At 61.1% G+C, this 56,192-nt stretch carries 53 protein-coding genes, 1 tRNA gene and 1 pseudogene (2 of these 55 cut by a window edge); 35 read left to right on the plus strand and 20 right to left on the minus strand.

The features are described 5' to 3' along the window. The 3 genes from C4N04_RS21690 to C4N04_RS21700 all read right to left on the minus strand — a co-directional run. Window positions 1–832, minus strand: partial view of a glycosyltransferase family 4 protein gene (locus C4N04_RS21690; protein ID WP_077992349.1) — the 5' portion only. It extends 347 nt beyond the left edge of the window; 832 of the gene's 1,179 nt are visible here — the first part of the coding sequence; its start codon is at window positions 830–832; the stop codon falls past the left edge of the window. Window positions 833–977: 145 nt separating this feature from the next. Next, a complete protein-coding gene (locus tag C4N04_RS21695; protein WP_003543721.1) occupies window positions 978–1,214 on the minus strand; it encodes an Lrp/AsnC ligand binding domain-containing protein in 237 nt (78 codons plus the stop codon). A gap of 68 nt (window positions 1,215–1,282) precedes the next feature. Continuing rightward, a complete protein-coding gene (locus C4N04_RS21700; protein ID WP_077992353.1) occupies window positions 1,283–2,191 on the minus strand; it encodes a LysR family transcriptional regulator in 909 nt (302 codons plus the stop codon). A gap of 103 nt (window positions 2,192–2,294) precedes the next feature. Between C4N04_RS21700 and C4N04_RS21705 the strand changes: the two genes are divergently transcribed. The 6 genes from C4N04_RS21705 to C4N04_RS21735 all read left to right on the plus strand — a co-directional run bounded on the left by C4N04_RS21705 (window position 2,295) and on the right by C4N04_RS21735 (window position 10,638). Beyond that, a complete protein-coding gene (locus tag C4N04_RS21705) occupies window positions 2,295–3,707 on the plus strand; it encodes a VOC family protein (protein WP_106796997.1) in 1,413 nt (470 codons plus the stop codon). A gap of 67 nt (window positions 3,708–3,774) precedes the next feature. Then, window positions 3,775–5,058: an FAD-binding oxidoreductase gene (locus C4N04_RS21710; protein ID WP_106796998.1), complete on the plus strand. Its 1,284-nt coding sequence runs from the start codon at window positions 3,775–3,777 to the stop codon at window positions 5,056–5,058. A gap of 64 nt (window positions 5,059–5,122) precedes the next feature. Continuing rightward, entirely contained in the window at window positions 5,123–6,661 is a 1,539-nt protein-coding gene (locus C4N04_RS21715; RefSeq protein ID WP_106796999.1) for an aldehyde dehydrogenase family protein, read from the plus strand. A gap of 189 nt (window positions 6,662–6,850) precedes the next feature. After that, entirely contained in the window at window positions 6,851–7,873 is a 1,023-nt protein-coding gene (locus tag C4N04_RS21725; protein ID WP_158775578.1) for an iron ABC transporter substrate-binding protein, read from the plus strand. A gap of 63 nt (window positions 7,874–7,936) precedes the next feature. Further along, window positions 7,937–9,604 carry an iron ABC transporter permease gene (locus tag C4N04_RS21730; RefSeq protein ID WP_106797002.1) on the plus strand — a complete coding sequence of 556 codons (1,668 nt, stop codon included), beginning with the start codon at window positions 7,937–7,939 and terminating at the stop codon, window positions 9,602–9,604. Next, the gene (locus C4N04_RS21735) at window positions 9,601–10,638 is read left to right on the plus strand and encodes an ABC transporter ATP-binding protein (RefSeq protein WP_106797003.1); all 1,038 of its coding nucleotides are present in this window, start codon (window positions 9,601–9,603) and stop codon (window positions 10,636–10,638) included. The genes C4N04_RS21730 and C4N04_RS21735 overlap by 4 nt, the downstream gene beginning before the upstream one ends. A gap of 2 nt (window positions 10,639–10,640) precedes the next feature. Here the strand turns inward: C4N04_RS21735 and C4N04_RS21740 are convergent, their stop codons facing one another. Both C4N04_RS21740 and C4N04_RS21745 read right to left on the minus strand, forming a co-directional pair. Then, window positions 10,641–11,972 (minus strand): glucoamylase family protein, encoded by a 1,332-nt coding sequence (locus tag C4N04_RS21740; protein ID WP_106797004.1) that lies wholly within the window; start codon window positions 11,970–11,972, stop codon window positions 10,641–10,643. A 352-nt stretch (window positions 11,973–12,324) separates the two neighbouring features. Next, entirely contained in the window at window positions 12,325–13,767 is a 1,443-nt protein-coding gene (locus C4N04_RS21745) for a M81 family metallopeptidase (RefSeq protein WP_106797005.1), read from the minus strand. 875 nt (window positions 13,768–14,642) lie between these two features. On the opposite strand from C4N04_RS21745, the gene C4N04_RS21755 reads away from it, so the two are divergent. The 3 genes from C4N04_RS21755 (at window position 14,643) to C4N04_RS21765 (ending at window position 17,167) form a co-directional block, all read left to right on the plus strand. Then, window positions 14,643–15,356 (plus strand): hypothetical protein, encoded by a 714-nt coding sequence (locus tag C4N04_RS21755; protein WP_106797007.1) that lies wholly within the window; start codon window positions 14,643–14,645, stop codon window positions 15,354–15,356. Window positions 15,357–15,434: 78 nt separating this feature from the next. Beyond that, window positions 15,435–16,274: a hypothetical protein gene (locus tag C4N04_RS21760; protein WP_158775580.1), complete on the plus strand. Its 840-nt coding sequence runs from the start codon at window positions 15,435–15,437 to the stop codon at window positions 16,272–16,274. Window positions 16,275–16,495: 221 nt separating this feature from the next. Further along, window positions 16,496–17,167: a helix-turn-helix transcriptional regulator gene (locus C4N04_RS21765; protein WP_106797009.1), complete on the plus strand. Its 672-nt coding sequence runs from the start codon at window positions 16,496–16,498 to the stop codon at window positions 17,165–17,167. A gap of 9 nt (window positions 17,168–17,176) precedes the next feature. On the opposite strand, the gene C4N04_RS21770 is transcribed toward C4N04_RS21765, so the two are convergent. Further along, entirely contained in the window at window positions 17,177–17,869 is a 693-nt protein-coding gene (locus tag C4N04_RS21770) for a hypothetical protein (RefSeq protein ID WP_158775582.1), read from the minus strand. 478 nt (window positions 17,870–18,347) lie between these two features. Further along, window positions 18,348–18,437, minus strand: a tRNA-Ser gene (locus C4N04_RS21775). A gap of 302 nt (window positions 18,438–18,739) precedes the next feature. On the opposite strand from C4N04_RS21775, the gene rplU reads away from it, so the two are divergent. The 4 genes from rplU (at window position 18,740) to C4N04_RS21795 (ending at window position 20,726) form a co-directional block, all read left to right on the plus strand. Then, window positions 18,740–19,057 carry a 50S ribosomal protein L21 gene (gene rplU, locus C4N04_RS21780; RefSeq protein ID WP_009995580.1) on the plus strand — a complete coding sequence of 106 codons (318 nt, stop codon included), beginning with the start codon at window positions 18,740–18,742 and terminating at the stop codon, window positions 19,055–19,057. Window positions 19,058–19,090: 33 nt separating this feature from the next. Further along, a complete protein-coding gene (gene rpmA / locus C4N04_RS21785) occupies window positions 19,091–19,360 on the plus strand; it encodes a 50S ribosomal protein L27 (protein ID WP_004127267.1) in 270 nt (89 codons plus the stop codon). Window positions 19,361–19,485: 125 nt separating this feature from the next. After that, window positions 19,486–20,142, plus strand: coding sequence for a GNAT family protein (locus C4N04_RS21790; RefSeq protein WP_038692019.1), 657 nt, complete (start codon window positions 19,486–19,488; stop codon window positions 20,140–20,142). Beyond that, window positions 20,139–20,726: a GNAT family N-acetyltransferase gene (locus C4N04_RS21795; protein ID WP_009995585.1), complete on the plus strand. Its 588-nt coding sequence runs from the start codon at window positions 20,139–20,141 to the stop codon at window positions 20,724–20,726. Before C4N04_RS21790 ends, C4N04_RS21795 begins: the two co-directional genes overlap by 4 nt. A 38-nt stretch (window positions 20,727–20,764) precedes the next feature. On the opposite strand, the gene C4N04_RS21800 is transcribed toward C4N04_RS21795, so the two are convergent. Further along, a complete protein-coding gene (locus tag C4N04_RS21800) occupies window positions 20,765–21,631 on the minus strand; it encodes an endonuclease/exonuclease/phosphatase family protein (protein ID WP_106797011.1) in 867 nt (288 codons plus the stop codon). Window positions 21,632–21,715: 84 nt separating this feature from the next. On the opposite strand from C4N04_RS21800, the gene obgE reads away from it, so the two are divergent. The 7 genes from obgE to modC all read left to right on the plus strand — a co-directional run bounded on the left by obgE (window position 21,716) and on the right by modC (window position 29,162). Further along, window positions 21,716–22,798 carry a GTPase ObgE gene (gene obgE, locus C4N04_RS21805; protein WP_077992372.1) on the plus strand — a complete coding sequence of 361 codons (1,083 nt, stop codon included), beginning with the start codon at window positions 21,716–21,718 and terminating at the stop codon, window positions 22,796–22,798. After that, window positions 22,785–23,954: a glutamate 5-kinase gene (gene proB, locus C4N04_RS21810; protein WP_009992487.1), complete on the plus strand. Its 1,170-nt coding sequence runs from the start codon at window positions 22,785–22,787 to the stop codon at window positions 23,952–23,954. Before obgE ends, proB begins: the two co-directional genes overlap by 14 nt. Beyond that, the gene (locus C4N04_RS21815; RefSeq protein WP_106797012.1) at window positions 23,947–25,230 is read left to right on the plus strand and encodes a glutamate-5-semialdehyde dehydrogenase; all 1,284 of its coding nucleotides are present in this window, start codon (window positions 23,947–23,949) and stop codon (window positions 25,228–25,230) included. Before proB ends, C4N04_RS21815 begins: the two co-directional genes overlap by 8 nt. A gap of 38 nt (window positions 25,231–25,268) precedes the next feature. Beyond that, entirely contained in the window at window positions 25,269–25,868 is a 600-nt protein-coding gene (locus C4N04_RS21820) for a nicotinate-nucleotide adenylyltransferase (protein ID WP_106797013.1), read from the plus strand. 483 nt (window positions 25,869–26,351) lie between these two features. Then, window positions 26,352–27,143 carry a molybdate ABC transporter substrate-binding protein gene (gene modA, locus C4N04_RS21825; RefSeq protein WP_077992378.1) on the plus strand — a complete coding sequence of 264 codons (792 nt, stop codon included), beginning with the start codon at window positions 26,352–26,354 and terminating at the stop codon, window positions 27,141–27,143. A 223-nt stretch (window positions 27,144–27,366) separates the two neighbouring features. After that, window positions 27,367–28,068, plus strand: a complete 702-nt coding sequence (gene modB / locus C4N04_RS21830; protein WP_077992380.1) for a molybdate ABC transporter permease subunit — start codon at window positions 27,367–27,369, stop codon at window positions 28,066–28,068. Beyond that, window positions 28,065–29,162 (plus strand): molybdenum ABC transporter ATP-binding protein, encoded by a 1,098-nt coding sequence (gene modC, locus C4N04_RS21835; protein WP_106797014.1) that lies wholly within the window; start codon window positions 28,065–28,067, stop codon window positions 29,160–29,162. The genes modB and modC overlap by 4 nt, the downstream gene beginning before the upstream one ends. 79 nt (window positions 29,163–29,241) lie before the next feature. On the opposite strand, the gene C4N04_RS21840 is transcribed toward modC, so the two are convergent. Beyond that, window positions 29,242–29,619 (minus strand): winged helix-turn-helix domain-containing protein, encoded by a 378-nt coding sequence (locus tag C4N04_RS21840; protein WP_010051473.1) that lies wholly within the window; start codon window positions 29,617–29,619, stop codon window positions 29,242–29,244. A 208-nt stretch (window positions 29,620–29,827) separates the two neighbouring features. Here C4N04_RS21840 and rsfS point away from each other — a divergent pair, with 208 nt between their 5' ends. From rsfS to C4N04_RS21870, 6 genes are all read left to right on the plus strand, one after another. Beyond that, on the plus strand, window positions 29,828–30,271 hold the full coding sequence (gene rsfS, locus C4N04_RS21845) for a ribosome silencing factor (protein WP_038692036.1): 444 nt from the start codon (window positions 29,828–29,830) through the stop codon (window positions 30,269–30,271). 121 nt (window positions 30,272–30,392) lie between these two features. Beyond that, a complete protein-coding gene (rlmH, locus tag C4N04_RS21850) occupies window positions 30,393–30,875 on the plus strand; it encodes a 23S rRNA (pseudouridine(1915)-N(3))-methyltransferase RlmH (protein ID WP_009990313.1) in 483 nt (160 codons plus the stop codon). A gap of 181 nt (window positions 30,876–31,056) precedes the next feature. Further along, window positions 31,057–32,460: a murein hydrolase activator EnvC gene (locus C4N04_RS21855; protein WP_077992384.1), complete on the plus strand. Its 1,404-nt coding sequence runs from the start codon at window positions 31,057–31,059 to the stop codon at window positions 32,458–32,460. Next, the gene (locus C4N04_RS21860; protein ID WP_106797015.1) at window positions 32,450–33,772 is read left to right on the plus strand and encodes a S41 family peptidase; all 1,323 of its coding nucleotides are present in this window, start codon (window positions 32,450–32,452) and stop codon (window positions 33,770–33,772) included. The genes C4N04_RS21855 and C4N04_RS21860 overlap by 11 nt, the downstream gene beginning before the upstream one ends. A 77-nt stretch (window positions 33,773–33,849) precedes the next feature. After that, window positions 33,850–35,040 carry a divergent polysaccharide deacetylase family protein gene (locus C4N04_RS21865; RefSeq protein WP_077992391.1) on the plus strand — a complete coding sequence of 397 codons (1,191 nt, stop codon included), beginning with the start codon at window positions 33,850–33,852 and terminating at the stop codon, window positions 35,038–35,040. A gap of 24 nt (window positions 35,041–35,064) precedes the next feature. After that, window positions 35,065–35,598 (plus strand): RNA pyrophosphohydrolase, encoded by a 534-nt coding sequence (locus C4N04_RS21870; protein WP_077992397.1) that lies wholly within the window; start codon window positions 35,065–35,067, stop codon window positions 35,596–35,598. Window positions 35,599–35,667: 69 nt separating this feature from the next. On the opposite strand, the gene bfr is transcribed toward C4N04_RS21870, so the two are convergent. The 5 genes and pseudogenes from bfr to C4N04_RS32230 all read right to left on the minus strand — a co-directional run bounded on the left by bfr (window position 35,668) and on the right by C4N04_RS32230 (window position 42,481). Then, window positions 35,668–36,153: a bacterioferritin gene (gene bfr, locus C4N04_RS21875; RefSeq protein ID WP_009994966.1), complete on the minus strand. Its 486-nt coding sequence runs from the start codon at window positions 36,151–36,153 to the stop codon at window positions 35,668–35,670. Then, window positions 36,119–36,518, minus strand: a pseudogene (locus C4N04_RS21880) ((2Fe-2S)-binding protein). Before C4N04_RS21880 ends, bfr begins: the two are co-directional and overlap by 35 nt. Window positions 36,519–36,616: 98 nt before the next feature. After that, the gene (locus C4N04_RS21885; protein WP_106797016.1) at window positions 36,617–40,081 is read right to left on the minus strand and encodes an error-prone DNA polymerase; all 3,465 of its coding nucleotides are present in this window, start codon (window positions 40,079–40,081) and stop codon (window positions 36,617–36,619) included. Further along, entirely contained in the window at window positions 40,078–41,625 is a 1,548-nt protein-coding gene (locus C4N04_RS21890) for a DNA polymerase Y family protein (RefSeq protein ID WP_280950800.1), read from the minus strand. The genes C4N04_RS21885 and C4N04_RS21890 overlap by 4 nt, the downstream gene beginning before the upstream one ends. Further along, a complete protein-coding gene (locus tag C4N04_RS32230; RefSeq protein ID WP_245425643.1) occupies window positions 41,537–42,481 on the minus strand; it encodes a hypothetical protein in 945 nt (314 codons plus the stop codon). Before C4N04_RS32230 ends, C4N04_RS21890 begins: the two co-directional genes overlap by 89 nt. A gap of 162 nt (window positions 42,482–42,643) precedes the next feature. Between C4N04_RS32230 and C4N04_RS21895 the strand changes: the two genes are divergently transcribed. After that, a complete protein-coding gene (locus tag C4N04_RS21895) occupies window positions 42,644–43,081 on the plus strand; it encodes a metallopeptidase family protein (RefSeq protein WP_008528622.1) in 438 nt (145 codons plus the stop codon). Window positions 43,082–43,103: 22 nt separating this feature from the next. Here C4N04_RS21895 and C4N04_RS21900 read toward each other — a convergent pair whose 3' ends face one another. Further along, on the minus strand, window positions 43,104–43,310 hold the full coding sequence (locus tag C4N04_RS21900) for a DUF1737 domain-containing protein (protein WP_009996762.1): 207 nt from the start codon (window positions 43,308–43,310) through the stop codon (window positions 43,104–43,106). Beyond that, window positions 43,310–44,215: a CoA ester lyase gene (locus tag C4N04_RS21905; RefSeq protein WP_106797018.1), complete on the minus strand. Its 906-nt coding sequence runs from the start codon at window positions 44,213–44,215 to the stop codon at window positions 43,310–43,312. The genes C4N04_RS21900 and C4N04_RS21905 overlap by 1 nt, the downstream gene beginning before the upstream one ends. A 113-nt stretch (window positions 44,216–44,328) precedes the next feature. On the opposite strand from C4N04_RS21905, the gene C4N04_RS21910 reads away from it, so the two are divergent. The 3 genes from C4N04_RS21910 to leuD all read left to right on the plus strand — a co-directional run bounded on the left by C4N04_RS21910 (window position 44,329) and on the right by leuD (window position 45,833). After that, window positions 44,329–44,562: a hypothetical protein gene (locus C4N04_RS21910; protein ID WP_106797019.1), complete on the plus strand. Its 234-nt coding sequence runs from the start codon at window positions 44,329–44,331 to the stop codon at window positions 44,560–44,562. Window positions 44,563–44,669: 107 nt separating this feature from the next. After that, on the plus strand, window positions 44,670–45,092 hold the full coding sequence (locus tag C4N04_RS21915) for a glyoxalase/bleomycin resistance/extradiol dioxygenase family protein (protein WP_009987234.1): 423 nt from the start codon (window positions 44,670–44,672) through the stop codon (window positions 45,090–45,092). A 132-nt stretch (window positions 45,093–45,224) separates the two neighbouring features. Next, complete coding sequence (gene leuD, locus C4N04_RS21920; RefSeq protein ID WP_038692803.1) at window positions 45,225–45,833, plus strand: 3-isopropylmalate dehydratase small subunit; 609 nt, start codon at window positions 45,225–45,227, stop codon at window positions 45,831–45,833. A 163-nt stretch (window positions 45,834–45,996) separates the two neighbouring features. On the opposite strand, the gene C4N04_RS21925 is transcribed toward leuD, so the two are convergent. After that, a complete protein-coding gene (locus tag C4N04_RS21925; protein ID WP_039622897.1) occupies window positions 45,997–46,929 on the minus strand; it encodes a pyridoxal-phosphate dependent enzyme in 933 nt (310 codons plus the stop codon). Window positions 46,930–47,097: 168 nt separating this feature from the next. Between C4N04_RS21925 and leuB the strand changes: the two genes are divergently transcribed. Both leuB and lpxE read left to right on the plus strand, forming a co-directional pair. Next, a complete protein-coding gene (gene leuB, locus C4N04_RS21930) occupies window positions 47,098–48,210 on the plus strand; it encodes a 3-isopropylmalate dehydrogenase (RefSeq protein WP_038692060.1) in 1,113 nt (370 codons plus the stop codon). A 252-nt stretch (window positions 48,211–48,462) separates the two neighbouring features. Next, window positions 48,463–49,215, plus strand: coding sequence for a lipid A 1-phosphatase LpxE (gene lpxE / locus C4N04_RS21935; RefSeq protein WP_179363785.1), 753 nt, complete (start codon window positions 48,463–48,465; stop codon window positions 49,213–49,215). Between the two features lie 43 nt (window positions 49,216–49,258). Here the strand turns inward: lpxE and C4N04_RS21940 are convergent, their stop codons facing one another. After that, window positions 49,259–51,145 (minus strand): MFS transporter, encoded by a 1,887-nt coding sequence (locus C4N04_RS21940; RefSeq protein ID WP_077992405.1) that lies wholly within the window; start codon window positions 51,143–51,145, stop codon window positions 49,259–49,261. Window positions 51,146–51,426: 281 nt separating this feature from the next. Here C4N04_RS21940 and C4N04_RS32235 point away from each other — a divergent pair, with 281 nt between their 5' ends. The 3 genes from C4N04_RS32235 (at window position 51,427) to C4N04_RS21955 (ending at window position 53,816) form a co-directional block, all read left to right on the plus strand. After that, on the plus strand, window positions 51,427–51,678 hold the full coding sequence (locus C4N04_RS32235; RefSeq protein WP_077992472.1) for a hypothetical protein: 252 nt from the start codon (window positions 51,427–51,429) through the stop codon (window positions 51,676–51,678). A gap of 111 nt (window positions 51,679–51,789) precedes the next feature. Next, complete coding sequence (locus C4N04_RS21950) at window positions 51,790–52,824, plus strand: aspartate-semialdehyde dehydrogenase (protein WP_038692066.1); 1,035 nt, start codon at window positions 51,790–51,792, stop codon at window positions 52,822–52,824. 167 nt (window positions 52,825–52,991) lie between these two features. Further along, window positions 52,992–53,816 carry a lytic murein transglycosylase gene (locus tag C4N04_RS21955; protein ID WP_038692068.1) on the plus strand — a complete coding sequence of 275 codons (825 nt, stop codon included), beginning with the start codon at window positions 52,992–52,994 and terminating at the stop codon, window positions 53,814–53,816. A 51-nt stretch (window positions 53,817–53,867) separates the two neighbouring features. Here C4N04_RS21955 and C4N04_RS21960 read toward each other — a convergent pair whose 3' ends face one another. Continuing rightward, a complete protein-coding gene (locus C4N04_RS21960) occupies window positions 53,868–55,487 on the minus strand; it encodes a GGDEF domain-containing protein (RefSeq protein WP_106797020.1) in 1,620 nt (539 codons plus the stop codon). A 93-nt stretch (window positions 55,488–55,580) separates the two neighbouring features. Next, window positions 55,581–56,192 carry the 3' portion of a carbonic anhydrase gene (locus C4N04_RS21965; protein WP_077992409.1) on the minus strand. The gene runs 30 nt beyond the window's last position, so only the last 612 of its 642 coding nucleotides appear in the window; its start codon lies beyond the right edge, outside the window — the gene reads right to left on this strand; its stop codon occupies window positions 55,581–55,583.

Raw genomic sequence — 56,192 nt, forward strand, 5'->3', positions numbered from 1 at the left:
GAATGGCGTCATTGTCGGGCGAAACGTGCAGGGTGACGCGGCCGGAAAGGTCCCGGCCTTCGATCGCGGCTTCGACATCGGCCCGGTTCAAGTCGGATTCGGCCCCGACGATGTCGAGATGCCAATCCGGGTCACGGGTTTTCAGCACGGCCATTGCATCGAGCAAATGCTCCAACCGCTTGTTCACCGAGAACCGGCCGATGGTGACGATGCGGCGCTTTGCCCGACGCGACGCGGTGTCGGCGAATTTGCCGATATCGGCGCCATTTTCGATAAGCAGGCTGTCGGGTGCGATTTCGGAGAATTGCTTGAGATCGGAGGCGCTGCAGCAGACGAGCCGGCGGTAGGCCATCGCCGAAACACGGGTCAGGGTACGAAACCAGATCTTCTTGATCGCCGCGTATTTTCGTGTGTGGAAGAAGCCGCCATGGGTGGTGACGAGCATCGGCTTGCGATGCAGCAGCCTGCCCCAGGCGAGCGCGTCGAAGAAGAAATCAATGGCATGGACATGGATGAGATCGGCATCGGCGAGATGGCCGAAAACCTTGGGCGCCAGCGGATAACGGCTGCTGCCGGACCAGGGAATGCGCACCACTTCGATGCCGTCGATATCTTCGCGGGCCGGCAGCTTTTCCTCAGGCGCGGTGAACAGCGAGTTCAGCGTGACGACGCGAACGCGATAACCGCGCCGCACCGTCTGGCGGGCGAGATTGGCGACCACGTCTTCCAGGCCGCCGCGATTGGGCAGGAATTGACGCACGACATGGACGATCAGCGGGGCCGATTCCAACGTCGGCTTCTCGCGCACCCTATCTGCCTCGACGATCGCCATTTTCCACCTATCGCTGCGAGCGCCGCATCAAACGGACGCGGGACTCTTATAGCAACGACGAGCTATCTCAGGCGTTAAGTAGCGATTTAAGCGGCATGCCGAACGGCGATTCTTCGGTAAAAAGGTTAACCGCGTCTGACGGAGCTCAGAAGGCTTTGAAGGTCAGCGTCGTCAGCGAGCGGACGATGCCGGGAATATTGGCGATGTTGTCGTTGATGAACTTGCCGATATCCTGGCCTTCCTCGATATAGACCTTCAACAGCAGGTCGTAGTCGCCGCTGGTGGAATAGAGCTCCGAGACCAGTTCGGTCTGGTAGATGGCGTCGGCGACATCATAGGTCTTGCCGGGGGCGCATTGGAGCTGGACGAAGATCGGCTTCATGGGATTTCCTGCAGAGATTGTTTGGCTGATATAATGGTCGAAAGCGCCATGCCGATGCAAGCCGTTCCTCACGCAGCCGGATTGGCGGCGGCTTCCGCGACGATCCAGTCGCGAAAGGCGGCGAGCGGCGCATAGTCGGCGCGCTCGCGCGGAAAGGCAAGATAATAGCGCTCACGGCTCTCCATCTCCCGGTCGACGGCGGCGACAAGATCGCCGCGCCTGAGCTCCTCCTGCATCAGGAATGTCGGCAAGAGGGCGACGCCGAGACCGGCGATCGCCGCCTGTGCGGCAGTGGCGAACTGGTCGAAGAGCATGCCATGCACGCTTTCGAAGGACACGCCGTTGCCGGCGAACCACTGCTCCCAGGCATCCGGGCGCGTCGTCAGATGCAGGAGCGGAACGGCGAGCAGATCCTGCGGTTCCGAAATCCGGTGCTGATTCAGAAAGTCTGGGCTGCAGGCCGGCACCGTGCGCTCCGACATCAAAAAGGCGAGCTCGGCGCCGGGCCAGTGCGGATGGCCGAAATGGATCGCGGCATCGATCGAATCGAGGCGGAAATCGAAGGGTGAAAGCCGGGTCACCAGATTGATGGTTACGCCGGGATTGGCGGCGAGGAAGCGCCCGAGCCGCGGAGCCAGCCAACGCGTGCCGAAGGTCGGCAGGATGGCGAGATTGAGCGTGCCGCCATGCGGATTGGCGCGCAGGTTCAAGGAGGCGCTGGAGATGCGCCGCAGCGCTTCGCGGATTTCGCGGGCATAACTGTCGCCGGCAAGCGTCAGCCGCATGGTCTGGCGTTCGCGCAGGAAGAGCTCGACGCCAAGCTGCTCCTCCAGCGCGCTCACCTGGCGGCTGACGGCGCTCTGCGTCAGGTCGAGCTCGCGCGCGGCGGCCGTCACACTGCCGGTGCGGGCAACCGCCTCGAAGGCGGCGAGATGTGAAATCGACGGCAGAAACCGTCTTGAGCCAAGCATGTTCATTCCGTTTCAGAATGAGCTATTTCCGAAATAGCGATATTTCCGGCTTCGCAGCGGTTGTAAAGAGTTTCATCCTGCAAAAACGGAATGAGCCGGAGTTTTCCAGATGCCGCAAGCCTTCGTTTCCACTGACCGCATCCGTTCGCTTTTCACCGAGGCGATGTCGCAGATGTACCGGGCGGAGGTGCCGCAATACGGCACGCTGATCGAACTGGTCGCCGATGTGAATGCCGGCCGCCTCGAACGCGATCCGGAACTGCGCGAGCGCCTATCCCGGGCCGGCGAGCTCGAACGCATCGATGTCGAGCGCCACGGCGCCATCCGCCTCGGCACGGCGGACGAGCTTTTCACCATCCGCCGGCTGTTTGCCGTCATGGGCATGCAGGCAGTCGGCTATTACGATCTTTCGGTTGCAGGCGTGCCGGTTCATTCCACCTGCTTCCGGCCGATCGACGAGGCCGCGCTCAACGTCAATCCGTTCCGCGTCTTCACCTCGCTGCTGCGCCTGGAACTGATTGAGGACGAAGGACTGCGCAGCGAAGCCGACGCCATTTTGGCAAAGCGGCGCATCTATACGCCGCGCGCCGTCGCACTGATCGAGCGTCACGAGCAGAATGGCGGTCTGACGGAAGCGGAAGCGGCGGAATTCGTCGCCGAGGCGCTTGAAACCTTCCGCTGGCACGGCGAGGCGACGGTCAGCGCCGAAACCTACAAGCGCCTGCACGACGCCCATCGGCTGATCGCCGACGTCGTCAGCTTCAAAGGGCCGCATATCAATCACCTGACGCCGCGCACGCTCGATATCGACGCGGTCCAGGCCCGCATGCCGGAACGCGGCATCACGCCGAAGGCCGTCATCGAAGGGCCGCCGCGCCGTCATTGCGATATCCTGCTGCGGCAGACGAGCTTCAAGGCGCTGGAGGAGGCGATCGTCTTTGCCGGTGACGCGGAAGCCGTTCAAGGGACGCATACCGCCCGTTTCGGCGAGATCGAACAGCGCGGCGTGGCGCTGACGGCCAAGGGCCGGGCGCTCTACGACCGGCTGCTCGCCTCGGTTCGCGGCGAGGTGCAGGTCGGCGCCGGCGGCGCCAAGGCCGGCGCTTACGATCAGGAACTCGCCGATCGTTTCAAGGCGCTGCCGGACAGCTGGGACGAGTTGCGCAGGCAAGACCTGGCCTTCTTCCGTTATTCCGCCACGCCAGCAGGCATTGCCGCCGCAGTTAAGGGCTCGCTGGCTGGCGATCCTGAAGCGCTGATCGCCAAGGGTTACCTTGCCTTCTCGCCGATCGTCTACGAAGACTTCCTGCCCGTAAGCGCGGCCGGCATCTTCCAGTCGAATCTCGGTACCGATCAGCAGCAGAATTACGCCACGCGCTCGAACCGCGACGCCTTCGAGGCCGCACTCGGCGCCACCGTTCAGGACGAGCTGGCGCTTTATGCCGAACGCCAGGCGGCATCGCTGGATGCAGCGATGGAAGCGCTCGGCCTTGCCGGCCTGCAGCCGAAGACCGTGGCGTGAAATGCGCGCTTCAACGCTTCATCATATGGGTTAAACTACCGCGATTTCGTTCCGATCGGACTGAACCATGCTGAATGATCCGCGCTCCCACGGCCTCTGGGAAAAGACCGCAGCCGAACCGCCTGTTACCTCGCCTCTCGCAGGCTCGGTATCGGCCGACGTCGTCATCGTCGGTGGCGGCTACACCGGCCTCTCCTCCGCCCTGCATCTTGCCGAAGCCGGCTCAAAGGTGGTGTTGCTGGAGGCAAAGGAAATCGGTTTCGGCGGCGCGGGTCGCAATGTCGGCCTGATCAATGCCGGCATGTGGGTGATGCCCGACGATCTGCCCGGCGTGCTCGGTCCGCTGCATGGCGAACGCCTGCTCGAGCTGCTCGGCAATGCGCCGAATCTGGTCATGGAGCTGATCGACAGGCACGGGATTGCCTGCGAACTCGAACGCAACGGCACGCTGCACTGCGCGGTCGGGGCGGAGGGGCTGAAGGAGATCGAGGAACGCGCGGCGCAATGGTCGGCGCGCGGCGCACCCGTGACGCTGCTCGACGCGGCGGAGACAGCCAGACGCATCGGCAGCGACGCCTATACCGGTTCACTGCTCGACATGCGCGCCGGAACGCTGCAGCCGCTGGCCTATGCGCGCGGCCTTGCCCATGCCGCCGTCAAGGCGGGCGTCGTCATCCATACGTCGAGCCCCGTCATCGCAACGGAGCGCAGCGGCAGCCGCTGGACCGTGAAGACGAAAGGCGGCGAGGTCAGCGCGGACTGGATCATCGTCGCGACCGATGCCTATAGCACCGGCCCCTTCGAGCAGGTGCGCAACGAACAGGTCTATCTGCCCTATTTCAACTTCGCCACCGTGCCGCTCGGCCACAATCTCCGCCAATCGATCCTGCCGGGACGGGAAGGCGCGTGGGACACCAAGGACATTCTGTCCTCCTTCCGCATGGACCAGGCCGGGCGTCTCGTCTTCGGCAGTGTCGGGGCGCTGCGCAATACCGGGCTTGCCGTGCACAAAGGCTGGGCCAAGCGCGCCCTGAAGCGGCTCTTCCCCATGATCGGCGATGTCGAATTCGAATGCGAATGGTACGGCCAGATCGGCATGACCGACAATGCGCTGCCGCGCTTTCATAAATTCGCCCCCGGCGTCATCGGCTTTTCCGGTTATAATGGCCGCGGCATTGCCCCCGGCACGGTTTTCGGCCGGACACTGGCCGAGCATATTCTCGGCCGGCTTTCGGAAGCCGATCTGCCGCTGCCACTGACCTCGCCCACCGAACCGAGCTTCCGGGTCCTCAAGGAACTATGGTACGAAGCCGGCGCTCAAGTCGCCCATTTCGCCGATGCCCGCTTCTGAGAACCGACAAGCGCTTCTCGGAAGCGAAACTCGCTTCTGGAATAACAAGATTGGAACCACGACAATGAACATCGCCGTCCTCGATCTCGCCACCGAAACCGCCAAGCTGCTCGCCGAACTCGGCGTCGACGCCGGCCGCTATCATGGCGGCACCCTTTCCGTCACCTCGCCGGTGACGGGCAAGGAAATCGGCAAACTCAGAGAGCACACCGTTTCCGAGACGAAGGCGGCGATCGAAGAGGCGCACAAGGCTTTCCTCGAATGGCGTTCCGTTCCGGCGCCGAAGCGCGGCGAGCTGGTCCGCCTCCTCGGTGAGGAGCTGCGTGCCGCCAAGACCGCGCTCGGCCGTCTGGTCTCGATCGAGGTCGGCAAGATCACCTCGGAAGGTCTGGGCGAAGTGCAGGAGATGATCGATATCTGCGATTTCGCCGTCGGCCTGTCCCGCCAGCTTTACGGCCTGACGATCGCCACCGAGCGCCCCGAGCACCGGATGATGGAAAGCTGGCATCCGCTCGGCGTGGTCGGCATCATCTCCGCCTTCAACTTCCCCGTCGCCGTCTGGTCGTGGAATGCGGCACTTGCGATGGTCTGTGGCAATTCCACCGTCTGGAAACCTTCGGAAAAGACGCCGTTGACCGCGCTGGCCGTGCAGGCGCTGTTCGAAAAGGCGCTGAAGCGCTTCGTCGCCGAAGGCGGCACGGCGCCGGCCAATCTGTCGACCTTGATCATCGGCGGCCGTGAGGTCGGCGAGGTGCTGGTCGACCACCCGAAAATCCCGCTCGTGTCCGCCACCGGCTCGACCGCCATGGGCCGCGCCGTCGGCCCGCGCCTGTCGCAGCGCTTTGCCCGCGCGATCCTCGAACTCGGCGGCAACAATGCGGCGATCGTCTGCCCGAGCGCCGATCTCGACCTGACGCTGCGCGGCGTCGCCTTCTCCGCCATGGGCACGGCCGGTCAGCGCTGCACGACGCTGCGCCGTCTCTTCGTGCATGAAAGCGTCTACGACCAGCTGGTGCCGCGCCTGCAGAAGGCTTACGGCTCCGTCACCATCGGCAATCCGCTCGAAACCGGCACGCTTGTGGGACCGCTGATCGACGGCCAGGCCTTTGAGAAGATGCAGGCAGCGCTTGGCGAAGCGGCTTCGGCCGGCGGCAAGGTGACCGGCGGCCAACGCATCGACAACGGTTCGGCCGATGCCTTCTACGTTCGCCCCGCGCTGGTCGAAATGCCCGATCAGACTGGACCCGTCGAGCACGAGACCTTCGCGCCCATTCTTTACGTGATGAAATACAGCGATTTCGACGCGGTCCTGGCCCTGCACAATGCCGTGCCGCAGGGGCTGTCGTCGTCGATCTTTACCAACGACATGCGCGAGGCCGAAACCTTCGTCTCGGCGCGCGGCTCGGATTGCGGTATCGCCAACGTCAATCTTGGCCCTTCGGGCGCCGAGATCGGCGGCGCCTTCGGCGGCGAGAAGGAGACCGGCGGCGGGCGCGAGTCCGGCTCCGATGCCTGGAAGGCCTATATGCGCCGCGCGACCAATACGATCAACTACGGCAGCACGCTGCCGCTCGCGCAGGGCGTCAAGTTCGACGTCGAATAAGTGCAGTTGCGAGAGAGGCGATGCTCACGCGGCGTCGCCTCTTTCGACTGCCGTGAAATTCATGCACGCTCGTAACAAGATATTGTGATGCTTGTTTCGAGGCGACCAAACTTGAAATGGCTAGTCAAGAAAAATATACGCCTCTTACCACCCTCGGGAAGCCAGGGTGACATTGCCATGGAGGCTATCTTGACTATTGCTCTTAACCGTTTTTCCCACGTGCTGGCGCTTGCCGCTTCGCTTCTCTCCGCCACGGCGCTCGCCGGCAGCGCCAATGCGCAGGATGAAGGCATCGTCGTCTACAATGCTCAGCACGAAAGCCTGGGCCGCGAATGGATCGATGCCTTTACCAAGGAGACCGGCATCAAGGTCACCATGCGCCAGGGCAGTGACATGCAGTTCGCCAACCAGATCATCCAGGAAGGCGACGCCTCTCCGGCCGATATCTTCCTGACGGAAAATTCGCCGGCGATGACGCTGGTCGACGGCGCAGGCCTGTTCGCGCCGGTCGATAAGGAAACACTGGATCAGGTTCCCGATCAGTATCGCCCGGCCGATGGCATGTGGACAGGCATTGCCGCCCGCACGACGGTTTTCGCCTATGACAAGACGAAGCTTACCGAGGACAAGCTGCCGAAGTCGATGCTCGACCTCGCCGATCCGGCCTGGAAGGGCCGCTGGGGTGCGGCGCCCGCCGGCGCCGATTTCCAGGCGATCGTCGCTTCGCTGCTGCAACTCAAGGGGGAAGACGCCACCAAGGCATGGCTGAAAGGCCTCAAGGACAATGCTACGCCCTACAAGGGCAACAGCGTCGCCATGAAGGCGGTCAATGCAGGCGAAGTCGAAGGTGCGATCATCTATCACTACTACTGGTTCGGCGACCAGGCCAAGACAGGCGAGAACAGCAAGAATGTCGGCCTGCACTACTTCAAAAACCAGGATCCGGGCGCTTTCGTCAGTGTTTCGGGCGGCGGCATCCTCAAGTCCACCCAGCACATGAAGGAAGCCCAGGCTTTCCTGAAGTTCATCACCGGCAAAGCCGGGCAGGCGGTTCTCAAGGATGGCACGTCTTATGAATATGCCGTCGGCAAGGATGCGGCCTCCAACGACAAGCTCACGCCGCTCGCCGATCTGGATGCTCCGATGGTCGAGGCTTCGACGCTGGACAGCAAGAAGGTCGTGGAGCTGATGACGGCCGCCGGCCTTATCTGACGCTTCTGCCGCAGGCTTGCAGCAGCCAAAACTATTGCTTTTGGCTCAAGAAAACCTTAGGCCATGACGAAATCCGGCAACCGTCCTCCAAAGGCGGTTGCCTTCCTTTTTCAGCGTGTGAAGGCATCGGCCTTGCTGCAGGACAACAGATTGCTCGCATCCGGTACCGAGGCGCCGGCCGCACCGGGGACCATGCGAATGGTTTTGCCGCGCGGGAGCATGCCGCACGCGTCGGTCGTGCTCCTCGCCACCCTGGTCGCGCTATTCAGTCTCGTGCCGCTCGGCTTTATCGGCTGGATCACCTACGATGTCGGCTGGGAAACCGTGAAGGCGCTCGTCTTCCGGTCGCGTGTCGGCGACCTCCTCATCAACACGGTTCTCCTGGAATCGATCACCATTCCCCTGTCTATCGCGCTGGCCGTGACGCTTGCCTGGCTGACCGAGCGCACGAATGTTCCTTTCGCCAGGCTTTGGGCCTGGCTGGCGATCGCGCCGCTCGCCGTGCCGGCCTTCGTCCACAGCTATGCCTGGGTCAGCCTCATTCCCGGCATGCGCGGCCTGCAGAGCGGCGTCTTCGTTTCGGTGGTCGCCTATTACCCTTTCCTCTATCTGCCGGTCGCCGCAGCCTTGCGCCGTCTCGATCCGGCCATCGAGGATGCCGCCGCCTCGCTCGGCCTCAATCCCTGGCGTGTCTTCTTCCGCGCCGTGCTGCCGCAGCTGAAATTTGCCATCTGCGGCGGCTCGCTGCTGATCGCGCTGCACCTGCTTTCGGAGTATGGCCTGTTCGTCATGATCCGCTTCGACACCTTCGCGACGGCGATCGTCGACCAGTTCCAGTCTTCCTACAACAGTCCGGCCTCCAACATGCTCGGCGGCGTGCTCGTCGCCTGCTGTCTTTTCCTGCTTGGCCTCGAAGTGCTGCTGCGCGGCAACGAACGTTATGCCCGCGTCGGCGCCGGCTCGCCGCGTCCGGCCGATCGTCGGCGCCTCGGCTGGTTCATGGTGCCGGCCCTCTCGCTGCCCATCGTGCTGGCGGTGTTGACGCTTGGCGTGCCGCTGGTGACACTTGGGCGCTGGCTCTATCTCGGCGGCAGCGAGATCTGGCGTATCGAGGTCGCCAGCGCCTTCGTGCAGACGATCGTGCTCGCCCTTGCCGGCGGCGTGCTGGCGACGATTGCCGCCGCACCGATGGCGTGGCTGTCCGTGCGTGCACCCGGCCGCTTGCAGCGCCTGCTCGAAGCCTGCCACTATTATGTCGGCTCGCTGCCGGGTGTCGTCGTGGCGCTGGCGCTGGTGACGATAACCGTGCGCCTGATGCTGCCGCTCTATCAGACCTTCGCAACCCTGCTCGTCGCCTATGTGATGCTTTTTCTGCCGCGCGCCATGGTCGGACTGCGCACCAGCATTGCCCAGGCGCCGGTGGAACTGGAGCGCGCCGCCATGGGCCTCGGCCGCACCCCCGGCCAGGCGGTACGGCAGATCACCATGCGGCTCGCAGCGCCCGGAGCCGCCGCCAGCGTGGCACTCGCCGCACTCGGCATCACCAATGAACTCACGGCGACGCTGATGCTTTCGCCCAATGGCGTCGATACGCTGGCAACGAAATTCTGGTCGCTGACCAGCGAAATCGATTATGTCTCGGCCGCCCCCTACGCCTTCATGATGATCGTGCTGTCGCTGCCGCTCACCCTGACGCTCTATACGCAATCGAAACGGACCGCCGGCCAATGACGCTGCTTACGATCGAGAACATCAGCAAGCGTTACGGCCCGGTCCAGGCGTTGAAGGATATTTCGCTCGAAGTGCAGGCGGGCAGCCGCACCGCCGTCGTCGGGCCATCCGGTTCGGGCAAAACGACGCTGCTGCGCATCATTGCCGGCTTCGAGCAGGCCGACGCCGGCAGGGTGACCCTGGATGGCGACGTGCTGGCGGACGGTTCGGCCGCGGTGCCGGCCCATAAGCGCGGCATCGGCATCGTCTCGCAGGACGGAGCGCTGTTCCCGCATCTGAGTGTCGCCGAGAACATCGGCTTCGGTTTCGAAAAAGGGGCTATGGATCGTGAGAAGCGCATCGCCGATCTGCTCGATATGGTCGAGCTCGATCGCGGCATGCTGGCGCGGCGCCCGCACCAGCTTTCCGGCGGCCAGCAGCAGCGCGTCGCACTTGCCCGCGCGCTCGGCCGCAAGCCGCGGCTGATGCTGCTCGACGAGCCGTTCTCGGCGCTCGACACCGGCTTGCGTGAAAACATGCGCAAGGTGGTGGCGCGCGTGCTGCAGGCAGCCGGCATTACCGCCGTTTTGGTGACGCACGATCAAGAAGAGGCGCTGAGCTTTGCCGATCAGGTGGCGGTCCTAAGGGAAGGGCGGCTGATCCAGGCCGGATCGCCGCAATCATTGTATCTGCATCCCAGGGATCGCGAGACGGCACTGTTCCTCGGCGATGCCGTGCTGCTTCCGGCGATCATCCGGAACGGGCTAGCCGACTGCGCCCTCGGCCGCGTCGCCGTCGATGGCAGCCGGCAGGGCAAGGCGGAGATCATGCTGCGGCCCGAACAAATCCGTGTCATTGCCGATGAAAGCGATCGCGATCATGGCGGACGTGTCGTCGAGGTGGAATTCGGCGGCGCAGTCTGCACGGTTGCGGTTTCGCTTGACGGCGTTGCCCTGCCGCCGATCCGGATCAAGACCTCGAGCGTCGCCCTTCCCTCGCGCGGCGATCTCGTTCGCCTCGATATCTCAGGCAAGGCGCATGTCTTCGAGCGGTAAAATCAACCGACCTTACGCACCACTTCTTCCGGCTCGATGCCTTCGAGCCAGCCGCCGGTAAAGCCGGCGCGCTCGAGGCCGAGGCGGATGGTCGGCGATCGCCGCATCAGCTTCCAGATGAAATCGGAGCGCTCGTTTTCGATGGTCATGACGACAAGACCCTGGTCGATGCCGACGGTGCGGTCGTCGACCCAGCCTTCCGGCCGCTTGGTCTTGACCGTCGGGTTGAAGCCGCCGGGAAAACCGCCTTCCAAGAGCAGGTTCGGATAGCTGGTCAAAAGTGCCTTGGTGCCGTCGAGGGCGGCCTGCCGGTCGTAGGGCAGGCAGGCGAGGGCCGCCCAGGGCGCGATCGTCCCGTCATCGGGGCCAAGCGGGGCGCCGCGGGCGGCGTAACCCAGAACCTTCGGCTGTCGGCCGCCGCGCATGCGCCGGGTCGGCGGCGGGCCATCGCAGGCGGAGAAGCCCCAGATATTCCTGTTATAGCCGACAAACTGGCCGGGATTGCGCTCGGCATAATCCCGCTGGACGTTGATGACGACCTGGGTGTTGCGGAAATAATCCCAGTTGCGCTCCGCCATCGGCTTGTCCCGAATGCCGCGGAAATCGATCCAGGCATGCGAGAAGAGATGGATGAACAGCGGGCCGGCATAGAGATAGGGCTGTTCGCCGTGCATCATCCAGGAATAGCTCACCGTGAAGGCGTCGTAGCACGACTGCGGGATGGGATGCGTCGGCGATGCCAGCGCCAGGGCATAGAGGATGATCGCCTCGTCGAAGCCGTGATAACGCCAGCGCAGAAAACCCGATGAAGGCTTCCAACCCATGGAAATGGTGTCGCCCTTGTTCAGCGCCCAGCGCCAGTCGACGCGTTCGTAGATGAAGGTCGCGAGCTCACGGATTTCAGTCTCGGTCTCGTCCTGGCGATCGAAATATTGCGCTGATGTCAGGATACCGGCAACGAGCAGCGCGGTGTCGATGGTCGAAAGTTCGCTGTTCCAGGCGCGGTTGCCGGTGTCCATGTGCAGGAAATGGTAGAAGAAGCCGCGGTGGCCGGTCGCATGACGTTCCTCGCCCTGGCGCGCCTCGGCAAAGAAACGCAGCGTATTGACCGTGCGTTCTGCCGCTTCCTTGCGGGTGATCCAGCAACGTTCGACAGCAACGGGATAGGAGGAAAGCGCAAAGCCAACGGCCGCGATGCTCGCCGGCACGCCGCCGATCGAGGTATCCGCCACCAGGCCATTCTCGGGATTGGAATATTTCAGGAAGTACTTGAATGCCGAATGCTGCAACCTGTCGATTAGGGCTGCATCAATATCTTCAATCCGTTGCAGCATAGGCTCCTACCCAACTGTTGCATCGCCCCATGGTGGAACATGGGGGCCGTCCCCCGGGCAAATCAAACCTTTTTGATTCGCAAGGATAAGAGAACACAAACGGCGGGTATTGGTCGTTAACAATTATCGGTGAAATAATATCTAGCATAAGTCATATAAGCAGTGCAGCAAAAGGGCGCGATGCGCCGCGGCGGCACAGCGCATCTCCGGCAATACTTGTTGCCTCGCGGCACCCTGCAGGGCGGCCGCTTATCGACCGATCGCAAAAACCCATTCGCAAGTCGCGTGAGGGTCGCGGAGTCGTGCCGAACATTCTTTTGGGAAATCATCTCTCGCTGGCGTCGGTGAAATCTTAAGCCTGTGGCGATCGCGCGGAGAGGAAGACCTGCGGCTCGAAGGCAAAATCCTTGTCGAAAGGATAGGTCGGATGCTGTTTGCGCAGCCGCGGCAGGCGCTCGACGAACTGATCGACGACGCCCTCCGACAGTGCCATGAGGTTAGGATTAGCGATCGGCGCCAGTTCCGGCGAGAGATAGCCCGATTTGACGACGATGATCCGGGCCGCATGCGGGTCGAGCCCGAGCCGGGTGAAGTCGGCGATATTGTGATAGGGCCGCCGTTTGGCCGAAAGCGCCAGATCGATGCCGCCGGTCGAAACCACCGCCTGGCGGTCTGAAGGGTCGGACGTTTCGTGCAGGAACTTGACTGTGAAACGGGCAATGACCGGCCTGCTGCCCTTGGTGTCGAGCGAAGCGCCGACGCTGAGTTCGAGCTCGCGACCCACGCCCGCAGCGTAACAGGCCTCGGTCGCTTCGCGGTCGGCGATACCGGCAAAGACGACGCCGCTGGCGTTCCTGGAAATCAGCTCCGCCAAGATGTCGGCCCGATCTCCGACGCCGCCGCCGGTCGGGTTATCACCGGATTCGGCGAGCACGACAGGAGCCGTCGGGCTGGCGATGGCTCTGGCGACGCATTCTTCGACGGAGCCGGTCTCGCAACCGAAGACGAAGTCCTCGCGCGAATCCCAATAGGCCTGGGCAAGGCGTTTGGCCTCACGCTCGAGCACGGCCCGATCGGTGCCGGTCATGATGGCCGCAGCCGTGGCGCGCGGTTCGTCGGCCCAGACGTAGCCGACCATCAGCGACGCATCCCAGACGCCGTCGATCGCATCGATTTCGGGCAGCATGGCATAGAGGCTCTTAGCCGGCTCATCGACGGTGCTGGTGCGTTCGCCCGGCAGCACGACCGGGATCGGCGCCCAGAGAACAACCGGCTTCACGCCTGTTTTCAGGCTCTTTACCAGCATGGCGACCGAGCGGCGCATCGTCTCCTCGACATCGATATGCGGCGCCGTCCGATAGGTCGAATAGACATCGAGTGCATCAATGATGCGTTGGGTGACGTTGCCATGCAGGTCATAGCTCGCCGAAACCGTACAATCCTCGCCGACCAGCGCGCGGGCGGCACTAATCCAGTCGCCCTCGGCATCCTCCATGCCGTCCACATACATGGCACCGTGCATGGCAAGATACAGGCCGTCGAGCGGCAGCAGCGGTTTTAGCCGCTCGAGGAATTCGCTCTTGAACGCCTCATAGGTGGCACGCGAAACCGGCCCGCCGGCAATGGCGCGGGCATGGATCGTCGGCATGAATTCCGCGTCGTAGTCTCTGAGGAAGGCAAAGTAGGGCGATTCCAGCAGCCCCTCCCCGCGCAACACGCGAAAATCACTCTCCTCGTTCAGAACGGGATTGTGAGTGCTGCATTCAATATGGATGCCACCGACGGCGATGCGCATGGAAAACCTCGGATGTGGGAGCAATTACAATATAGGGCTGGTGATGAACTGAAGATGGGGGGCAGCGATTCGGCGGTCGCGCCGCCGCCCTCTGATCCTGATGATAGTTCGCAAAACAAGCTGATCAACCGCAATAAATGACAAAATGGATCCGAGCTTCTGACTCGATCGATGACGCTGAATCAGTTCCTCGAAAGCTTACCCTGGGAAGCCGTGAAAGGCGGCATCGCAAGATTCGCGTCGATCAACACAATCTCCTGAACGTCGTCGCGAGCCACCCCCACACAGTCAAAGAAGTCCATGTCGATCCTCGGAAGCGGCCCGAAGTCGATCGCCGGGAGGAACTGACGGTGAACTGGCTCAGGGAGCTGTATGGCGATACTCTCGTCTCTGTTGTCCCGCATGAGGATGAAACCTACCAGCACCTTGACGCCTACATCTTGCCGCCATCGCAGGACCTAAAAGCCGCCATTGACGGGATGGAGGGCATTCGAGCATGCGGCGATCGGTTCCGGTGCAGCCATAGGAGCGTCAGCGAAACGCCGCCCAGGGCGGGGCGCGGGACTGACTGCCCCCGAAGTCGCATTCCATACCTCTCCCGGGACGCTGCCGTGGAATGTCTCTTTTTTCCACCTTGCGTTTGTGGCCGTGGCTCAGGAACACGATACCTCCGCTTTTGATTCAGAAGCTGTCATTTTTTGGAGCGACGGCATAGTTCTTTAACGCTACGCCTCTCTTTGGTGCAATTTCGTACCGATGTGGGGTTTTCCCCCTCGCCCTTTTTCAAAAAACTAACGTTTGTGGCTGACTTAGTTTCTTAGCTGAACAGTCTTTGTTTTCTAGCGTTTAAAATTATCAACGATAGAGGGGTAGCTATGTCACTTTCCGCAGTTTTCGTGCCTGAAATTCAGAATCCACAGTATACTTCCAACCATCGTGATGATGTTGTCCTTCCTCGCGAGGAGAGCAAGCGTGTTTTCATCAACGGCGTGGAACTCGATGCAGAGCGTATCTCCGGAAGAGTTGTCGGCTCAAGGATAAAGCAGCACAATCAAATCTATACAACTCATCACAACAACTACATGGCTAACGTTGATAATCACGTACATTCTACGGTTCGAAACGAACAATGGGAAACGAGCGAAGTCCGGCTAAGGTTTGAGGACGGGAAAGAAAGGCTCTTCCAGCTGCCGTTTGCCGTCAGCGTCGGTGAAAACGATATGATGAGCATCATCAGTCTGTATAGGGTAGGCGGAGACGGATACACGGCCGCGGCTCAAAACCATAATATAGGCCAATCGTTCACACAGGACCGCAATGGCTTGCAGCATACATGTGCTCGCCTTGGCGTATTCAAACCGTCGGTATTCCTCAACAACAAGTCATTTCTGATTGTCCTCGCATTGCTGGCGGTTTCACTTTACGGCCTGTCTGGAAGTGTCTTGCTGGCGCTGATCGGCAGCGTCCTTTTGTCTGGGCTTTTTGTCCTCGCGTTTCAGTACCTGGTTCTCCTGCCCTATGTCATCGCCGTGTGGCCCAAGGCAAATCGGCAACTCCAGGCGTTTTTCGACGATTTTGCCGCGTGGTAGCCCCCAGGGGATCGCGCTTCGCCAGCGTGAGGGCGAGGCGTTTGTGCTGAATGAATAACTGATTGCGCCGGGTGTTTTATGTCGTTTTTATCTTCTCTTGTTCTTCTTGCCTCTACCATTCCTTCAATGCCGTCGCCGCCCGTCGGTGACGAGTTTCCATGGAATTCCAAAGCGGTCGCTCCGACAATATTCGAATTCTCTGACTACGGCGGCAAAAACTCGACGATGAAGGCGAAGATCACACCTGAATCCATTCAGAGTTGGTGTGGTAACTGGCATCCGGGAGATACCTCATGTGCTGCGTCGCGAGAGGTCGACCGAAAGGTGTATGAAGCCCGCGCAGACTGCGAAACGGGTGACCTATGGACGGAGGGCAAGCACTACCGTTTTGAGGGCCCCGAAACCGAAAGCAAGGACTTCTACGGCTACATCAGCATGAAAGATACCGAGACAGGTAAACGCGTCGGAATGTCAAATGCAGATCGTGGCCGCGAATTCGGAGCTATGTGGCTCAAGCTGTGTCCGGTCGGATGGCCTTACAATGATATCCCCGTTCAGCGGACATTCGCGACTGAGGATCGCTACGGTGAGTTCATGGGCCACAACGGATCCCTGATGTTCCATCATCAGAAGCAGCACATCATCGTCTATTCGCAACCCAAGGCTTCAATCGCCGGGTCCATCAAGGCCGAGACCGTCGTTTTCCGTGGCTGGAGTGTTCCGAACGAGTGGATTTCTGGCGTCGCATACACATTCAAGAAGGGCTGCGATCCGGCGCCGTACCTCGTCAGCGGATACGACAACGGCTCACTGCAACTGACATTGCAGGGCAAGGCCCCAGTCCGCGATGGATGCAATGTCGTCGGGTACAGCGACAAGAGTCCCAATGCAAAACTTGTTTTTGATCGTGGTGAATAATGGATAGCAATAAATTTCCACTCCACAGAGCCATGAACTCCAAAGGAAATTCGAATGCTGCGCAGCAGCTAGCAATGGTGGATGTCGTGTGCCGGGGCAATCATCACCATGAAAACGAGAGGATTGGCCAATGTTCGCGTTCTGGCAATCATTTGATAACAAATACTCGATGTATATGCAGTTGAAACAAATGGAAATTTCTCCTGCTCCTGCCGAAAAATATGAGTTCATTCAATACGATTGCCCAAGACCTCATCGATGTGTGGCTACGATCCGACGAGATGACAAACCCGGAGAGCCTGTATGCCGAGATCATCAAAAGGTTGACCATCAAAATGGCGCTCTCCGTCGTCACGACGGTCGCCGACAATCCCTATGACTGGCGGTTTCTCCGGGTGAAGGACTTCGGCTTCAAGAGCCACCTGCTGAACCAGATGAAGCAACAGTTTCCTGATGCCGCCCTACGTGATCTCGATCGAAGCTTTGTCGACGACGCGATTATTCCCGCCTATTCGCGTGCCATAGAAGTGGGACACCCGACACTCGAGCTTGTCAGGACCAGACTTCTCGGTGTCCGGATAGGCTACGAACGCCTTATCCTGCCGCAGAAAGGCAATGGAAAACCCGCCTGGTGCATCAGCCTCGTCGAAGGGCGATTCTTCGTCTCACCTACACGGGAGGCAAAGACCGACATCACGGACGACAATATCATCCAGCTTCTTATCGAAGGGCAGACCACGAAAGAAATCGCCGAGGTTCTGCACCTATCGCCAAGAACGATCGAGCACCGAATAGACAAGCTGAAAAACCGATTTGAGGCGAAGAACCTCGTCCATCTGGTGGCAAAGCTCGTCGCCACCCAGGTCGGCCGTAGGGAGAAGGAGAGCAACTAGTCTATCTGGCTACCGCCGGTTAACCGCTGCCCGCGCCTGGAGGTCTTCCATGGACAGGCCAGTGCTTACCGATGCAACATTGTAGAGCGCGGCGGTGATGTCTTTCGTCTTGAAAGACACGCCTTTGTTACCAAGCGTTGGATTGAAGCCAAGCAGATTCCCATCGCGGCCCAATATTAGGTGAAGGCCGAAGAACATCTGGTCGAAATCCTGGCTTCGGGGCTTGTAGAGGTTTGCGCTTCCGGCGGTGGTGTCGATGTCGCCATCGAAGTTCGCGATAAATAACTGCGTTACTGCGAAGACATCCTGGCTGCGACCAGTCACAATCTCCCCGAACTTACAGGCTCCCAGATGCGGCGCGTTCGGCAGGATGGTTGGGCGGATGGCTTTCCGCATTCGGTGCCCCGTAGGTAGCTTCGAGGTGAACAGATCGCTTGCATCGCCACCGAGAATGGACAGGTTTTCTTTTGTCGCTGCGATGACTTCGGCCGCAGCCATGTCCGTCGTGATCCGGTGGAACTTCTTGGCCGATGTTGCCATAGGCTCGGTCTCGCCAGTCTCTCCCCGGAACCATCGCGCATAGCGGGCCGAGGCAACCTCAGCTTCGGACGAGACCGAGGCAATGGAGAGCGCCGAGCGCACGATTTTCTTGACGTCATCGCCGAAGCGTTCGCCATACTGCAGTTTCGATGCTGGACTCATCATACCCTCTCGCTGTTCGTCGGATTGAAAGTATGACCGATTTCTTAACGGCCTGGTTTCAGTGGCTTCGTAGTTTCCCCCTCATTTGGACGGGGTTCTCTCGAAAATCGGTGCTTGCTCAAATTCGTACGCCAGTGCATGCCGTCGGGGTATTCGGCCCTGACGGGTTCTACCCATTTAAATTCAATATCGAATCCTTGAGTGGGAAGGACGAGACTTCCTTTTCACATTTGCGCCGGTCCTCCTGCTGCCTCATCCTTTCCGAAAGGATTGAGGAGGTCGCGCATGGACAGGGAACTCAAGCAGAGAAAGCGACGGCGAACCTGTGCAGATTGGATTCGCCTGAATGCTGCCAGACGGCGGCGACGCGATTCTGCGGCGAAAACCGTGCTCCAACTGCTCGACCTGTTGTCTGCCGCGCTGGCCCTGCTTCCGGAAAGTGCCGTTACTGTGTTTCCTGAACGCAATCGCGGGACCATGGCGGAGAGGGTGGGATTTGAACCCACGATACCCTTGCAGGTATGCCGCATTTCGAGTGCGGTGCATTCGACCACTCTGCCACCTCTCCGCGGTCAGGTCGGCGCTTGTTCGGCGCGGGCGTTCTCATAACGAGCATATGACAGGTTGGCAAGCCGAAATCTCAAGCTTTTCCATCCTTTTGCCTTGACACCTTTTCGTCACTCGCGTATCCCGCATCCGCAATAGGAGTGGAGTAATCCGCCCCTTGCCCGCCTCGCGCTCGCGCGGGGTTCACCGGCAGACCAGAATTCCGGGCTAGACCCCTGAAATCCCTGCTTAACCTGGACTGATAAAAAGACGGCCACCTGCGGAATAGCGGGGAGCGCCGGAACGAACATGAAAGGATAAAAAATGTTCGCAGTCATCAAGACCGGCGGTAAACAGTACCGAGTGGCAGCCAATGACGTGCTGACCATCGAAAAGCTCGAAGCTGTCGCTGGCGACTCCATTGAATTCACCGAAGTGCTCGTGATCGGCGAAGGCGCCGACGCTGCGATCGGTGCGCCCTTCGTTACCGGCGCCTCTGTCAAGGCAGAAGTCGTCGAACAGAACCGCGGCAAGAAGGTCATCGCCTTCAAGAAGCGCCGCCGTCAGAATTCGAAGCGTTCGCGCGGCCATCGTCAGCATCACACGGTCGTCCGTATCACGGACATCGTGGCTGCCAAGTAAGATCAACGGGACAAGGTTTAAAGGAGAACTCCAATGGCACACAAAAAAGCTGGCGGTTCCTCGCGCAACGGTCGCGATTCCGAATCCAAGCGCCTTGGCGTGAAGAAGTTCGGCGGCGAAGCCGTCATCGCAGGCAACATCATCGTGCGTCAGCGCGGTACGCAGTGGCATCCGGGTTCCAACGTCGGCCTCGGCAAGGATCACACGATTTTTGCGCTTACCGCCGGCAATGTGAACTACCGAACGAAGGCCAACGGTCGCGTCTACGTGTCTGTCATGCCGAAAGCGGAAGCAGCGGAATAAGCCGGTAGCGCTCAAAAACAGCCGGCGTCTCATCGACCCGGCTGGCCGTACCAGGTTCAGTCCAGAAAACAGGGGAGATGGGGCGCCATCTCCCCTTTTTCTTTGTCCAAACAGGAGGACTGAACATGCAAGGCGAATTGTTGAGGGCAGACCAATCACGGTCTCCCCGGGAAGACCAGCGGTCTCCCATAGAACGGCTGAGGCCGGAGCGGTTAAGGACCGATTGCCCTGTCTTGTTATCGGAAAGGCTCGTCATGCGCGCGCCCCACGAAGAAGACATCGACGCCCTTGCCCATCTCGCCAACAACGCCAAAGTCGCCACCATGGTATCGCGTATGCCGCACCCCTATACCGCCAATGATGCCGCCGACTTTGTTTGGCGTACGCGAAATGGCGAGATCGGCAAGTGCGTCTATGCGATCACCAAAGCCGAAAACGGCGCCTTTATCGGCTGCTGCGGCGTCGAACCGCATACCGACGGCAAGACCGTCGAGATCGGTTACTGGCTGGGTGAGCCCTATTGGAACCAGGGTTATACGACCGAGGCCTGCCATGCCCTGGTCGATATGGTGTTCAGGACCCGTCAGGACGTCGACCAGATCGACGCCCGCTGCCGGGTGATGAACGTCGCCTCGCGGCGCGTCATCCAGAAGTGCGGCTTCCAGTTCCAGGGTTCGGGGCTCGCCGCCTCGCTGGCGCTTGGCAGCAACGTGCCTGTGGAATGGTACAGGCTCGACCGCAAGACCTGGATGTCGCTGAGAAGCTGGGGGAACATCGCATGAGCACGACCGCGCTGCAAAGGCCGGAAACCAGACCGATGATGCCCGGCCCCGCGCCTGTCATCTCGACATCGCGGCTGACGCTCCGCCCCCACAGGCTGAGCGATGCGCCTGCGATCGCGGAATCGCTTTCTGATTTCGCGGTCACACGCATGCTGTCCCGCGTTCCCGCGCCCTTCGACCGGCAGGATGCACTGGACTGGCTGATCCCGGTGACCTCGGGCACCCTGCCGGACTGGCCGCTGGCGATAACAGGCAAGGACGATGTTCATATCGGCAACGTCTCGATCGAGCTGCGCCATGGCCGCTGGCACCTCGGCTACTGGCTGAACCGCTACTACTGGCGGCGCGGCTATATGAGCGAGGCGGTGGCGGCGATCATCGAGCGCTTCTCGCGCCGCATGCCGGAGACGCCGATCCATTCCGGCGTCTTCGCCGACAATCCGGCGTCGCTGAGACTGCAGGAGAAGCTCGGTTTCCGCATGACGGGTTGCGGCGAAATCTATTGTTTCGCCCGCAATACCATGGTTTCGCACATCGAAACCGTACTGCAGCCGGGCATGCTGCAGCCGCGGAAGGTTGCCTAATCGAAGGAAGGGAGACGCCGCCACCGGCGGCGTCTCGGTCAATCGCCGATCTCGACCCAGAGCGGGAAATGATCGGAGCCGACGGATTGCGTGTCGATCCGGGCGGATTTCAACCGGCTCACGAGGCCGCAACTGACGAAGCAATAATCGAGATGCATGCGTTTGCCGTGATCCTCGGGATCCATCCAGCTGTAGCTCTCGGGGCGATAGGCTTCGAGCGTGGCAAAGGCGTCGACCGATGTGCCGATCCTGGCGACGCGGCCGTAATATCCGCCGGCGGCACCGGCAAGCGCACAATATTCCGGCGATTCCGGCTCCATGTTGAAATCGCCCATGATGACGTAATCCTCCGGCAGCGGCGGCTCCGGCAGATCGAATTCGGCCGCTCCCGTCAGCGAACCGCCCTCCTGGACGAAAGCATTGATATGCGCGTTCAAAAATTGCAGCTGGCGGATGCGTTCGTCGGGAGAAACGTGGTCGAGATGGACGGAGTAGACGCGGATCGCGCCCCCGGGCACGGTGATGACCGCCTCGGTCGCGCCGCGCTGCGGGTTGATCTTGCCGAGCGTGCGGCTGCGCGGCAGAAGCAGCGTCCGGGTCGAGACGATCGGCCAGCGCGACAGCACCATATTGCCGAACTGAAAGCGCGTGCCGGGTGCCGGCGCGGACTTGCCTTGATCAGCCTCGACATGCAGGTCGCAGGCCGGCCCATACACCCAGAAATGGTCGGGAAAGAAGGCGGCGATACCGGCCACCATGTCGGCAAAGCCGTTGCGCGAGAAGCCGCGGGTCACCTCCTGCAGCGCGATGATGTCGGCCCGTTCGAGGCTCCGGGCAATGCGCGCGAGATCGTATCTGCCGTCGAGACCGAAGCCGTACTGTATGTTATAGCTCGCAAAATTCACGATAATCTTTGACCTCCGTCGGAACCGCCTATATCGAATGGGCCAAGACGGGCCGTCCAACTGCCACCGGATACTGGAAGTGAAATGAAATTTCTCGACGAAGCAAAGGTCTATATCCGATCCGGCGACGGCGGCGCGGGCAGCGTCTCCTTCCGGCGCGAGAAATTCATCGAGTTCGGCGGCCCCGATGGCGGTGACGGCGGACGCGGCGGCGACGTCTGGGTGGAGACGGTCAACGGCCTCAACACGCTGATCGATTTCCGCTATCAGCAGCATTTCAAGGCGACGATCGGCACCCATGGCATGGGCAGGAACCGCACCGGCGCCAATGGCAGTGACGTGACGCTCAAGGTCCCTGTCGGCACCCAGATCTTCGAGGAAGACCGGGAAACGCTGATCTGCGACCTCACCGTCGAAGGCCAGCGTTACTGCCTCGCCCGTGGCGGCAACGGCGGCTTCGGCAACGCCCATTTCAAGACCTCGACCAATCAGGCGCCGGATTGGGCCAATCCCGGCCTGCCCGGCGAGGAAAAGACCATCTGGCTGCGCCTGAAGCTGATTGCCGATGCCGGCCTCGTCGGCCTGCCCAATGCCGGCAAATCGACCTTCCTCGCGTCCGTCACCCGCGCCCGGCCGAAAATCGCCAACTATCCCTTCACCACGCTGCATCCCAATCTCGGCGTCGCCACCATCGACGAACGGGAATTCATCTTGGCCGACATTCCCGGCCTGATCGAAGGCGCCCATGAAGGTGTAGGCATCGGCGATCGGTTCCTCGGCCATGTCGAGCGCACCCGCGTGCTGCTGCACCTCGTCTCCGCGCAGGAGGAAAAGGTCGGCAAAGCCTATAAGACGGTCAAACACGAGCTCGAAGCCTATGGCAACGATCTCACCGACAAGCCGGAGATCGTGGCACTCTCGCAGATCGACGTGCTCGACGAGGCCGAACTGAAAAAGAAGACGAAAGAGCTGGCCAAGGCCTGCGGCAAGACGCCGTTCCTGATTTCGGCCGTCACCGGCAAGGGCATGACCGAGGTGCTACGGGCGCTGCGCGATATCATCGTCGAAGAAAATGCCGAGGAAAAGCCGGTCAAGGTGCCGAAGCTCAGGCATCGCGACATGATCGTCTCCGACGAGGGCGAGGATGAGGCCGATGACCAGCCGTAAGCCGCTCGGCCGCTACCGCCGCATCGTCATCAAGATCGGCTCGGCCCTCCTGGTCGACCGCAAGGCCGGGCTGAAAAAGGCTTGGCTCGATGCCATGTGTGCCGACATTGCGGGGCTGAAGGCCAAGGGGATCGATGTGCTCGTCGTTTCCTCGGGCGCGATCGCGCTCGGCCGCTCGGTGCTCGACCTGCCTTCCGGCGCGCTGAAGCTCGAGGAAAGCCAGGCGGCCGCTGCCGTCGGCCAGATCGCGCTCGCGCGTGCCTGGTCGGAAAGCCTGTCGCGCGACGAAATCGTCGCCGGCCAGATCCTGTTGACGCTCGGCGATACCGAAGAGCGCCGCCGCTATCTCAATGCGCGCGCCACCATCAACCAGCTTTTGAAAATCGGCGCCGTGCCTATTATCAACGAGAACGATACGGTCGCGACCAGCGAAATCCGCTATGGCGACAATGATCGGCTGGCGGCCCGCGTCGCGACCATGACTGGCGCCGACCTGCTGATCCTTCTCTCCGATATCGACGGCCTTTATACCGCTCCGCCGCATCTCGATCCGAATGCGGCCTTCCTGGAGACGATCGCCGAAATCACCCCTGACATCGAGGCGATGGCCGGCGGCGCCGCTTCCGAGCTTTCACGCGGCGGCATGCGCACCAAGATCGATGCCGGCAAGATCGCCACGACCTCGGGCTGTGCCATGATCATTGCCTCCGGCAAGACCGATAGCCCGCTGTCGGCGATCGAAAACGGCGCCCGCTCCTCCTGGTTCGCGCCGTCGGGCACGCCGGTGACCGCCCGCAAAACCTGGATTGCCGGGCAGTTGCAGCCGGCCGGAGAACTGCATGTCGATGACGGCGCCGTCACCGCCCTCGGGGCCGGCAAGAGCCTGCTTCCCGCCGGCGTGCGCAGCGTTTCCGGCCTCTTCAGCCGTGGCGACACGGTGGCGATCATCGGCCCTGAAGGTCGCGAGATCGCCCGCGGTCTGGTGAGCTACGATGCCGAGGACGCCCGTCGGATCGCCGGCCGCAAGTCGGCCGAAATCGCGGCAATCCTAGGCTATGCCGGGCGCGCCGCCATGGTCCATCGCGACGACATGGTGATGACCGCACAGATCAGACAGAAATCGGAAAGGCAGAAAAAGGACGCGAGCTATGCTTGATACCGTTGCGCTAAGCCCTGACATTGACGCGCTGATGATCGACATCGGCCGCAAGGCCAAGGCTGCCGCGCGACCGTTGGGCTCTGCGTCCACCGAGGCGAAGAACAGCGCCTTGAATGCCATGGCCGACGCGATCCTCGCGAACAAGGCGCATATCCTTGCCGAGAACGCCAAGGACCTGAAGGACATCGAAGGCAGCGAGATGCTCGCCTCCTTCGTCGACCGGCTGACGCTGAACGACAAGCGTGTCGCCGAGATGGCCGAGGGAATCCGCGCCATCGCCGCCCTTGCCGATCCGGTCGGCGAAGTCATCGCCGCCTGGGATCGGCCGAACGGCCTGAAGATCGAGCGCGTCCGCACGCCGCTCGGCGTCATTGGCGTCATCTTCGAAAGCCGGCCGAACGTCACCGCCGATGCCGGCGCCCTTTGCCTCAAGGCGGGCAATGCCGTGATCCTGCGCTGCGGCTCGGATTCGCGCCGTTCATCGCAGGCTATCCATGCCTGCTTGGTTGAGGGCCTGAAGGCCGCCGGCCTTCCAGAGCAGGCTATCCAGCTCGTTCCGATCACCGATCGCGCTGCCGTCGGCGCCATGCTGCGCGGTCTGGACGGCGCAATCGACGTCATCGTCCCGCGCGGCGGTAAGAGCCTGGTGGCCCGCGTGCAGAGCGAGGCGCGCGTGCCGGTCTTTGCCCATCTCGAAGGTCTTTGCCACATCTATGTCGATGCCTCCGCCGATATCGAGATGGCGAAGCAGATCGTCGTCAATGCCAAGATGCGCCGCACCGGCATTTGCGGCGCGGCCGAAACCCTGCTCGTCGACGGTGCCGCGATCGGCACGCATCTGACGCCGCTGCTTGAGGTTCTCACCGAAGCAGGCTGCGAGATCCGCGGCTCCGCGACGGTGCTGAAGGTCGCTCCCGGCATCAAGCCGGCGACCGAGGAGGACTGGACGACCGAATATCTCGACGCGATCATTTCGGTCGCGGTCGTCGATGGCATATCGGGCGCGATCGCCCATATTCAGACCTATTCGTCGAACCACACCGAGGCCGTGATCGCCGAGGACCCGGCGGTGGTCGAGCGTTTCTTCACCGAAGTCGATTCGGCTATCCTGCTGCACAATGCCTCGACGCAATTTGCCGATGGCGGTGAGTTCGGCATGGGCGCGGAGATCGGCATTGCTACCGGTAAGATGCATGCTCGCGGCCCGGTAGGCGTCGAGCAGCTCACCTCCTTCAAATACCGGGTGCGCGGTGCCGGACAGACCCGACCTTGACGTGGACGACGGAAAAACTGGATCGGCGCTACCTCCGCATGCCGCACAGCGAACGCGGCATGGCCGTCGGCCTGTTCGGCGGTTCGTTCAACCCGCCGCATCAGGGCCACGCGCTTGTTGCCGAGATCGCAATCAAGCGGCTCGGCCTCGACCAGCTCTGGTGGATGGTGACCCCGGGCAATCCATTGAAGAGCCGCAACCAGCTCGCACCGCTTGCCGAACGCATTGCCGAAAGCGAACGTATCGCCGCCGATCCGCGCATTAAGGTCACCGCTTTCGAACAGGCGCTCGGCGTCAGCTACACCGCCAATACGCTTGCCCGCATCAAGGCCTGCAATCCGCATGTACATTTCATCTGGATCATGGGCGCCGACAGCCTGCAGACCTTTCACAAATGGCAGAAGTGGCAGGAGATTGCCCGCACTTTCCCGATCGCCGTGATCGACCGGCCGGGCGCGACACTCTCCTACCTCTCCTCGAAGATGACGCGGACCTTCGATTTTGCCCGCGTCGACGAGGATGACGCGCGCGTGCTCTGGAAGAAGCGGGCACCGGCCTGGACCTTCATCCACGGACCACGGTCCGGCCTGAGCTCGACGGCAATCCGCAACGGCGCGCAACCGGACAGCGCCGAATAGACTGATTTTTAGGGAAATCCCGGAAACGAGAAAGCCCGACGGGGGAGGATCCGTCGGGCTTATAAACTCGATCGACAACTGGGAGGAGGAGTGTTGTCGACCCTATCGAACGGCTATGGGAGGAGGAGAAGCCGTGTCGATGAGTGTGTTGTACCATATTCCGCCGGAAGATGAATATCGATTTGTGCAATGCAGCAATGCTGACGATGCAACACTGAGGCCGAGAGGCTTCGACTGTTGCCGATTTTATCAGCAAGGCGGAACGAAAATGGCCATTGTCACGGCCGGTCTGGTGGTCAGTCGTCGGCTTTCCCAGGCAAAGGCGTTACCGCCGAATCTCCTACTCTAGGAACAGCCATGCGCTTCAAGAACGCGTGGATCCTCATCTCCAGACAACAGGGTTATATTTCCTTGGATATATCTCTGGCCAGAACCCAAGCGCCGTTATATCCATGAAGATATTTCGAACCGCGGGAAGGAATCATGCACAGCCGCCGCCAATGGATGAAACTGACAACCGCCGCGATCGCGGCTTCCTGGCTTGGCGCGGCAGCGCTGCCGACTAAGGCAGAAGCCGCCGAAAAGCTGACTGTCTTTGCCGCAGCAAGCCTCAAGGACGCGCTCGATGCCGCCAATGCCGCCTGGGCGAAGGAAAGCGGCAAGCAAGCCGTTACTTCCTATGCGGCAAGCGGCGCGCTCGCGAAACAGATCGAAAACGCGGCCCCTGCCGATATCTTCATCTCGGCCGACCTCGACTGGATGGATTACCTTGCCAAGAAGAATCTGATCAAGGCCGACAGCCGCACGAACCTGCTTGGAAACCGGATCGTGCTCGTTGCCGAAAAGGACAAGGCCAAGCCGGTCGAGATCAAGCAGGGCTTCGATCTTGCCGGTCTGCTCGGTGACGGCAAGCTGGCGATGGGTGAGCCGAAATCGGTTCCGGCCGGCAAATACGCCATGGCCGCGCTCGAAAAGCTCGGTGTCTGGACATCGGTCGAAACCAAGGTCGCCGGCGCCGAAAGCGTGCGCGCCGCCCTTGCCCTGGTCTCCCGCGGCGAGGCGCCCTATGGCATCGTCTACCAGACGGACGCGACGGCCGATAAGGGTGTCGCCATCGTCGGCACCTTCCCCGCCGATTCCCACCCGCCGATCATCTATCCGGTCGCAATTCTTGCCGAGAGCAGGAACCCGGACGCCGCAGCCTATCTCGACTTCCTGAAATCCGATAAGGCAGCCGGCTTCTTCACGGCGCAGGGATTTACTGTCTTGAAATGATGGGCTGAATTGATTGCGGAATCGATAGTGACAGCTTAGCGTGAAGCCGCCCCTCACCCTAACCCTCTCCCCGTAAACGGGGCGAGGGGACGTGCCCAGCGACACGTTGGCAAGAGACGGAAGGGTTGCGGCTGCTCCCCTTCGCCCCGCAAGCGGGGAGAAGGTGCCGGCAGGCGGATGAGGGGCAATCGGGTGACCGGATTTTCCAGGGAGACAACTGCGTTTGGATATGTTCGGCCTGAGCGATGAAGAATGGACGGCGATCCTGCTCAGCCTGCGCGTCTCGGTCGTCGCCATGCTGGCGAGCCTGCCCTTTGGCATCCTCGTCGCCCTGCTGCTTGCCCGGGGCCGCTTCTGGGGCAAGTCGGTGTTGAATGGCATCGTTCACCTGCCGCTGATCCTGCCCCCTGTTGTCACCGGTTTTCTTCTTCTCATCCTGTTCGGCCGCCGCGGCCCGATCGGCAGCCTGCTCGATCAGCATTTCGGCATCGTCTTTTCCTTCCGCTGGACGGGTGCGGCACTCGCCTGCGCCGTCATGGCCTTTCCGCTGATGGTGCGCAGCATCCGTCTGTCGATCGAGGCGGTCGACCGCAAGCTCGAGGAGGCGGCCGGAACGCTGGGGGCCGGCCCGATCCTGGTCTTTCTGACGGTCACGCTGCCACTGACCCTGCCCGGCATCATCACCGGCATGATCCTTTCCTTCGCCAAGGCGATGGGCGAATTCGGCGCGACGATCACCTTCGTCTCCAACATTCCCGGCGAGACCCAGACCTTGTCATCTGCCATCTACACCTTTACCCAGGTGCCGGGCGGCGATGCCGGCGCGCTGCGGCTGACGCTCGTCGCCGTCCTCATTTCCATGACCGCCCTGCTCGCCTCCGAGTTCCTCGCGCGTTTCGCCGGCCGAAGGATTGATCCGGAATGACGTTGATCGTCGAGGCAAAACAGAGGCTCGGCGCCTTTCTTCTCGACGCCGCCTTCACATCCGAAGGCGGCGTGACCGCGCTGTTCGGACGCTCCGGCTCCGGCAAGACCTCACTGATCCGCATCATCGCCGGCCTCGCCCGTCCGGACGAGGGCCGCGTTATCCTTGACGGCGAAACCCTGACCGAAACCAAAGCCGGCCGCTTCGTTCCGAAACACCGCCGTCATTTCGGTTATGTCTTCCAGGAGGCGCGGCTGTTCCCGCATCTCAGCGTCCGCGCCAATCTTTCCTACGGCCGCTGGTTCGCGCCAAGACCTGCAGGCGGCGAGAGCTTCGATCACGTCGTCGACCTGCTCGGCATCGAGACGCTGCTGGATCGCAGCCCCGCAAAACTTTCCGGCGGCGAGAAGCAGCGGGTCGCGATCGGCCGCGCCCTTCTCTGCTCGCCCCGGCTGCTGTTGATGGACGAGCCGCTGGCCGCCCTCGACGAGGCGCGCAAGGCCGAGATCCTGCCCTATCTCGAGCGATTGCGGGATCAGACCGAAATCCCGATCGTCTATGTCAGCCATTCGATCGCCGAGGTGGCGCGGCTCGCAAACAAAGTGGTGGTCATGCGCGATGGCAGGGTGGAGGCGGTCGGCCCGGCCGTCGACATTTTGAGCCGCGCCTCTGCGGCCTTCGACCGGAAAGAGGCGGGGGCGCTGCTGCAAGGCATCGTCGAAAGCTTCGACGCACGGCACCATCTCTCGACCGTCGCCCTCAAATCCGGTCGGCTGCATATTCCCGGCGCGGCACTCTCGCCCGGCAGTCCGGTCCGCATCCGCATCCCATCGCGCGACGTCATGCTGGCGACGGCAAGACCGGAGGGGCTCAGTGCCCTCAACATTGTTGAAGGCAGGATCGAACAGCTATTTCAGGATGCGGACGGAACGGTTGAAATCCGGCTCGACTGCGGCGGCGATAGCATCCTCTCGCGCGTCACCGCGCTCTCCTGCGAGCGCCTCGACCTTCGACCCGGCAAGATTGTCTTCGCCGTCATCAAGACGGTTGCCCTAGAACAGGATGATTTTAGGCCTAGTCGGCCTAAAATCTGAATCCTGTTCTAAATTAAAGGTTTAGAGCATGATGTCGTCCGAAAACCGCTCACACTTTTCGGCATCAAGCTCTAGAGGCTTAGCCGTGCCCATCCCGCCGCGGGTTACGCTTTGCCTCGAGCCAGGCAAGGTCCTCGGCAAGGCTCGCTTGCAAAATGCTTTCCATCCGCCGAAACCGCGCCAGCAGTTGCTCGCCGAACGGCGTCAGCGCCGCACCGCCGCCCTTCTGGCCGCCGCGTTGTGATTCCACCACCTGTTCGCAGAACATCCGGTTCATCTCGCTGACCAGCAGCCATGCGCGGCGATAGGACATATCCATCGCCCGCCCTGCTGCGGAGATCGATCCGGTTGCGCGGATATGTTCCAGCAGCTCCATCTTGCCGCGTCCGAGCCGATCCTCATCCGGGAAGCTGATTCGCAAGATGGGAACGAGTGGTTTTGCGGCCGGATCGGTCATTCGAATCTGCAGATGGTGGAATTTCCCGCACTTTACGCTCCGGCCTGAAAACTGTACACCGCGCCGACAAGCAGCGGGGCAGCAATATAGTTCAATTCGGTCGCCAGATCGGATTTTCCGCCGCTCCGTACGTTAGCACGTCTTGAAACATTAATGGTTTGATGCCTATCTTAACCATATCCGGTCGTGATCGGATTTCGTGTTGTGCATGGTTTGTCATTCCAGGAAAGGGAAAGCACTGACAACAGTACACGCCAAGGGAAAAACGCTCGCCGTTGTCCCGAAGAGCGCAGAACGTGGCGCCGATGCCGCTGCCCGCGCCTTAGAAGCCGTCCTCGCCAGCCTTGAGGACTCCAAAGCTGAAGATATCGTCACTATCGACATTGCCGGAAAATCGGCGCTGGGAGACTACATGATCGTCGTCTCCGGCCGTTCGAACAGGCATGTCATGGCGATCTCGGACCACCTGCTCACCGATCTGAAGGACGAAGGCTTCGGTACGGCCCGCGTCGAAGGTCAGGAGGGCGGCGATTGGATCCTGATCGACACCGGTGACATTATCGTGCATGTGTTCCGTCCTGAAATCCGAGAGTTCTACAACATCGAAAAGATGTGGGCGGCTCCTGACATGGATGAAGAAACACGGCACTGACAGCCGGGGCCGGCATTCTGACCGGTACCTGAGAGTGGCATTGACTGGCCGGGAACCATTGTAAGCCGGCCAGGGGGCGCGCTTTGTGCGCCGCGGATGCCTCATAAGCGGGAGCGGGTGAATGCGAGTTGGTCTTTTTGCGGTGGGACGGCTGAAATCCGGCCCCGAAAAGGATCTTGCGGCCCGCTATTTTGATCGTTTCGCCAAGGCCGGCCCTGCGGTCGGCCTCGAACTTGCCCGTATCGCCGAGGTTGCCGAAAGCCGCGCTTCCAATGCGGAGACCCGCAAACGCGAGGAGGCGGCGATGCTGTTGAAATCGCTTGCCGAAGGCAGCGTCCTCATTCTTCTCGACGAACGCGGCAAGGCGCTCGACAGCGAAGCCTTCGCAAATCTGCTCGGCGCCTATCGCGACCAGGGCAAGCGTGAGCTGATGATCGCGATCGGTGGCGCCGACGGCCTCGATCCCGCGCTCTACAATCGGGCCGACGCCACACTCTGCCTGGGCAAAATGACCTGGCCGCACCAGCTCGTCCGCACGCTGATCGCCGAGCAGCTCTATCGCGCCGTCACCATCCTGTCCGGCCATCCCTATCATCGCGTCTGACGTGTTCCACGTGGAACTCAAGCCTTTGACGATGCGTCGCATTGTCACGCAGCCGTGTTTCGCCTGGCCTGCCGTTCGCCTGCGAACTTTCTGGCAAAGCGTGCCAAATCAGCTTAGTCTCCGCGCGATTTGAAAGAGTGCCCCGACACGCATGACGACGACACCAACCAGGCGACACCGCATGATCCTGCCGGCCCTTGCGGCCGGTTTTGGTATCGCCGTCATCGTCGTATCAGGTAACACCTTCACCGTCCGGGCGCAGGAAGCCGCGCCGGAAGCGGCGCAATCTGCAGCGCAGCCGCCCGCAGCCGAGCCGCCGCCACCCGATCCGGCCGCTGAACTTGCCGCCAAACGCGATCAGACCCGCGCCGAGCTCGAAACCCTGGCGAAATCCATCAGTCTTTCCTCGGACAAGGTGAGCGAACTCCAGCAAAGCATCGCCAATCTGGAAAAAAGCACGGAGAGCATCCGCCAGGCGCTGATCGATTCCGCCGCCCGCCGCAAGGGGCTCGAAAAGCAGATCCTCGAAAGCGAGAAGAAGCTGGCCGATCTCGGCGTCAAGCAGGATGGCATCCGCCGTTCGCTGCATGAACGCCGCGGCCTGCTGGCCGAGGTACTGGCAGCACTTCAGCGCATGGGCCGCAACCCGCCCCCAGCCTTGCTCGTCACTCCCGATGACGCGCTCGCTTCCGTGCGCAGCGCCATCCTTCTCGGCGCCGTCGTGCCCGGCATCCGCAAGGAAACCGACAAGCTCGCGGCAGACCTTGCAAGCCTTGCCGCCCTGCAGACGGCAAGTGCGGCCGAAAAGGCCGGCCTGACGGCGACGATGACCGATGGCATCGAGGAAGAGCGCCGCATGGACCTGCTGCTTGCCGAAAACGACAAGCTCAGCCGCAGCAACGCCGCCGAACTGGCCGCCGAAAGGAAACGTTCGGAGGAGCTGGCGGGCAAGGCGACCAGCCTGGAAGGCCTCGTCGCGTCGATGGAATCCGAGATCGCTTCCGTGCGCGATGCGGCTGCCGCCGCCCGCCAGGCCGAGGAGAACCGCAAGCTCCTGACCGACGAACAGCGGGCTCAGGCGCGGGCTCTGGCCGACAGTGGCGTGCCCGATAAAAACCGCATTGCGCCCGCATATCCCTTCGGAGAATTGAGGGCCAAATTGGAGCTGCCCGTGGCAGGCGATATCCTGCGCCAGTTCGGCGACGCCGACGGCACCGGGCACGAAGCCATGGGAATGACCGTCGCCACCAACCCGGAGACAGTGGTGACGGCGCCTGCAGATGGCTTGGTGGTTTTCGCCGGCGTTTTCCGCAGTTACGGCCAGATGATCATTCTTGATGCGGGCGACGGATATCACCTGGTTCTCTCGGGAATGGATACGATCAATACCCGTCAGGGAAAATTCGTTTTCGCCGGCGAGCCGCTCGCCGTGATGGGGGCGAAAAGAGTGGCAAGCGCAACTGCATTGGCGCTGGAAACGGACCGGCCAACGCTTTACATTGAATTTCGAAAAGACGGTAAACCGGTCGATTCCCGACCGTGGTGGACCGCCAAGGACACTGGAAAGGCACGCAATGATTCGTAGGGCTTCTCTTGTTCTGGTCGGCGCATTGATGGGTGCGACCGCGATGAGCGTCATTTACTCGGCAGGTGTGCCGGCAGAAGCGGCCGGATCCTCTACATATAAGGAACTCTCGGTATTTGGCGATGTCTTCGAACGCGTGCGTGCGCAGTACGTCACGCCGCCGGCCGAAGACAAGCTGATCGAGAATGCCATCAACGGCATGCTTTCCTCGCTCGATCCGCATTCGAGCTATATGAATGCGAAGGACGCCGAGGACATGCGCACCCAGACCAAGGGTGAGTTCGGCGGCCTCGGCATCGAAGTCACGATGGAAGACGAGCTCGTCAAGGTCATCACCCCGATCGACGATACGCCCGCCGCCAAGGCCGGCGTTCTCGCTGGCGACTACATCTCCGAGATCGACGGCCAGTCCGTGCGCGGCCTGAAGCTGGAAGACGCGGTCGAGAAGATGCGTGGCGCCGTCAACACGCCGATCAAGCTGACGCTGATCCGCAAGGGCGCCGACAAGCCGATCGAGCTGACGATCGTCCGTGACGTCGTCGCCGTCCAGGCGGTCAAATCACGCGTCGAGGACGATGTCGGTTACCTCCGCATCATCTCCTTCACCGAGAAGACCTATCCCGACATGGAAAAGGCGATCAAGAAGATCAAGGACACCGTTCCGGCCGACAAGCTGAAGGGCTACGTCCTCGACCTGCGCCTTAATCCGGGCGGCCTGCTCGACCAGGCGATCAATGTCTCTGATGCCCTGCTGCAGCGCGGCGAGGTCGTTTCGACCCGCGGCCGCAATCCCGATGAAACCCGCCGCTTCAATGCCGGCCCGGGCGACCTGACTGACGGCAAGCCGGTTATCGTGCTGATCAACGGCGGTTCGGCCTCCGCATCGGAAATCGTTGCCGGCGCGCTTCAGGATCTGCGCCGCGCCACCGTTCTCGGCACCCGTTCCTTCGGCAAGGGTTCCGTCCAGACGATTATCCCTCTTGGCGAGAACGGCGCGTTGCGCTTGACCACGGCACTCTACTACACACCGTCGGGCCGCTCGATCCAGGGCACCGGCATCACGCCTGACATCAAGGTCGAAGAGCCGCTGCCGGAAGAACTGCAGGGCAAGATGGTGACCGAAGGCGAATCCAGCCTGCGCGGCCACATCAAGGGTCAGAGCGAAACCGATGAAGGTTCGGGCTCCGTTGCCTACGTGCCGCCGGATCCGAAGGATGACGTTCAGTTGAACTACGCGCTCGACCTTCTGCGCGGCAAGAAGACCGATCCGGCCTTCCCGCCGAACCCTGGTAAGGCCGTCGTCGCCAAGTAATCGATCGTCGCAAGGCCGGGCACTCGCCCGGCCTTGACCCTTTATGCTGTTTCCCGGTTTTGGAGCGGGCGAGAAAATTGGGAACGGACCTGCATGCGCCTTTGGGGCGCAACCGCAAAACCGCCAGCCGGCGTCCCGGCGTGCTGCGCCTCGGCCGCATTGCTGCCAGTCTCTGCCTTTTCGCGATAGGCGGCTTTTCTCTCTATACCGCCTTTCGGGGCGACGGGCTGGAGCGCGCCAAACCGCCGACGGCCGAACAGGCCGCAACCCAAGCTTCCGGCAAACCGCCGACGGCCGCTGCCGACCAGGCGGCGGACGGAATGCCCCGCGCCGATCCACGCTCGGGCGCCAATGTCGAACAGATGATCACCGGTGATGGCTCCGTCGTCACCAAATACAGTCCCCGCCCTCGCGACGGCAGCGGACCGGTGCTGGTCGATGCCATGCAGATCGGCCAGGACCCGCGCATGGCAGCCCAACCCAATGAAGCACTGCTCGAAGACACCGCCTTTGGCAGGCTGCCGATCGTCGGCCCCGACGGCCGGCGGCCGATGGACCAATATGCCCGTCCCTCATCCGGCGCACGTGGCATCCGCATTGCCATCGTCGTCAGCGGCCTTGGCCTCAGCCAGACGGGGACGCAGCGCGCCATCGCCGAATTGCCGGAGGAAATCACCCTCGCCTTTGCCGCAAGCGGCAACAGCCTGCAGCGCTGGATGCAGGAGGCCCGCCGCGGCGGCCACGAGATTCTTCTGCAGGTGCCGCTCGAGCCATTTGATTATCCGGCCAATAATCCCGGTCCGGAGACGCTGCTGACCTCGAAGCCGGTGGCCCGCAACATCGAGAACCTGCACAAGGCGATGGGTGAGATCACCAATTACACCGGCATCATGAACTATCTCGGCGGCCGTTTCCTCTCCGACCCCGCCGCCATGGAACCTGTCATGCGCGATATCGGCAAGCGCGGCCTGCTGTTCCTCGACGACGGCACGTCGGCGCAGTCGAAAACGGCGACGGTCGCCAAAGGCACCGAACTGCCCTATGCCTTTGCCGACCTGCAGCTCGACGGCCAGCTCGATATCAGCGCCATCCTGAAGAAGCTCGACGAGCTCGAACGCATCGCCCGCAAGAATGGCCAGGCGATCGGCATCGCCTCGGCTTTCGATGAAAGTGTCGACGCTATCGCCAAATGGAGCGAGGAAGCATCCATGCGCGGCATCGAGATCGTCGGCGTCGCGGCGCTTTCCAACGACCCGAGAAGCCCCTGAGATAATTCCTGAACGGAGAAGAAGATGAGCCAGGCGACCGTGAAAGCCGAGGATCTGCCCTACCGTCCCTGCGTCGGCGTCATGATCCTGAACCGCGATGGCCTGGTCTGGGCCGGGCGACGGATCCCCGACGGCAATTCCGAATATGACGGCTCGCCGCAGCTGTGGCAGATGCCCCAGGGTGGCATCGACAAGGGCGAGGATCCCTTGGACGCCGCCTATCGTGAGCTCTACGAGGAAACCGGGATCAGAACGGTGACCTTGCTTGCCGAAGCAAGGGACTGGATCAACTATGATCTGCCGCCGGCGCTGATCGGCATCGGATTGAAAGGGAAATTCCGCGGCCAGACGCAACGCTGGTTCGCCTTCCGCTTCGAGGGCGACGAAAGCGAGATCGCCATCAACCCGCCGCCCGGCGGTCATGATCCGGAATTCGATGCCTGGGAATGGAAGCCGATGCAGGAACTGCCCGGTCTGATCGTTCCGTTCAAGCGCGCCGTCTACGACCAGGTGATCGCCGAGTTCCGGCATCTGGCAGCGCTGCAGTCGGAAGACTGAGCGCCTTTTTGCGCGAAGACGTGTATTGAAGATGCCAGCCGCGCGGAGTGGCCGGCATTTCCGTCCGAATTATTCGGCTTCGTTGGCCGAATCGGCGTTAAGCTGGCCGTATTTGCTCTCGCCGATTTTCTCGAGCAGATCGAGTTGCGTTTCGAGGAAGTCGATATGGCCTTCCTCATCCGCCAGCAGTTCTTCGAAAAGTTTCATGGAAACGTAGTCGCCGGCATCGTGACAGATATCGCGCGACTTCTTGTAGGCCGTGCGGGCGTCATATTCGCCGGCAAGATCGGCTTCCAGCACTTCCTTGACATTCTGGCCGATGCGCAGAGGCGCCAGAGTCTGCAGATTCGGATGGCCTTCGAGGAAGATGATGCGCGCAACAAGCCGATCGGCATGGTGCATTTCTTCGATGGATTCGGCGCGCTCCTTCTTGGCGAGCTTGGTGTAGCCCCAGTCCTCGAGAAGCCGATAATGAACCCAATATTGATTGACCGCGCCGAGCTCGAGGAACAGTGCCTCGTTAAGCCGCTCGATGACCTTTTTGTCGCCTTTCAATGTCCGCTCTCCTGTTTTCCTCATGGAATCGTTTCAAGCGTGACATGAAATCAAATATTTCGGTCTCCGTCGAGTGGCGACGGGCGTGATATTCCTCGGTCGTCTGGATGATGATATCGACCACATTGGGGAAGCAGCCGCAGCAACGGCCGCGTTTTTCCATGGCGTGGTAGACCTTCGCAGGTACGATAAGCTGCCAACAGTCCTCGTCGAGAAGGTTGGTGATAACCTCCCGGATTTCCTTGTCGGTTATATAATTGCAGCTGCAGACAAGCACGTCTTCATTTCCAAACATGACACTGACTATCGTGTTTTTTGCTAAAGAAGATGATGGCTGTCAAGAAAAAATTCGAATCCGATTGCATCGATTGGAAGCGATGGACGAGGGCTGTTGCAGATTGTCTGAAATTTTGCAGCGAGCGCATGATGAAGGTGTGCCCGGTCAGCGGCCGCTTTGACGTGTTCAATGAAAGTTCCGCCCGCGCGGCATGACCTCGGCGGTTTCCGCCGCACCGCCATGGCGTCCCGCCGCACTCATCCGTCTTTCCAATTCCGCCTTCTCCTGCGCAGTCGCAAATTTTCTCTGCCGTGGGTCGACCCCCGGCCTCAGCACCTCGTCCGCGCGCTCACAAGCGCCGAAACGCCGGGCCTCGCGTTGCAGGATGCCAAGCGCCGGCGTCATGTCCTCGATATGCTCGACGACCGTATGGATCACCCCGCTATGGCTTTGCAGCCTGCCGCGGATTTTCACCAGCCGGGCCCCCATGACGACTGCCCTATATTTGTCGAACATCTTGTTCCAGACGATCGCATTGGCAACGCCGGTTTCGTCCTCCAGCGTCATGAAGATCACGCCTTTGGCCGAACCCGGGCGCTGCCGCACCAGCACCAGACCGGCAATCGTCACTCTCTTCCCGTTGGGCACCGTCAGAAGATCGACATTGCGTGTGATGCCCGCCTTTCGCAATTCCTCCCGCAGAAACGAGACGGGATGCGCTTTCAGCGACAGCGAGAGATAACGATAATCCTCGATCACCTGCTCGCCCGGCAGCATATCCGGCAGCACCGCCGCGGGTTCGGGCTGAAGGTCGATATGACGGACCTGTTCGAAAAGAGGCAGCTCTTCGGCCGCACTCTTCACATCCAGTGCCCGCACAGCCCAAAGCGCTTCGCGGCGCGACAGATTGATGGATCGGAATGCATCCGCATCCGCCAGTCGCTCGATGACGGATTTCGGCAGACCGGATCGCAGCCAGAGATCGCGCACCGAACGATATCCTTGCCCTCGATTGTCGACAAGCCGTTTCATATCGTCTGACGAGAGACCTTTGATCTGCCGGAAACCCAGCCGCACCGCATGCCGGGTCTTGATGATCCCCCGCATCTGCCCATGCCGGAAATCGACAGCCTTTCGGTCGAAGGCAGCCTCTTCCAAAGTACAATCCCAGTCGGATTCATTGATGTCGACCGCTAGGATCCTTACCCCATGTTCGCGTGCATCCCGCACCAGCTGAGCCGGCGCGTAAAACCCCATCGGCTGGGAATTCAGCATCGCCGCGCAGAAGACATCGGGATAATAGGCCTTGAGCCATGAAGAGGCATAGACGAGCAGCGCAAAGGATGCGGCATGGCTTTCCGGAAAGCCATATTCACCGAAACCTTTGATCTGATTGAAACATTGCTTTGCGAACTCGGGATCGTAATTCTTTGCGACCATTCCCTCGATGAAGCGCTTCTCGAAATCGCCGATCGTACCGGTCCGCTTGAATGTCGCCATCGCTCTGCGAAGCTTGTCGGCCTCTGCCGGCCTGAAGCCTGCAGCGGTGATTGCGATCTGCATCGCCTGCTCCTGAAAGAGGGGGACGCCGAGGGTTCTTTCGAGGACCGCTTCCAGCTCCTTGCTTGGATATTTCACGGGAATGTTCCTGGCCCGCTGCTCCCGGCGTTTCAGATAGGGATGGACCATATCGCCCTGGATCGGTCCTGGCCGAACGATCGCCACCTCGATAACGAGGTCGTAGAATATCTTCGGCTTCAGGCGCGGCAGCATGCTCATCTGCGCCCGGCTCTCGATCTGGAAGACGCCAAGCGTATCGGCCCGGCCCATCATCTCATAAACCGGCTTGCCCTCGTCCCCATGCTCCCTGTTGCCGAGGTCTGCGAGCGTCTTCTTGACATCATAATGCAATTCAAGCAGCGAAAAGGCCTTCCGCAGACAGGTCAGCATGCCGAGCGCCAGCACATCCACTTTGAGGATCTTGACGTTGTCGAGATCGTCCTTATCCCATTCGATCATGTAGCGATCCGGCATCGCCGTCTTCATGATCGGCACGACCTCGTCGAGTCGGTCCCGCGTGATGACGAAGCCGCCGACATGCTGGGTGAGGTGGCGCGGAAAGCCGAGAAGCTCGGAGGCATATTGCAGCACGTTCTGGGTCAGTGGATCCTTGACGTCGAGACCGGCCGCCTTGGCATCCCGATCGGAGAGATTGTCCTCCGACCAACCCCAGACGAGGCTGCTGATCGCCGACTGAACATCCTCCGACAGGCCAAAGGCCTTGGCGACCTCACGGCCGGCAGAACGGGTGCGGTAGGTGGTCACTCCCGCCGTCAGCCCGGCATGTTCGATGCCATATCGTCCGTAGATGAACTGGATGACTTCCTCACGCCGGTCATGCTCGAAATCGACGTCGATATCCGGCGGCTCGTCCCGGTCCATCGAAATGAAACGGTCGAAAAGCAGCGTGCTCTTCTGAGGGTCAACTTCCGTTATTTCAAGGCAATAGCAGATGACCGAATTTGCCGCCGATCCGCGTCCCTGGCACAACACCTTGAGGTCATAACGGGCGTGCTGGATGATCCTGTGAACCGTCAGGAAGTAGGAGGCGTAGTTCTTATCGCCGATGAGTTTCAGTTCATAATCGATCTGCTGCGCCACCTTGGGTGGCACACCCCCGGGATAGCGCCTTGCGGCTCCCGCCCTCGTCAGTCTCTCAAGGGTCTGCTGCGGCGTTTCGCCGGGATCGTTTTCAGGCGGATAATTGTGCTGCAGTTCCTTCAGCGAAAAGGTCAGTTTGCCGAAAAAGACCTGCGTATTTTCGACCGCATCGGGATAGTCCCCGAATATCCGCATCATTTCACGTGAATCCTTGAGGTAGCGCTCGGCATTCGGCGCCAGCAGGAATCCGGCTTGTGATATCTGCACATGCTCCCGGATCGCGATCACGACATCTGAAAGCGGCCGGCGTTCAGGATGATGGTAAAGCGGCTGGTTGGTCGCAATCAACGGCACGCGATTTCGGGCGGCAAGCATGGCAAGCACCGCAAACACCTGCCTGTCGCGACCGTCATAGGCCGGCGCCAGCACCATAAAAAAAGCCTTGCGGAAACGTCTGCGAAACCGTTCCAGATAATCCTCCAGCGCAGTCTGGCCCGCCTGGCTCTCGACAAGGGTACGATCGGCAACGAGGGCAAGCATCATCTCGTCCCCCCATTCCATGAGCTCCGCTTCGGTCAGGATGCAGGTTCCCTTGACCGCTTCCTCCTTCAGATTGCCAGCGCTGAGAAGGCGGCAGAGGTTTGCCCAGCCCCGCCGATTGCATGGGTAGGCGAGGATATCAGGCGTGTCGTCGGAAAAGACGAGACGGGCGCCCGGCTGTATCCGGATTGGATGGAAAATCCTTTCCTTTTTTCCGTTCTCCTCCGCTTGGGCCATGATCGCATCTCTGTTCTTGTATCTCTCCTCAAGCTGTTCCGCCTGGGCATGCGCACGCACGACGCCGGCAACCGAATTCCGGTCGGCAATTCCAAGACCGCCGAGTCGGAGATGAGCAGCCTGCAAGACCATCTCTTCCGGACTGGAGGCGCCTTCGAGGAACGAGAAATTCGTCTTCGCGCCGATCTCGAAAAATGCGCGCTCGCTCTTCATGCAAACACACCGTGCATGAACCAGCGGGGATCGAGTTCCCGGCCATAGAAACCTCGACGATAGATCCAGAAACGATGGCCGCTCTCGTCCTCGATGCGAAAATAATCGCGCGCCTCCGCGTCACTTCCGTCGATCCACCATTCCATGGCAATCCGCTCCGGACCTTCGCTTTTTGCCACTTGATGCTGCATACGCCGCCAGCGAAAGATTTGCGGCGGACCATCGGGCACTTCGGCGAGTACGGTCTCGACCGGCTCCGGCGTTGCAAAAAGCCGCAACGGGCGCTCTTGGCGGAAAGGAAGAGAAGCCTTCTGCTCGGCTTTCCTACGTCTTGAAAGATTGTCCATCGTCGGAACCGCGATGACGGCGCGTTCCGGCACATGGCTCTCGCGGAGTTGGAAACTTTGCAGACAATCCTCACCCAGCCGAGCGGAGACACGGTCGACGAAAGCCGAAAGGGAGATTTCTCCCTGACGATCGCCTTCGAAGTCAGCCTGCGCTTCGTTGAAGGGATCATGCCGCAACACATTCAGCCGCACGATCTCGAAACCATAACCGGCATCGAGATCGTCATAGACCGCCTGCAGGCGCTCGGAAAAAAGCCCGGCGATAAATTTCGGTTCGCGAAGCGGTTGCGAAGCGCCGACGGAAATACGGAAGACCCTGCCGTCGACGCGGAAGAGCACCAATTCGAACACCCGCCCGCCGGCGCCTCGTGCCTCCAGCGACGGCTGCAGCGACACGGCGACCTGCCTGGTGACGGCAAGGATCTGTTCTTCAGTTCCGATTGGCTCGATCAGGCGGCTTTCGGCCGAAAGGCTGGCGACCGGACGACGGGGCGAAACCGCTTCCTCTTCATGTCCCAGCGCCTGGTCGAGACGCAGCAGCAATTCCGGCCCGAACCGGCGGGTCAGCGGTGCCCGCGGCGCATTGATGATGTCGCCGATATATTTCAGACCGAGCTTCTTCAGCGCATCGACGGTTTGCCCCTGCAGCCGCAAAGCTGCGATCGGCAAGGACATCAGCACTTGCTCCGTCTCCTCATCCTCGATCACGCCGCTTTGCCCGAAACGCGACACCGCCCAGGAAAGACCCGGCGACGATGAGATCGCGCCGCGCGCATCGATCCCCATGTGAAACAGCCGCGACAGAACATCCTTGAGAAGCGCCTTTTCGCCGCCGAAAAGATGCGTGCAGCCGGTAATGTCGAGAAACAGGCCGTCCCTGCCGTCGAACGCCACCAAAGGCGTATACCGGTCGCACCAGTCGGCAATTGCCTCCAGCAGCCGGCGGTCGGCCGCCGGATCCTCTTCCACCACATCGAGCGTCGGATACATGGCGCGCGCTTCGGCCACGCCCTGTTCCTTCTTCAGCCCCAGCCGCTCGGCCAATTCGTCCAGTGCCGTCAACCGCATGGCATTGTTGAGCTTGCCCGAACAGACGATGGACGGCGCCTCAGGACGCCCTTTCGAACGCCAGGAGGGCCCCCATCGCCTGCGGGCGATACGATCGGTTGGCAGATGCGGGAAGCTGAGCGCCAGAATGCGCTGAGTGTTCGCCTGGAGGACGAAGGAGGTTTGGTTCGGAGACAGGGAAAAATTCGCGTTCATGGGGGTTCCACTCCAGGAGAAAGGAGAGCGGGGCCGGATTGCGGCTCTTCTCCAGCGTGAGACGGAAAACCGGATTGCCGATACTGCCGGCAAGCTTCGATCCATCCGGCAACGGCCGCAGACCAGACGGTGCCGGTTCGACATGCAGGCGCAAGGCCGCACTGCTAGCCTCCTCCGCTCCTGCCTGCCGCAGAAGAAAGAGCGGACGACGGGCAGCATGCGCCCTGAGACTGAGCCTGCGGCTTTCGGTCAGGCCGAAATGCGCAGGGTTGCCCCGCACTTCGAGGATGACGGCCGAGAAAGCAGCGCTTTCCACCGCTGCCTCCGCGAGCCAGAGCGCTTCGTCCAGCTTGCGCGGCGCGGCATGGAGATATCGTTCCGGACTCAACCCGAAATCCCGAAGCCCGGGAGCATAGGGACGGCCGGCCTCCAACGTGCCGACGGCATCGCCGATCCAGAGCAACGGCATAAGCCTGCCGGCATCTGATTCCTGTTTCTGCAGCCGCGCGGCAACAGCCATCGCCAGCCCGCTTGCCGCGCCCGCATCGCGAGACAGCGCGGAGCGGAATTCGGTAATCCCATCGAGGGGCAGGCCGCCTTCCAGCGCCCTATCGACAAACTCCACCCCAAACGGCAAGGGGGGCAGAATGCGCTCCTGGCGGGTCTTGCGTCCTTGCGCCAAGGCTTCCTGCTCCGCGGCCGCAAGCGCCGGCGCGGGCTTTCCCTCCAACTTAGCGATGGTTTCGCGGAGCGCAAAAAGCCGCTCGCGCGCCAGGGCGTTCTGCGCCATGGCGTTTCTCCGATCCGTCTTGTTCCTGTTATGTTCTTATGGATTCCAGAGAGCGGAAGAAGAGTCAACAACCATTTTCTATGAATTTATTCCTGCCTTTGATTCCGCACTCGAAAATCGGCGATAAAGGTTCTATATGGGCCCGCAAAGGAAGGAACATTCATGGCCCGCATAGACCAGAGCGATGATTGGCGGGACCGCCATGCGCCGACGATCAGCACTTTCGAGTCGCTGGCCATGGAGGCCTATAGCCATCTGCCCGATGAATTCCGTCAGCTGACGACCAACCTCACGATCGAGATCGAGGATTTCCCCGATGACGACGTTTTCGAGGACATGGCGCTGGAAACCCCTTTCGACCTGCTCGGCCTTTTCGAGGGCAGGGGCATTTCCGAACGTTTCACGGTGGAAACCGGCGAGATGCCAAACCGCATCCGCCTCTACCGGCGCCCCATTCTCGATTACTGGGCGGAGAATGACGAGACGCTCGGCGATATCATCACCCACGTCCTGATCCACGAGATCGGCCACCATTTCGGGCTGAGCGACGATGATATGGAGCGGATCGAGGCCAGCGCCGAGGAAGCCGCGGAGCGTTAGGCGTCTATCCTGGAATTAAGTCTTACTGCTCGGAGAGTTTCATCTCCGGATCGTAATCCTTGCCTTCGACAGTCTTGACGACGGCCTGGCCGCACTGCATCGCGCCGGTTGCGGCATTGAAGGCATAGGTCGGCGAACCCTCCAGCGACCAGCCCTTGTTGAGGGCGGCGGTGACCTTGTGGCAGAACGAGGCGTCGTCGGGACCGGTCAGGAAGCGGTAGAGTTTCATCAGGCGGGCTTTCTTGCAGATATCAGGCGAGCTTTATGAACCAGAGCCTCGGCCTGGACAAGATGCAGCCGTTCGATCATTCGCCCGTTGGCGTTGATGACATTGAGGCCCCTGGCGTCAGGATCGGCAAAAGCTGATATGACCGCCTCGGCTTCCGCAATCTCCTCCGCACTCGGCCCGAAATGCCGGTTGGCGGGCTCGATCTGCGAGGGATGGATCAGCATCTTGCCGGCAAAACCCATGGCGCGGCCCTGGCCGCATTCGGCGTCGAAGCCTTCGGCATCCTTGAAATCATTGAAGACGCTGTCGATCGCATCGAGCCCATAGGCCCTGACCGCAAGGACGACCTGCATCAGCCACGGCACGAGATAGCTCCGTCCCGGCTGGGGAAGCACGCCCGTTTCCTTGCGCAGGTCATTAAGCCCGACGACGAGACAATCGAGCCTTGCACCCGGCGTGCGGCCGGCTCCGGCGATCGCTCCGACATTCAGCACGCCGCGCGGTGTCTCGATCATCGCCCAGATGCGCAGCGCCTCCGGCGCCTCCGCATCGGCAAGCAGATCGCTGATGTCAGTCACATCGCCAGGTTCGTCCACCTTCGGCAGGAGAACGGCGTCGGGCAAAAGCGCCTTGACCAGATCGAGATCCGCCGCCCCGAATTCGGATGACAAAGAATTGATGCGGATGATCCTCTCCTTGCCCTCAAGCGGCGGCCCGGCAAAAAAGCCGCGTAGATTTTCCCGCGCCTGCCCCTTCTTCTCGGGCGAGACGGAATCCTCCAGGTCGAAAATAACCGCATCGCAATCAAGGGAATGGCTCTTTTCAAGCGCCCGGAGATTCATGGCGGGCACGCTCAGCACCGAGCGGCGCAGATGCAGGGAACGGAGAGGTATGGTTCGGCTCATCACTCATTAGTGCCAAGCTTCGCAAAGCCCGGCAAGACAACAAAAAGCCATGCTTGCCTTGCAGAGAGAAAAAAGAAGGACCACATTCCTTTCTGTAGAAAGGTATCAAACCCATGCAGAACATTCGCTCCATCTTCTTCATACTTGCCGGCGCCACCGTTTTTGTCGCCATGCTGCTTCTCACCTTTTCGGTGACGCTTGCCGTCGGCGGCATCCTGACCGTGCTCATGGTCGGCCGCGCCCTTTCGATGAAGATGAAGCCCGCTCCGGTCCGCGCCAAGGCAAATAATGGCCAACGCGAAATGCGCATCTGGAATGACGGCCGCGGCACGATCATCGACCTCTGAACTGCTTTCCAGAAAAAACTGACCGACACTGTCGGATCATGCTTCCATGATACGTCTTTGAAGCAGCCAGGCATTCCGCCGGCGCTCAGAAACGATGGAGGACGAGCATGGATACGACGACGGAAAACAATCCGGTTAAAATGCCGCCGGTCAAGAATGGCCTGCTGCCCTATCTGACGGTCGATGGCGCGGTGAAGGCCGCGGAATTCTACATGAAGGCCTTCGGCGCCGAGGAGGCCCATAGGGTGCCGGTCGACGAGAGCGGCCGGACGATGCATATTCATCTCTATATCAACGGCAGCTCCCTCATGCTGGCCGATGCCTATCCCGAATACGGCCATCCCTTCAAAGGTCATGAAGGCTTCGCCATCCAGCTGGTCATCGACGATATCGATTTCTGGTGGGAGCGCGCGGTTGCGGCCGGCGCCGAGGTCGTCATGCCTATCGAACTGATGTTCTGGGGCGACCGCTACGGCCAGCTTCGCGATCCGTTCGGCGTCCTCTGGGGCCTGAACGCCCCGACCAAGTAAGAACGCGCGCACCCTGACGGCCGCGCGAAACGCCGCGTGGCCGCCACTTTCGAAAGATTCTCCTTCATTTCGGCGAAAAACTGGACTAGATGCAAATTCAGGAAAGTACGTTTGCTGAAATGGAGCATGGTCATGGATAAATTCGTCAAGCTGACGGGCGTTGCAGCGCCCTTGCCGGTCGTCAACATCGACACCGACATGATCATTCCGAAGGACTATCTGAAGACCATCAAGCGCACCGGTCTCGGCACCGGCCTCTTCGCCGAGGCCCGTTACAACGAAGACGGTTCCGAAAATCCCGATTTTGTCCTGAACAAGCCGGCCTATCGCGATGCCAAGATCCTGGTCGCCGGTGACAATTTCGGCTGCGGTTCCTCGCGCGAACACGCTCCCTGGGCGCTGCTCGATTTCGGCATCCGCTGCGTGATCTCCACCAGCTTCGCCGACATTTTCTACAATAACTGCTTCAAGAACGGCATCCTGCCGATCAAGGTCAGCCAGGAAAACCTCGATAAGTTGATGGACGACGCCTCGCGCGGCTCCAACGCCATCCTGACCGTCGACCTGGAAAACCTCGAAATCACCGGCCCCGACGGCGGTTCGATCAAATTCGATCTCGACGAGTTCAAGCGCCACTGCCTGCTGAACGGCCTCGACGATATCGGCCTGACGCTGGAAAAGGGCAAGGCGATCGACGAATTCGAAAAGAAGAACGCTTCTGCCCATCCCTGGGCCGCTTAAAGCCCGAACGAATGACGATCGATCAAGCCGGGCCTTTGCCCGGCTTTTTCTTTTCTAAAGCATGCCGCGCAACTGTGCAGCGGTTTTGCGGCAACGACATGCTTCAACAAAGAACTTTAAGCGCAAGGAGGCGAATCCGAAAGAACGCGACGCGCTTTAGAGATCAGAGAAACCGCTCTTTCCAGAGCCTCAGCTTTTCCAGCGACACGCCGATGCCGCCGCAGACTTCGATTAGTGGATTGTCGAAGCGCGCCAGCAGCCCGGCATGGACATCGGCAACGGCAAGGGCGGCACCGCAGGCCGGCTCGACCAGGATGCGCCGCGCATCGGCAAATTTCAGGCAGGCGGCAACGGCATCGGCATCGCTGACGAGAACGCTTTCGATCGGATGCTGTTTCGGCAGGTCGAAGACATGCTGGGCGACCTGCCGCGCGCCGAGCGATGTGGCGATCGAGGTGATGGCAGGCAGGATAATGCGCTCATTTGCCTTGAGGCTTTCATGCAGCGAAGCCGCCCCTTCGGTTTCCACGGCAATCACAGGCACGTCGGGAAGCCCGTTTCGCTTCAGCCCCTCCACAATGCCGGCAAGCAGCCCGCCGCCGCCGACGCTGGTGACGACGCAGTCAAATTTTGCGCCCTTCGCCACCACTTCGTCGACCAGCGTCGCATGGCCATCCCACAAAAGCGGATGGTCGAAAGGATGCACATAACTCGCCTTGCGGCTCCGGGCGCGTTCGACCGCGTGGGCATTGGCCTCGTCGAAAACGGCTCCGTGCACGAGGACACTGGCGCCGGTTGCCGCAATCGTCTGCCGGACGTCGGCCGCCGTCGTCTCCGGCACGACGATCGTGACCGGCACGCCGAGCGCGCGGCCGGCATAGGCTGCGGCAATACCGGCATTGCCGCCGGAAGCACAGAAGATCTCGCGCGCGCCATTTTCCACCTCGTGCTGGCAAAGCCGGCCGACGCCGCGTAGCTTGAAGCTACCGGAGGGCTGCAGTGCGTCGAGCTTCAGCCAGAGCGGCTTGCCGCTGGCGCTGAAATCAGCGGCTGTTCGAGCCAGCGGCGTGTCGAGATGGAGAGGCGCTGAAGGCATGGAAACATTCCGGAAATATCTGCTGGAGCCTTCCGTTCTATTCCAGTTGGAGGCGTCGGAGCAACTATCGGCGCTGAGAGCGAAGCGTACCGATTCACCCTTTCTCTCGCTTGAAATGCCCATTTCCGGGGTCTAAGAAGCCGCAGCTTGTTTTTCCAGGAGGGCTCCATGACAGCGCGCAATCTTTTCCTGCTGCCGGGTGACGGCATCGGTCCCGAGGCCATGGGCGAGGTCCGCAAGATCATCGCCTATATGAACGAGGCAATGAATGCCGGTTTCGTCACCGACGAAGGCCTTGTCGGCGGCTCCGCCTATGATGCCCATGGCGCGGCGATCTCGGAAGACGACATGCAGAAGGCGCTTGCCGCCGATGCCGTTCTGTTCGGCGCCGTTGGCGGCCCGAAATGGGATAGCGTGCCCTATGAAGTGCGCCCGGAAGCCGGCCTGCTTCGCCTGCGCAAGGATCTGCAGCTTTTCGCCAACCTGCGTCCCGCCATCTGCTATCCGGCCCTTGCCTCGGCCTCCTCGCTGAAGCCGGAACTGGTCGAAGGCCTCGATATCCTGATCATCCGCGAGCTGACCGGCGGCGTCTATTTCGGCGAGCCGAAGGAAATCATCGATCTCGGCAATGGCCAGAAGCGCGGCATCGACACGCAGGTCTACGATACCTACGAGATCGAACGCATCGCCGGCGTCGCCTTCGAAATGGCCCGTACGCGTCAGAACCGCGTCTGCTCCATGGAAAAGCGCAACGTCATGAAGTCGGGCGTGCTCTGGAACCAGGTGGTCACCGAGACGCACAAGGCGAAATATTCCGACGTTCAGCTCGAACATATGCTCGCCGATGCCGGCGGCATGCAGCTGGTGCGCCAGCCGAAGCAGTTCGACGTCATCGTCACCGACAATCTCTTCGGCGACATGCTCTCCGACGTCGCTGCCATGCTGACCGGCTCGCTCGGCATGCTGCCCTCGGCCTCGCTCGGCGCGCCGGACGGCAAGACCGGCAAGCGCAAGGCGCTCTACGAGCCGGTGCACGGCTCTGCCCCTGATATCGCCGGCAAGGGCATCGCCAACCCGATCGCCATGATCGCCTCCTTCGCCATGTGCCTGCGTTACTCCTTCAACATGGTGAAGGAGGCCGACGATCTGGAAAAGGCGATTGCCAACGTGCTCGACAAGGGCATCCGCACCGGCGACATCATGGCCGATGGCGCAAGGCAGGTCGGCACCGTCGAGATGGGCGATGCGATCCTTGCCGAGTTCAAGGCGCTTTCCGCCTGATATATTTCACGTGAAACAGTTTCCCGCCCTTCGCATTACGCATGCGGAGGGCTTTTTTCATGGATGAACAATCCGCGGTTCAGTCGAATTAGCCAAAACGGGCTATCCTTGGCCATAATCTCGTGTATTTTTGCGCCGGATTTCACGAGCGCATACTCAGCCGTCGTATGAATTTCCGGTTTATGCGCCACAAAGTGATAGAGCGCCTGTCGGACGCGCCGCGCTCGAAGGCTATTTTGAACGGACGACTAAATGCGGGCATTTTGGACTTCCCTGGACAGGCGCTGGCGCCGGAGCGACGCTGCCATGCCGCCTTTGCGCTGGCAGGCCTGCCTCTTCATCACGATCAACGCCGTGATCCTTTCCATGCTGCTCTTCGATGCGCCGATAGGCGCCAGCGAGCCTCCTGAATCGGTGAAGCAGCTTGGCGAGCTCCTGACCGGTTTCGGCGATTCCGCCTGGCTAATCATTACCAGTATCCTGCTCTTCTTCCAGGGCAGGGCGGGCTACAAGCTCTTGAAGACGGCGCGAGCCAGGGCGCAGGCACTCTATGTCAGCTGGATCGGCGCCTATCTCTTCACCACGGTCGTTTTCTCAGGGCTCCTCGCCAATCTTTTGAAGCGGGCGATCGGAAGGGCTCGTCCCGATCACTTCCACGACTACGGCATGTTTTCTTTCACGCCCTTTTCGGGCCATTCCGCTTTCGAAAGCTTTCCTTCCGGCCATTCCACCACGGTCGGCGCCTTCTTTGCGGCCTTCGCGCTTCTGTTTCCGCGCTACCGCGTTGCCTTCATCGCCTGCGCCATCTGGCTCGGCATGACGCGTGTCATGGTCGGCGCCCATTATCCGAGTGATGTCATCGCCGGCCTTGCCTTCGGCGCCTGGTTCTCGCTGCTGATGGCGATCGTCTTTGCCCGCTGCGGTTTGCTCTTCAAACTGGCGCCGGACGGCTGGCCGCTCGCCAAGCGCCTGTTCCCTGACATGGAAAAGCCCGGCGCCTTGTGAGCGCCGGGCCGGTTTCTAGAGCTTCTGAGACGCGAGTGCGTCATCAATCCATCGCGTGGATGTCCCTGTTCTTCGTTTCCGGCAGGAAGATCAGGCCGATCACCAGCGTGATCGCCGCAAAAACGATCGGATACCAGAGACCGTAGTAGATATCGCCCGCAGCAGCGCTCATCGCGAAGGCGGTTGCCGGCAGCAGGCCGCCGAACCAGCCGTTGCCGATGTGATAAGGCAGCGACATGCCGGTATAGCGGATGCGGGTCGGGAACAGCTCGACCAGAAGTGCAGCGATCGGGCCGTAGACCATCGTCACATAGAGGACGAGGACGAACAGGATCGCAACCGTGCCGACCCAGTTGACGCGGGCAGGATCGGCGGTCATGGCGAAATTGCCGCCATTGGCGATGGTATAAACCGCCATGTCGGTGACGCCATTGGCCTCATCGGCCGTCAGCAGCTTGCCTTCGACCAGCTTGGCCGCCGGCATGGTTTCCTTGGCGCCGGCGCGGATAGCTTCGGCATTGAGCGCCAGTTCCGGATTGGCGGCGATGAAGGCATCGAGCTTGGCATCCGGCACCTTGGCGACACCGCGTTTCAGCGGATAGCCGGCATCGTGAAGCGCGATGTTGACGCTCTTTTCGAAGGCGGCAGTCATGCCCTTCGCCTTGTCGCCGGCGGCAGCGGCGTCAAAGCTCGGAACCGTCGCGTTACCAACCTTCACCGTCGCCGGCTGCCCGGCAGGGCCTGCAACGACGTCATAAGGCACCGAGTTCTTCGTCAGGAACGCCGTCGCCACGTCGCAGGAGCTGGTGAATTTCGCCGTGCCCGTCGGGTTGAACTGGAACTTGCAGTCCGCCGGGTCGGCCGTGACCGTCGCGCGGATCGAGGCCTGCGCTTCGGCAAGTGCCGGGTTTGCTGTCCAGGTCATCGCCTTGAATAGCGGATTATAGGTCACCGCGGCGATGAGAAGACCGGCCATGATGATCGGCTTGCGGCCAATCTTGTCCGAGAGCGCGCCGAAGATGACGAAGAACGGCGTTCCAAGCAGAAGCGAGATCGCAACCATGATGTTGGCCGATTGCAGATCCACCTTCAGCACGTTCTGCAGGAAGAACAGTGCATAGAACTGACCGCCGTACCAGACGACCGCCTGGCCCATGGTGGCACCGAGAAGCGCGATGATCGCGATCTTGGCGTTGCGCCATTGGCCGAAAGCTTCGGTCAGAGGCGCCTTGGAGCCTTTGCCTTCCGCCTTCATGCGCTGGAATGCGGGCGACTCGTTCATCTTCAGACGAATCCAGACGGAAATGCCGAGCAGGACGACTGAGACCAGGAACGGAATGCGCCAGCCCCAGGCGGCGAATTGAACCGGACCCATGATGGACTGAACCAGAATGATGACGATCAGCGACAGGAACAGGCCGAGCGTTGCCGTCGTCTGGATCCACGAGGTGAAATAGCCGCGGCGCCCGTTCGGCGCATGTTCGGCGACATAGGTTGCCGCACCGCCATATTCACCGCCAAGCGCCAATCCCTGCAGCAGGCGCAGGCCGATCAGGATGATCGGAGCTGCGATGCCGATCGTGGCCGCACCCGGCAGGATGCCGACGAGGAAGGTCGACAGACCCATGATCATGATCGTCACGAGGAAGGTGTATTTGCGGCCGACGAGATCGCCGAGACGGCCGAATACCAGCGCGCCGAAGGGACGCACCAGGAAGCCGGCGGCAAAGGCGAGTAGCGTGAAGATGTTGCGCGTCGCCTCGGGATATTGGGTGAAGTAGGTCGCGCCGATATAGGTGGCGAGCGAGCCGTAAAGATAGAAATCATACCATTCGAAAACGGTGCCGAGCGAAGAAGCGAAGATGACCTTCTTCTCCTCGCCCGTCATCGGACCGGCCTTCGCGCCGTCGATGCTTGCGACATTTGCCATTGTCTGTCCTCCACAGAGTGATGAGCAACGCGCGCGGCCTACTCTCCTCAAGCATACCCCTGGCCGCGACACGCCTGACGGGAGTGTGCCAGAAACGGCGGATCAAAAAGAGGGATGCTTTGGGATTATGACTTTAGTCTAACAGCGGGGGAGCTCTGTCGCGTGCATCGCGCGCTCCGCTGGAAGGAAATTTCGCTGCGGTTTGCGGCGGACGCCACCTCAGATCGTGCCCGACGCCCTCCTCCGCGTGCTCATGCGCGTCCGTGGATATACCTAGACGGCTGGATCGAACCAGAACGGTCCGTTCCCAGGCGGTCCTTACGACAGCACTCCTTCCGTCTGGCAGCCGCCCGCGCAAAAACCTTGACTCCTGTGGAAAACCTTTTAAGAGCGACAGCGGAAAAGGAATCTCCATGGTTCGAGACGAACACGCCATTGCCGGATGCAATGACCGGGCACGGGTTGCCGGGGTGGATATTGCCGTTCCGGTTTCTGCCAAAACCAAGGCCAAAACGACGACGAAAACCGTCTGACGTCTCTGGCCTGCCGCTCTCTCCCCGGCTCGGCTGGGGACAGGAAGACGCGATCCGTCGCGCCTTTCCCCTCACCGGACAAGAGGAGAGAAGAGAAAGAGAGCTTGAGAAATGGGTTTCAAAGTAGCAGTCGCGGGAGCGACCGGAAATGTCGGCCGGGAGATGCTCAACATCCTCTCCGAACGAGGCTTCCCCGCCGATGAGGTCGTGGCGCTCGCCTCGGCGCGTTCGCAGGGCACCGAGGTGTCCTATGGTGACCGGACATTGAAGGTCTCCAATCTGGAGAACTACGATTTCTCCGACACCGACATCTGCCTGATGTCGGCCGGCGGCGAGGTTTCCAAGAAGTTTTCCCCGAAGATCGGCCAGCAGGGCTGCGTCGTCATCGACAATTCCTCGGCCTGGCGCTACGACGCCGACGTGCCGCTGATCGTGCCGGAAGTGAACCCGGATGCCGTCAGCCAGTTCACCAAGCGCAACATCATCGCCAATCCGAACTGCTCGACCGCCCAGCTGGTGGTGGCGCTGAAGCCGCTGCATGACTTCGCCAAGATCAAGCGCGTTGTCGTCTCGACCTACCAGTCCGTCTCCGGCGCCGGCAAGGACGGCATGGACGAACTCTTCAACCAGACACGCGCCGTCTTCGTCGCCGACCCGATCGAGAACAAGAAGTTCACCAAGCGCATCGCCTTCAACGTCATCCCGCACATCGATAGCTTCATGGAAGATGGCTATACCAAGGAAGAGTGGAAGGTGCTGGCCGAGACGAAGAAGATGCTCGATCCGAAGATCAAGGTGACCTGCACCGCCGTGCGCGTACCTGTTTTCATCGGCCATTCGGAATCGGTCAACATCGAGTTCGAAAACGAGATCACCGCCGACCAGGCCCGCGACATCCTGCGCGATGCGCCGGGCTGCCTCGTCATCGACAAGCGCGAGAACGGCGGCTACATCACGCCCTATGAATCCGCCGGCGAAGATGCGACCTACATCTCGCGCATCCGCGAGGACGCGACGGTTGAAAACGGCCTTAATATGTGGGTAGTCTCCGACAACCTGCGCAAGGGCGCGGCTCTGAACGCGATCCAGATCGCCGAGCTGCTCGTCAATCGCGGCCTGGTCAAGCCGCGCAAGCAGGCCGCCTGACACCATTTGTAAACCATAAGATGTTAAAGCCCTGCTCGGTGAGCGGGGCTTTTTCAAGCAATACAGCTGTATAAGCGTTCGCTAAAAGGTGATCGTGACAAAATCGCGGGTGACTGGCATTCTCTTGCCCGCCTAAAAACTATGCAGATCGAGAGCGGGGTTTCTCAATGCGCATGACAAAGTTGTTTCTGGCGGCCGCTGCGGTAATGGGCGTCCTCCATACGGTACCGGCGTTCGCGCAAGGAGCGCAATGCGGCAATACCAGCGCCGGCTTCGATGCCTGGGTTGCCGATTTCAAACAGACGGCAGCGGCCAACGGCGTCAGCCAATCGGTGCTCAGCCGCGCCTTCGCCAATGTCAACTATAACAAGCCGACGATCGCCGCCGACCGCGGCCAGAAAAGCTTCAAGCTCTCCTTCGACGCCTTCATGCAGAAGCGCGGGGGAGCCGCCATCATCTCCCGTGGCCGCAGCATGAAGGCCGCCAACCAGGCCCTTTTTGCATCGCTTGAGCGTCGCTTCGGCGTTCCCGCCGGCCCGCTGATCGCCATCTGGGGCATGGAGACCGGTTTTGGCAGCTATATGGGCAATCAGCATACGCTGTCGGCTGTTTCGACCCTTGCCTATGACTGCCGTCGTTCGGAATATTTCACCGACCAGCTCTATGCCGCGCTCCAGCTCGTCTCCGAAGGTTATCTGAGCCCGCAGGCAAAGGGTGCCGCCCATGGTGAAATCGGCCAGACGCAGTTCCTGCCGAGGAACGTCGTGCGGTTCGGCGCCGATGGCGACGGCGACGGCCGTGTCGACATGGTCGCCTCCCGCGCCGATGCGCTGGCCTCGACCGCCAATTTTCTCAAGGGTCACGGCTGGCGCGCCGGCGCCGGTTATCAGCCGGGAGAGCCGAATTTCGCTGCCATCCAGGGCTGGAACGCCGCCAGCGTCTATCAGCAGGCGATTGCCTATATCGGCCAGCAGATCGACGGCGGCAGATAAGCCTTCAGAGACAATGATCCCGCGAAACGCCGCTGCAATATGCGGCGTTTTTCATAGGCGCGCATCGAAACCACCGCCGGAGGCTGCCTTGCGGCGCTCCTCCTGCGGCGGAGCCGGCACGACCGGCCCGGAAACGACGCAGTTGCGGCCGGACGCCTTGGCGGCGTAAAGCGCCAGATCTGCGCGTTTGACAAGATCCTCGAAGTTCCGGCTTGCGCCGTCGTTTGCCCGGCCGGCGCATCCGAAACTCGCCGTGACCTTGAGCAGCTCGCCGCTCGGTAACGGGATTTCCGCCATCTCGATCGCCAGCCGCACCCGCTCTGCAACGATTGCAGCGTCGTCTGGCGTCGAATCGGGTAGAAGCGCCAGGAACTCCTCGCCGCCGTGACGCACCAGCAGATCGAAAGAACGGAAATTCTCGCGCGCGACACCCGCGACATGGCGAAGCACGGCGTCGCCCGCGTCATGACCATAGATATCGTTGATCCTCTTGAAATGATCGAGATCGAACAGCACGACGGATATCCAGCGCGATCCGTGTTCGGCCTGGGTCAGAAGCGCGGATGCCGCGACCTCGAAGCCGCGCCTGTTATACAGGCCGGTCAAGAGGTCGGTCTGGGCGGCGTTGCGCAACTCCGCCACCAGCGCCTCGCGGTCCAGCGTCAGCCGGTCGATCAGGCGCAGACCCCGTGCCGCAAGCACCATCACCAACGTGGCGAGGATGAGCAGACCAGCACACAGCGCGAGAATCCGCGTCAAATGCAGGTGCGAACGCGTCGAAAAGTTCTCGCCGGTGTCGTGAATATCTCTGGCGGCCTCGATCATCTTCTGCTGCAGGAAACTCATTCGTTCGTTCTGCGCCGCGGCCCAGACGTCACGTACTGCGCGCGTCGGCCGCGATCCGGCGAGGATCGCATCGGTGATGGCATTCGCCTTCACCTGACTGCTGCGACCGAGATAGCCGACGATATCGCGCTCGATCGACTTTTCGGAGTGGAAGACCATGTGATCCATGCCCTCGCCGATCATCACCTTTCCCTGCACGAACAGCTCCACCGGAAATCTAGCGGAGGGGCCGCGGTCGAGGTAACGCGTGCCAATCCCGGTGATCAGCCTTTCGCCATAGTAGGTCAGCATGATGCCCATCAGCTGGTTGGATTTCTCGAGCAGCACCGGGTCGCTGATCAGCGGCGAGAGCGCATCGACGACGGCAAGCTGCTTGAGGGCCGCGTACCAGTAGATGGAACCGGGATCGCTGCCGGCATAACGGCCCTGGTCGACGGCGCTTCGGGCGGCGATGATGCGGCTATAGGCGAGGCCGAGAGTCGACAATTCGTCCATGAGCTCTTCATCGAGCACATCGCGGGAAGGCAGGCTGGCGTAAAAAGCCCGGCGTTCGTCATCGAGCGTCGCCCGGCTTCGCTGCATGTCCATCGCAGTCTTGCTGCTGGGATGAGCGAGATAGTGGCGCGTGGCACCGATTTCACTCAGGATCTCAGTGGCGGCGATTGACCCGCCGCGGGCAAGCACGTCGGCGAACTGCCGGTCTTTCTCGAGGTTCCTGTATTGCGTCAGGGAAGTCCGGATGACGACGACGCCTTCAATGAGCATGAAGACGAAGGGCAGCATGATGGCCGCCAGGATAACCTTTTTGATGGTCTCGAATTTCATCGCCAATCGCCACGGTCATCAAAAACGTCGGTCGCGCGACCACTGACAGAAGCTTAACGGAAATTCTTAAAAAACTGATAAAGCGGCAGGTCCCTAGATCTCGGGACGAATGAAGTCGCGTGTCTCGGCATCCATAACCCAGAGTTCGCCGGTCGAAATATCGAACCACGCGCCGTGGAGATGCAATTTCCCTGCCTCCTCGAGCGTCCTGATCTCGGGAAAGGTTCTGAGATTGTCGATCGAATTGCGGATCGAAACGCGCTCCAGCGCCGTCTGCCGCTCGGCTGCCGTCATCACGTCATTGCTCTGGATCTGCTCGGCTGCCGGTTTGACCAGCGACATCCAGCGACCGATGAAATCGCCCGGCGACAGCGGCTCGACGTTCGGATCGAGTGCTGCACGGATGCCGCCGCAGCGGCCATGGCCCATCACGACGATATCCGAGACCTTCAGCGCCTGCACGGCAAATTCCAGTGCGGCCGATGTCGAATGGAAATGCCCATCCGGCTCGTAGGGCGGCACCATATTGGCGACGTTGCGGATAACGAAAAGCTCGCCTGGGCCGGCATCGAAGATCAGCTCGGGAGCTGCGCGTGAATCCGAACAGGCAATGACCAGCGTACTCGGGCTCTGGCCGTTTTCGGCCAGCTGCCGATATCGGTCGCGGGCGTCGGCATAACGCCCGTTCATAAAGTTGCGATAGCC

The organism is Rhizobium sp. H4 (assembly GCF_003013335.1).
GTDB lineage: Bacteria > Pseudomonadota > Alphaproteobacteria > Rhizobiales > Rhizobiaceae > Rhizobium > Rhizobium sophoriradicis.

Excerpts from the sequence above, each read along its gene's own strand:
- C4N04_RS21695 (WP_003543721.1), bottom strand. The coding sequence starts at position 1,214 with ATGAAGCCGATCTTCGTCCAGCTCCAATGCGCCCCCGGCAAGACCTAT.
- C4N04_RS21700 (WP_077992353.1), bottom strand. The coding sequence starts at position 2,191 with ATGAACATGCTTGGCTCAAGACGGTTTCTGCCGTCGATTTCACATCTC.
- C4N04_RS21705 (WP_106796997.1), top strand. The coding sequence starts at position 2,295 with ATGCCGCAAGCCTTCGTTTCCACTGACCGCATCCGTTCGCTTTTCACC.
- C4N04_RS21710 (WP_106796998.1), top strand. The coding sequence starts at position 3,775 with ATGCTGAATGATCCGCGCTCCCACGGCCTCTGGGAAAAGACCGCAGCC.
- C4N04_RS21715 (WP_106796999.1), top strand. The coding sequence starts at position 5,123 with ATGAACATCGCCGTCCTCGATCTCGCCACCGAAACCGCCAAGCTGCTC.
- C4N04_RS21730 (WP_106797002.1), top strand. The coding sequence starts at position 7,937 with ATGACGAAATCCGGCAACCGTCCTCCAAAGGCGGTTGCCTTCCTTTTT.
- C4N04_RS21735 (WP_106797003.1), top strand. The coding sequence starts at position 9,601 with ATGACGCTGCTTACGATCGAGAACATCAGCAAGCGTTACGGCCCGGTC.
- C4N04_RS21740 (WP_106797004.1), bottom strand. The coding sequence starts at position 11,972 with ATGCTGCAACGGATTGAAGATATTGATGCAGCCCTAATCGACAGGTTG.
- C4N04_RS21745 (WP_106797005.1), bottom strand. The coding sequence starts at position 13,767 with ATGCGCATCGCCGTCGGTGGCATCCATATTGAATGCAGCACTCACAAT.
- C4N04_RS21755 (WP_106797007.1), top strand. The coding sequence starts at position 14,643 with ATGTCACTTTCCGCAGTTTTCGTGCCTGAAATTCAGAATCCACAGTAT.
- C4N04_RS21760 (WP_158775580.1), top strand. The coding sequence starts at position 15,435 with ATGTCGTTTTTATCTTCTCTTGTTCTTCTTGCCTCTACCATTCCTTCA.
- C4N04_RS21765 (WP_106797009.1), top strand. The coding sequence starts at position 16,496 with ATGAGTTCATTCAATACGATTGCCCAAGACCTCATCGATGTGTGGCTA.
- C4N04_RS21770 (WP_158775582.1), bottom strand. The coding sequence starts at position 17,869 with ATGAGTCCAGCATCGAAACTGCAGTATGGCGAACGCTTCGGCGATGAC.
- rplU (WP_009995580.1), top strand. The coding sequence starts at position 18,740 with ATGTTCGCAGTCATCAAGACCGGCGGTAAACAGTACCGAGTGGCAGCC.
- rpmA (WP_004127267.1), top strand. The coding sequence starts at position 19,091 with ATGGCACACAAAAAAGCTGGCGGTTCCTCGCGCAACGGTCGCGATTCC.
- C4N04_RS21790 (WP_038692019.1), top strand. The coding sequence starts at position 19,486 with ATGCAAGGCGAATTGTTGAGGGCAGACCAATCACGGTCTCCCCGGGAA.
- C4N04_RS21795 (WP_009995585.1), top strand. The coding sequence starts at position 20,139 with ATGAGCACGACCGCGCTGCAAAGGCCGGAAACCAGACCGATGATGCCC.
- obgE (WP_077992372.1), top strand. The coding sequence starts at position 21,716 with ATGAAATTTCTCGACGAAGCAAAGGTCTATATCCGATCCGGCGACGGC.
- proB (WP_009992487.1), top strand. The coding sequence starts at position 22,785 with ATGACCAGCCGTAAGCCGCTCGGCCGCTACCGCCGCATCGTCATCAAG.
- C4N04_RS21815 (WP_106797012.1), top strand. The coding sequence starts at position 23,947 with ATGCTTGATACCGTTGCGCTAAGCCCTGACATTGACGCGCTGATGATC.
- C4N04_RS21820 (WP_106797013.1), top strand. The coding sequence starts at position 25,269 with ATGCCGCACAGCGAACGCGGCATGGCCGTCGGCCTGTTCGGCGGTTCG.
- modA (WP_077992378.1), top strand. The coding sequence starts at position 26,352 with ATGCACAGCCGCCGCCAATGGATGAAACTGACAACCGCCGCGATCGCG.
- modC (WP_106797014.1), top strand. The coding sequence starts at position 28,065 with ATGACGTTGATCGTCGAGGCAAAACAGAGGCTCGGCGCCTTTCTTCTC.
- C4N04_RS21840 (WP_010051473.1), bottom strand. The coding sequence starts at position 29,619 with ATGACCGATCCGGCCGCAAAACCACTCGTTCCCATCTTGCGAATCAGC.
- rsfS (WP_038692036.1), top strand. The coding sequence starts at position 29,828 with ATGGTTTGTCATTCCAGGAAAGGGAAAGCACTGACAACAGTACACGCC.
- rlmH (WP_009990313.1), top strand. The coding sequence starts at position 30,393 with ATGCGAGTTGGTCTTTTTGCGGTGGGACGGCTGAAATCCGGCCCCGAA.
- C4N04_RS21855 (WP_077992384.1), top strand. The coding sequence starts at position 31,057 with ATGATCCTGCCGGCCCTTGCGGCCGGTTTTGGTATCGCCGTCATCGTC.
- C4N04_RS21860 (WP_106797015.1), top strand. The coding sequence starts at position 32,450 with ATGATTCGTAGGGCTTCTCTTGTTCTGGTCGGCGCATTGATGGGTGCG.
- C4N04_RS21870 (WP_077992397.1), top strand. The coding sequence starts at position 35,065 with ATGAGCCAGGCGACCGTGAAAGCCGAGGATCTGCCCTACCGTCCCTGC.
- C4N04_RS21885 (WP_106797016.1), bottom strand. The coding sequence starts at position 40,081 with ATGAAGAGCGAGCGCGCATTTTTCGAGATCGGCGCGAAGACGAATTTC.
- C4N04_RS32230 (WP_245425643.1), bottom strand. The coding sequence starts at position 42,481 with ATGGCGCAGAACGCCCTGGCGCGCGAGCGGCTTTTTGCGCTCCGCGAA.
- C4N04_RS21895 (WP_008528622.1), top strand. The coding sequence starts at position 42,644 with ATGGCCCGCATAGACCAGAGCGATGATTGGCGGGACCGCCATGCGCCG.
- C4N04_RS21900 (WP_009996762.1), bottom strand. The coding sequence starts at position 43,310 with ATGAAACTCTACCGCTTCCTGACCGGTCCCGACGACGCCTCGTTCTGC.
- C4N04_RS21905 (WP_106797018.1), bottom strand. The coding sequence starts at position 44,215 with ATGAGCCGAACCATACCTCTCCGTTCCCTGCATCTGCGCCGCTCGGTG.
- C4N04_RS21910 (WP_106797019.1), top strand. The coding sequence starts at position 44,329 with ATGCAGAACATTCGCTCCATCTTCTTCATACTTGCCGGCGCCACCGTT.
- C4N04_RS21915 (WP_009987234.1), top strand. The coding sequence starts at position 44,670 with ATGGATACGACGACGGAAAACAATCCGGTTAAAATGCCGCCGGTCAAG.
- leuD (WP_038692803.1), top strand. The coding sequence starts at position 45,225 with ATGGATAAATTCGTCAAGCTGACGGGCGTTGCAGCGCCCTTGCCGGTC.
- C4N04_RS21925 (WP_039622897.1), bottom strand. The coding sequence starts at position 46,929 with ATGCCTTCAGCGCCTCTCCATCTCGACACGCCGCTGGCTCGAACAGCC.
- leuB (WP_038692060.1), top strand. The coding sequence starts at position 47,098 with ATGACAGCGCGCAATCTTTTCCTGCTGCCGGGTGACGGCATCGGTCCC.
- lpxE (WP_179363785.1), top strand. The coding sequence starts at position 48,463 with ATGCGGGCATTTTGGACTTCCCTGGACAGGCGCTGGCGCCGGAGCGAC.
- C4N04_RS21940 (WP_077992405.1), bottom strand. The coding sequence starts at position 51,145 with ATGGCAAATGTCGCAAGCATCGACGGCGCGAAGGCCGGTCCGATGACG.
- C4N04_RS21950 (WP_038692066.1), top strand. The coding sequence starts at position 51,790 with ATGGGTTTCAAAGTAGCAGTCGCGGGAGCGACCGGAAATGTCGGCCGG.
- C4N04_RS21955 (WP_038692068.1), top strand. The coding sequence starts at position 52,992 with ATGCGCATGACAAAGTTGTTTCTGGCGGCCGCTGCGGTAATGGGCGTC.
- C4N04_RS21960 (WP_106797020.1), bottom strand. The coding sequence starts at position 55,487 with ATGAAATTCGAGACCATCAAAAAGGTTATCCTGGCGGCCATCATGCTG.